This is a genomic window from Actinomadura sp. NPDC049753 (assembly GCF_040674655.1).
In the GTDB taxonomy this organism is placed as follows: domain Bacteria; phylum Actinomycetota; class Actinomycetes; order Streptosporangiales; family Streptosporangiaceae; genus Spirillospora; species Spirillospora verrucosospora.
Genome location: NZ_JBFARL010000036.1, coordinates 1 through 50,888, shown reverse-complemented (window position 1 = coordinate 50,888; position 50,888 = coordinate 1). Strand labels below are relative to the sequence as shown.

Genomic DNA, 50,888 nt, shown 5'->3' with positions numbered 1-50,888 from the left:
CACACGTCGCCGTGCCACACGAGCATGTTGGGGTTGCGCCAACTGCGGTCGACGTTGCCGATGAACGCGTCGAACCACAGCACCCGGGACGCGAAAGGCGCGCCAGCCCGGGATCGATGACGCAGTGCACGAGCCTTATGTCCGCTTCGGCCTTGAGCGAGTCCAGCCCCAGGCGCCATCTCCGGTGCTGGAAGGCCGCCTCGGCCACGACCGACACCTTCGAGGACAGCAGCAGATCGACCGTCTGGAAGAAGGCGTCGAAGGCCATGCGCGCGACGGAGTCCTTGGCGGCGACGCCGAGGTCGTGACCGAAGGTGTGGAAGATGCCCTCGTTGATGGCGTCGCGCGACACGAGGGGGCACGGCAGCGCCCCGGCGAGCAGGCCCGCCATGGTCGTCTTGCCCGAGCCGGGAGGTCCGCTCACGATGACGAGGGTCGGACGGTACGCGCCGCCGGCCGGCGCGGCGGACGTCCCGGCCGGGGCTCCTGCCGGATCCCCGTCCGTGGCGGCGCGGCGGTCCCCGTGTTCCACTTCGTCGGCCATTCCTCCGGTCCTCAGCTGAGCGCGCCCGGCGGCGGGACGGCCTCGTCCGCCCGGGCGATGGGCAACCGGTGCCGCGGCACGGCGAGCGGCGGCGGCCCTCCCGAGGGCGCGAAGCCCACGCCCAGCCACGTTCCCGCCGTGATCGCGGCGTCGCCCGGACCGCCCCCGGCCGAGGCCGCGGCGGTCCCGTCGTGCAGGAACCGCAGGTCGACGCCGACGCCGGCCGCGTCGCGCACCGCGCGCAGGAGCGCGGGAGCACGCGCCGCGAGGCACCCGTAGATCCCCTGCCCGTCGTCGGCGGGCAGCCCGTCCCGCACGAACGAGGCGACGCTGACGACGACCCGGACCCGCTTCGACGCCGGGTCCGCGGCGTCCCGGACCGCCGCGGCCAGCGCGGCGCCGACCGCGGCCTCGACGGCGTCGGCGCCGGGCCGCTGGGGCACGGGCGCGGCGCGCAGATGGCGCAGGCGCCGCAGGGTGCGGTCGTGCCGCTCGGCGACCGCGGTCCTGATCTGGGTGTGGCCGAGGTCGGCCACCACCGCGGCCTCGGCGCCGGAGCCCGCGGGCACGTGCCGGGCCGCGCCGATGAGCGGGGCGAGCTCCGGCCGGGGCGACACGGCCACGGGGCACGGGTGTGGTGCGAGACCGGCCGTCGCCCGCGCCCCCTCGAGGACGAGCGGTCCGCACCCGCCCGCCAGCAGACCGCCCGCGAGCCACACGCGCTCGACGGCCGTCCACCGGGCGAGGAAGGCCCGGCGGTGCGGCGTGCTCCCCTGGCGTTCGGCGGTGGCCGGATCGCGCAGTGTCGCGACCAGCGCTCCGAGGCGCATCCCGAAGGCGTGCAGTACGGCGGCGGCCGAGCGCGCCGCCTCCGCGTCGGACGACGCCGCGGCGCGGGCGAGATCGTCCGCCAGGCGGTCCCTCCGCAGGCCGGGCAGCCCGAGGTCGGCGGCCAGGGCGTGCAGAGCGTCCCGGGAGCACGCGTCCTGCGCGAGCCGTCCTTCGACGCCGATCGACCCGGCGGGTCCGAGGACCACGTGGTTCAGGGACGCTTCGCCGGTGAGCTCCAGGGGGCGGTCGAACGTCTCGGTCACGATGTTCTCCGGTGGTCGCCTGCGCTCGTCGCGCGCCGGGTCGTCCCGCGTGCCGCGGCCGGGGCTATCGTCGCGGCGTGACGCCTTCGCCCCCGCCTCCGGTCCGCCCGGCCGCGCGTCCGAGACTGATCGCGACCGACCTCGACGGCACGCTGCTGGGGGAGGGGGGCGCCGTCAGCGCCCGCAACGCCGCCGCACTGCGCCGGGCGGCGGGCGCCGGCGCCAGGGTGGTGCTGGTGACCGGACGGTCGCAGCACCGGCTCGCAGACGTCTACTCCCAGCTCGGCGCGCGGTACCTGGCGGTCTGCGCCAACGGCGGCGTGGTGTACGACCCGGCGGGGGAGCGGGTGCTCGCCTGCCGGCCGATGGCTCCCGCGCACGTCCGGCGGGTGTGCGCGCTGCTCCGCGAGCGGGTGCCCGAGGTGGTCTTCGCCGCGCACGTGGAGTGCGGCGGCCGGGTTCTGCACGAGCCCGGCTGGCCCCGGAAACGCGGGGCCGCGGCCGGCCCCGCGCCGACCGTGCTGCCGGACCTGACCGGCGGGCCGGTGGTGAAGCTGCAGGCGCGCGCTCCCGGGCGCGAGCCGGAGTCGTTCGTGGCGCTGGTGGCCGCGACCGTCGGTGATCTGGTCGAGGTGACCCGGCAGGGATACCTCGGCCTGGTCGAGATGAGCCGGCGGGGGGTGACGAAGGGCAGCGCCCTCGCCGTCGTCGCCGGTGAGCTGGAGGTCCCGGCGGCCGACGTCCTGGTGTTCGGCGACATGCCCAACGACGTTCCGATGATGCGGTGGGCCGGGCGGTCGGTCGCCGTGGCCAACGCGCACGCGGAGGTCCTGGCCGCGGCCACGGACGTGACGCTCGCCAACGTCCAGGACGGCGTCGGCGTCTACCTGGAACGCCTGCTGGACGGGCACGCCTGACTGGTGCGGGGGCGCCGGAGGCCGCTCCCCGCGGTCGCGGCCGCCGGGGCCCCGACCGGGGCGGCCACGTCGTGGCCGCCTACTGTTCAAGGCCGAACGCCGCGGAGACTCGCCGGACGAGGTCGTCCTCGGTGACCTCGGGATCCACTCTGAGCCCGTTCAGGTCCAGGTCCCGGGTCTGCTCGGCGAGCCGGTCGGTGAACATGGCGTCGCGCTGGAGCAGGTTCCGCAGGGCGTGGCGCGGATCGCCGGTCTTGGCGACGAACCCCCACGCCGGGCCGCCGCGGCCTTCGAACACCGCCTCGCGGAACCCGGGGGTGGGCAGCAGCCACACGGCGTGGCTCATCTCGGTGAGCAGGGGCCGGACGAGGTCGGGCAGCAGCCGGAAGCCCTCGGCCAGCACCGGGCGGTCGGCGGGAAGGGCGAGAAGGTCCTCGACGATCAGGCCGAACCCCTCGCCCCGGTACCAGTGGAAGGTGTCGAGCATCTCGCGCGGGCTCCTGGCCACCCACCGCTGGTCCATGTCCATGGCCGCGAACTCGCGCAGGTAGGGGGCCTCTTCCGCGGGCAGGCGCCGGGCGTGGTCGGGCATGACCGCGTCGGTGTCGTACAGGTGCATCCCGTACCGGTCCGCGATGCGCCGGGCGATGGTGGACTTTCCCGCTCCGCTGCCGCCGCCGATCCAGTAGACGTGCCGCAACCGCTCCCGCGCGACGTCGGGGTGAGTCCCTTCATTCAGGGCAGAGTGCATTCGTCGGCTCCTCGCGAGTGCCTATCGGCTTGAGGTCTCACCGCTGCTGCGGCGGTCGGCGGTCTGGTAGAGGTCAGCGTACTGACGGGCTATCCGGCTCCAGGCGTACTCGCCGACGCGCGCGTCGCCGGCCGGGCGCAGCTCACCGTGCAGGGCCGCGGCCATGTGCTCCTGGAAGCCGGCGACGTCGTACGGGGACACGGAGGGGACGTCGGGGAAGTCGTTCAGGATCTCCGGCACCTGGTCGGTGACGATCAGGGGGCAGCCGCAGGCGATGGCCTCCAGGGCGACCATGCAGAACGTCTCCAGCAGGTTCGACGGCACGACGGTGACGTCGGCGGCCTGGTAGTACGCGGGCAGCTGCTGGTGGGGGACGAAGGAGTGGAACGACACCGACGCGTCGATGCCGAGCCGCGCGGCGGCGCGTTGCAGGTCCTGCCGGAAGGGGCCGTCGCCGACGACGAGCAGCCTGCTGTTCTCGACCTTCTCGCTGATGCCCGCGAACGCCGACAGCACGGTCTCGACGTTCTTGTCGGCGGCGAGGCGCCCCACATAGAGCACGATCTTGGCGTCGGAGGGCAGCCCCAGCGTGCCGCGGGCGCGGTCGCGGTCGCCCGGGGCGAAGTGCTCCAGATCGATGCCCGGCGGGATGACGGCGGAAGGCGGCAGGCCCGCGTCCGTCAGCGCCTCGGCCTGCGCCTGGCCGATGGCCACGATCCTGGCTCCGGCGCGGATCCGGCTGATGCGCCGGGCCAGCAGCTCGTCCGCGCGCGCGTCGGTTCCGGTGGGCAGCCACCGGCCGACCCGTCCCCAGTGGGTGACGACGATCGGCCCGTCGGCCCGGTCGAGCAGCGCTTCGGCGTCTTCGAGGCCCTGGACGTGGATCACGTCCGCGCCGGCGAACTCCGGCAGCGCCGTGACCGCGGCCAGCCACCGGCGCCGCCGCAGGCGCCGGCCGATCGTGCGCACCCCGCCCGGAGCGGCCGCGATGGCGGTGTCGAGCCAGGTCGGCCAGCGCAGGTAGTGCGGATCGAGGTCGTCGAGGCCCGCGAAGTAGGCCATCCGCGGCCCGCCGACGAACAGGCTCACCTCGGTTCCGAGGGAGGGCAGCGCCCGGGCGATCTGGATCATGCCGATCTGACCGCCGGGCACGCCGGACCGGCCGGGGACCCCGGTCTGGCTCCTCATGATCATCAAGGTCTTCACGATTTCCCCCGCTCACCCGTCCCGGCCGCCGCCGGCGCACGTCCGGCCGCCTCCCGGGAGAGGATGCCGGCGGGCACGGCCGACATCCGGTAGATGGAGACCCGGCCGCGCTCGGCCCCGTACACCTCGACGGGCAGGGACATCTCCCAGCCGACCCGTCCGTCGTCCGTCAGCTCGAAGGCGGCGCCGGCGGTGGAGTTCGTGACCAGGACGCCGCCGTCCGGCAGCGGCTCGGCGCCGCCGGCGAGCGGGCAGAAGAACGACTCCGGCGGGGAGGCCGTCCAGCTCCACCCGATGCCGCCGGTGGCCGGGTCCACCGCGACCAGGCGCGAGCGCCGTCTCTCCACGCCGTTGTCGAACACCAGGATCCGGCCGTCCGGGAGCAGGGTGGGCTGGTGCGGCCTCGACAGTTCGCCGGGCCCCCACCACCAGACCACCCGGTCGTCGGCGAGGCTGATCACCGCGATGGCGTCGAGTTCCCGCATGCAGACCAGCAGGTCGCCCTGCGACCAGAGGCCGGCCGGATGGGGCGGCAGCACTTCGAGGGTGTTGGTGTGCAGGACGTCGCACGGGGACCCGGGGAGGGCGCGCAGGAGCCGCAGGGCGCGGCGCCGCTCTCCCTCATGGCTTCCCGTCCGCAGGATCGCGCGGGTCTCGGCGGCCACCGCGTCCGGGACGCCGTCGTCGGGGACGGGCCACCCGCGCCGCCGGAACGCGGCGGCGCGCCGCCGGATCTCCGTGTCGATCAGCCGCCGCAGACCGGGGTCCGTCCGCAGGACGTCGTACAGCGACGCCTCCCTCTCGACGGCGCCGTCGGCGGAGACCGTCGTGATCAGGTTGTCGAGCACGACGTGCGCGGTCCGGCCGTCGTCCACCCGGCGGGGCGCCTCGCCGAGCACCAGGACGGTGCCGTCGGCATTGATCGCGAGATCGTGGTGCGCGGCCACGTCGCACGCCCATTCCAGCCGCGAGTCGGGGGTGAGCTTCAGCAGCGCGCGCAGCGGCACGATCGCGAAGAGGCAGCCCGCCTCGTCCATCTCGACGTGGTTCCAGCCGCGCAGGTAGCTGGGCGGGTCGTCCTGCGGGCGGGGCTGGCCGTGGGGGTGGCTCCAGGTGTGCAGGATCGTCCCGTCGCGATCGACGACGTACGCCGTCGGGGTGGGATAGCTCGACGCCGGCGAGAACAGCAGGCCGCGCGGCTCGTCGGACGGCGGGCTCACGCGATCGCCTCCGGCCCCACCGGCGCGGCCGCGGTGAAGAACCGGGCGATGTGGGCGTCGTCGGGCGGCAGCCCCCGGGCGATCCGCTCGTGCAGGTAGCCGAGGATCTCGTCGAACAGCAGGTTCGGCATGCGCCTGCGGCGCGCGATGAGGTCGTCCCGGTACCGCTCCAGCGCGACCAGCCAGGCGCGGTACCCCTCCACGACCGGGTCCGCCACCGGCCACTTGGCGTTGATGTAGTCACGGGCCAGGGCGAACTTCGACGGCGAGATCAGCTGGGCTCCGGACACCACCCCGCTGGTGTCGGGGATCTGGTGGTAGACGGAGGTGATCTCGTCGACGAAGGCGACGCGGTAGTCCAGCTCGGCGGTCAGCGCGATCCACAGGTCCCAGTCCTCGCAGACGTCCAGCCGCGGATCGAACCGGACGTCGGTGCGCCGGAAGTTGCGCACGATGACCGAACCGGTGTGCAGGTAGTTCGCCACCATCAGGAACCGGGGGTCGTAGGGGTAGGCCTTGAGCCGGTACCCGCCGAGGTCGTCCGGGAGGGCGTCCAGCCGCTGCTCGGACACGACGGCGCCTAAGTAGACGAAGTCCGCCTCGCCGCGCCGCAGCGGTTCGCAGCCGACGGCCAGGTGGGAGGGCAGGAAGACGTCGTCGTCGTCGAGGAACGCGATGTACTCGCCCTGGGCCGCGTCGATGGCGACGTTGCGCGGCACGGACGCCCCGCCCGAGCACCGGTCGAGCTCGATCAGCGTGACGCGCAGCCGCGGCTTCCATACGTCCACGAGGTCGCCGACGGATCGGCCGCCGTCGTTGACGACGATCGCCTCGACCGCGTCCCGGTCGTCGGAGAGCCTCCGGGCGGCCGCCATGACGCTGTTCAGCGCCGCGTCCAGCGCGGCGGCCCGGTTCAGGGTGGGGATGATGACGCTGACCAGCGGCTGGGAGCGGGGTGTGCGCAGGTCAGCCGACATGTCCGCCTCCCGTGGCCGTCCGCGTGTACCAGCGGTCGCCGACGACCATGTCGTCGATGCCGCGGTCCTCGCAGTAGGCGGCGAGGTCCGACATCCGGTTGATGAACCCTCGCCGCAGGTGGTTGAGCGAGGTGTTGCACAGCACGCCCAGCCCGGTGCGGTCGGCGAACGCGCTCAGCAGGCCGTGCAGCGGCGGGTTGCCCGCCGCGGTGACGCTCTGGGCGCGGGCCGAGCCGTCGACGTGGGTCACCGCCGCCAGCCGCGGCGACCGGACCCGCCGGAAGTACAGCATGTACGGGTCGGGGAAGTCCTCGACGAAGGCGTCCGCGAGGTCCTCCTCACGGCAGCACGGCGCGATCGGCCGGTACGGCTCCCGCTGCTTGATCTGGTTGAGCCGGTCCCGGGTCGCCGCCGAGTAGGGTTCGGCCAGCAGCGACCGGTTGCCCAGCGCGCGGGGACCGACCTCCCAGCGTCCCTGCACCCAGGCGACGATCCGGCCCGACGCGAGCGCCGCCGCGAGGGCGCGGTCGTCGAGGGGCCCCTCGTGCCATCGCCCCGGATCGGGGCGGGCGTCGACGACGAAGTCGAGCCCGGCGTACACCGACCAGTCGATCGGCGTGGTGCGGCCGTGGTGGGCGAGCGCGTCGATCGCGGTCCCGATCGCCGACCCGGAGTCGCTGGTGCACGGCGGAACGAACACCGAGCCGAAATGCCCGAGGTCGCGCCACGCCGCGTTCCAGTCGCAGTTGAGCCCGCAGCCGCCCGAGATCCGCAGCGGCGTGCCGGCCGGCAGCTCGCGGACCGCGACCTCGGCGAACATGTCGAAGATCCGCTTGGTGAGCAGGGCCGCGGCCGTCTTCGCGGCCTTCGACTGGACGCCGGCGTTGTAGAGCACGGTGTCGGCGAAGTCGGCCTTCGGCGCGGGGTTGACGGTCGGCGCGGCCAGGATGCGGTCGACGGCGGACTCGATGTCGGCGTCGGCGTCCTTCGCGTCGGCGAACGCCGCCAGCGCCATCAGCTTGCCGCTGCCGTCCGTGCGGGGCGTCTGCCCGTGGTCGGGGAACGTCGGGTCGGCCAGCGAGAAGAGGAACGCGTAGCGGTCGCCCGGGTGGGGCAGCACCGGCACGGTGCGCACGACCTGCCAGTCCCGGTCGACCAGGTAGAACGACCCGATGACGCCTTCCCACACGAGGACGGTGCTCAGCTCCTCGTCCCCCGGCGGCGCCATGCCGACGGCGGTCATGAGGTGCGAGCGCTCGTGGGACGAGGTGAAGTACTCGACCTCGGAGCCGAAGAAACGGATCCGGCTGCGCTGCACCGCCGAGACACCCGAGTAGCCGGCGCCGATCACGCCGCCCGTGCGCGGTTTGGCCCAGCCGCCGAGCGCCACCACGTCCGGCATGCGGTCCAGCCGCTGCGCGGCCTCCAGCAGCGTCGTGGGGGTCAGCGGCGCGTACCGGGGGAACGTGTCCTTCTCTGACTCCAGGCACCACAGCAGCCGGCCGTCTTCGACCACGGCGATGGATCCGTCATGGCCTGGTTTGATCGCCATGATCAGCATTACGGGAGGACCTCCTGCGGGGATTCGCCGAGCTCGCGGGTGACCGCGGCGACAAGGTTGGTGACGATCTCGGTCATCAGCCGTGCGCCGATGGCGGGGCTCGCCGCCGCAGCCCGGTAGACCACGCCGGTCTTGGTCCGCAGATCCTGCGGCACGGGGAGGACGAAGTAGCGCGCCCGGCGCGGGATCTCGTCGTCGGCCAGCAGCTCGTTCCGGACCAGGTGCGGCGCGGCGTGCATCACCAGGCTCGTCTCCACCATGGCCGCGTGGTGGTCGTCGTGGCGGGCGACGCCGGTCTCGGCCGCGATCGCGTTGCGGCTCTCCTCGGTCACCACGTCCCACCAGGTGACGGCCATGATCCGGGCCTGCGGCGCGGTGTCGGCGAACAGCTCGGCCGCCTCCCTGAGCGCGCCCAGGTTGACCTTGTGCGAGTCGAGCAGCACGAACCTGCGGGCGCCGTGCCGGTAGGAGGCGCGCAGGATGTCCAGCACCAGGCTGGTGAAGGTCGCGGCCCGCACGTTGGTCACGCCGGGGAACCGGCCGCCGCTGGCCGCGGGGTCGGTGGCCAGGCCGTAGGTCAGGGGCGGCAGGACCAGGACGCCGAGCCGCTCCTCCAGCTGCCGGGCGAGATGGTCGGAGATGATCGTGTCCGCGGAGAGCGGCAGGTGGGGGCCGTGGCCGTCGATCGAACCGATCGGCAGGACGACGATCCGCCGTCCGATCTGGTCGTCGTACTCCTGCCATGTCATGTCCGCTATGCGCATCAGTGCGTCTCCTCTGTGGAGGGCCCTGCCGGCGCCGCGTGCGTGAGCGCGCCCGGCGCGCCGCCGCGGCGGGTCCGGCCGGCGGCCGCGGGGGCGTCGCGGTCGACCCAGCCGAGGCTGGGGGGCGGCGGTCCGCCCGCGGGGCGGCGGCGCCGGAGGTGAAGGAAGTCCTCCTTGTTGCCGCAGCCGAATCCGGCTCCGCAGGCGGCCCACGGCTCGCGCGCCGGGCGGAGCTCGAACCCCTCGTCGAGGACGTTGCCGATCCGGTCCTTGTCCAGGGCCTGGTAGCGCGAGCACCGGTACACGTCGCCGCGGATGCCGATGTAGAAGTAGTCGTGGCCCGCGCTGCACATCTCCCCGCGCAGGTCCCGCATCGCGGCCATGTTGAGGTCGAGCAGCTCGGGATGCGCGCCGAGGCGGATCGCGCGGTCGATCCCGTCCTCCGCCCGCTCGCGCAGCACGGGAACCATGGCGCCGAGCTCGGTGTGCACGCCGTGCGGCGTGAGGGGGTCGTAGCCGAGGTCGAGGTTGAACCGCAGGCCCGCGTCCTCGGCGGCCCGCCCGAGATCGACGACCTCCTGCTCGTTGTCCGGGAACAGCAGGCCGTTGACGACGACGAAGCAGCCGTAGCGCTCCTGCGCGAAGCGGGCGTTCGCGATGAACCGCTCCAGCGGGATCTCCGTCGGGTGGTAGGTCACCCACAGTGAGATCTTGCTGATGTCCCCTTCGCGGTCGAGCTGCTCAAGGCGGCGCTTCAGCAGTGACCCATTGGTCAGCAGTTCGACGAAGTCGATGTTCGGACGCCTGCTCAGCCCGGCCGCCTTCGACAGGAACGGCCGCGAGGCGAACGGTTCTCCCAATGTCGCCAGCCGCACTCCGATCTGGAACGGCCGGTCGGCGATCCAGTCGACGATCTTCTCGAAGCGGGACCGGTCCTCGTCCGACCAGTCCCCGGAATTGCTTTTGGCGTAATCGTTGACGGAAACGCAGTAAGCGCAACGGAAATTGCAGAGCCGCTGTCCGGAGACGTACCAGATGCGAACGCTGCGGGGGACCGTTTCCTCAGGCACGGCCCACCCCCCGGTGACAGGCTTTCACCGGGAAGCTGGCGAGCGGGCGGAACTGCCGGCGGGGAAAGTCGGGCAGCTGGTCATGGCACGTCCGGCAGAGGTAGTCGTCGGGCGCGTCGGCGACACCGAAGACTCTGCGGCGCAGCCGGACCGCCGCCTCGCTCGTCATGAGCTCGTGCACGGAGCCGGAGCGGATATTGCCGAACTTCTCGCGCTGGTAGTAGTCGTTGCAGCAGATGAACATGTCGCCGCCGACCGAGAAATGCGCGTGGTTCACCGGCCAGCCGCAGCCCCGCAGCCTGCCCTCGACGCGGACGTCCTGGTGGTAGTCCTCCGCCAGCGATCCCGCCCGGTCCGACAGCAGCGTCGAGCGGACCGCGACGCCGCGCGGCTCGAACCGCGCCCGCAGCTCGCCGAGCCGCCGCCGCGCGTCGTCCCCGCCGCCGTTGACCACCATCTCCATCGGCAGCCCGGCGTCGAGCGCGGCCTCGACGCCCTCCAGCGTCCGCGCGAGTCCCCTGGTGCCCGTCAGGTCGCGGAACGAGTCCTCGTCGAGCGCCGGAAGGTTCACCACGAGCTGGAACAGCGTGTCCCCCTGGCGGAGCAGGGCGATCTTCTCCTCGGTCAGCCTGCTGGCGTTGGTGAACAGCCGCAGCTTCAGCCCGTGCTCGCGCAGGACCGCCAGGCGCTCGGCGAAGAAGCGGTCCAGCGTGGGCTCGTTGTAGAAGTGGAACGTGACGTACCGGATGGTGTCGTACGGAGCGATCTTCTGGATGATCTCCTCGAACAGCGGCATCGGCATCGTCGCCGACGGCTTGCGATCGAGTGAGACGGGGCAGAACTCGCAGCCCCAGTTGCAGTGCGCCGTGACCTCGATCTGAGCGGTGGTCAGCAGGTAGTCGGCGCACAGGTCCGCGGGGGGCTGCAGCCAGCCGCGGCCGGCCAGGTCGTCGACGACCGCGGGGCCGTGCGCCGCCGCGAGCACCGGCCGCCCGACCGGCGCCGCCGCGGCGTCGTTCAGGGCGTCGAGCGCGGCGGCGTCCGCGTGCCAGACCACGGAACGGTCCAGGCCGATCGCCCCGAACGCGGCCCACTCCGGCGCGGTCACGTCGGGATATGCCGGCGTCAGTTCGTCGATCGCGTACACCACCGGGCTTTCGTCGCCGGGGCGGACGAATGTCAGATAGGGCGAGGTCTGCAGCAGATCTGATGTCTGCCGTACGCCCGCGCCGGAGGCGGAGGGCGATTGCTCAATTCGAGGTCGTAATCCGTCCGTTCGCAGGTCAGACCCATTCACTCGGGCGCCTCCCAGTTGCCGATGGCTGCAGGTGGTCACACACAAGCGTCATACGGCGGGCGCGGTTCGACATAAACCGCGGCCCGCGGCGGGAGCATCTGGGTGATCTTGACCTAACTTCCCGTGGATTTCAACCCCTTGACCGCCGGGCGGCTACGGGTTGACGGCGAACGGGGAGGTCGCGCGTATGGAGCGGCGCTTCGACGCTTTTCGGACGGTCGATTAACCGGCCGTCTAAGCTCCAATTCGCCGATGGCGTATCAAGGCTGATCCTTCAACTATTCCGATGAAGGCGGCCGGCGTGAAAGGGACGGGCGGCCTGTGGGAAAGGGTGGGCGGCCTGCGTGAAAGGGGCAGGTGGCCTGGGGAAAGGAGCGGGACCGGCATCCGCCGCCAGGATGGCCGGGCCCGCCCGCGGGTCATCCCTTGACGGTCAGTAGCGGCCGCAGCTCGACCACCGGGTCCGCGACGCCGGCCCGTTCGAGGCTGGAGACGACCGGGCCGATGTCCTTGTACACCCACGGCGCCTCCTGCTTGAGGTCGCGCCGCCAGGCGGCCATGACGTCCGCGCGGCGGGTGACCGCGGGGTCGCGGTGGTCGAGGGGCGTGACCACACGGAACCCGGTGAGGAACGCGTCGAGTTCGGCGTCGCCGGCCCGGGACGCCGCACCGCGCGGAACGCGGCGGCCGGCGCCGTGGCACGCGCTGGCCAGCGTCCGCGGGTCGCCGTGCCCCCGCAGCACGTAGCTGGCCGCCCCCATCGACCCGGGCACGATGACCGGCTCGCCCCACATCGCGTACGGTCCGCCCGCCATCTCGGCGTACCCGCCCGCGGGCGTCGCGCCCTTGCGGTGCACGACCGACCCGTCGTCGTGCCGCCACAGCAGGTTGTGCGGGGCGTCGTAGACCAGGTCGCCGGTGAGGGGGCCGCACTCCGCGGCGAGGCCCTGGCGCAGCATGAGCGAGAGGAAGAACCGGTTGCCGACCGCGAAGTTGGCGGCGTTGCCGAACGCGTCGAGATAGCGCCCCAGCGCGGCCTCGTTCCGCTCGCCGAGAAGGATGGGAAGGATCTTGTTGTCCGGCAGCGGGACGGACGCGGGCCACGCCTTCCTCGCCCGCTCCAGCCCGTCGGCGTTCGCCTGGTGCCCCAGCGACAGCGAGCCGCTGTGCACCATCATCACGACCTGCCCGGGCTCGAAACCCCAGGCGTAGGCGGCCCGCCGGTCGTGGACCGACGCGACGTACTGCAGTTCGGCGAAGTGGTTGCCGCCGCCGACGCTGCCGATGATGCTGTCGTAGCTGGTCCCGCCCGCACTGTCGATCCAGTCGCGGAACGGCTCGGCGGTCGTGGTCGGGTACCGCTCGCCGTGGATCCGGCCCGGCCGCCCGTCCTCGGGCCGGTACTGCGACCAGATGCCGCTCGCGTGATTTCCCGGTGCCGCGAGGAGGCCGGGCAGTCCGTCGCGCAGCAGGGCCTCCCGCTGGAGCCCCGACAGCGCGATCCGCCGGCCGCCCTCGAAGAACAGGTGCCGCAGGCGCCCTTCCAGCGCGTCCAGCCGGGGACGGACCTGGTCGACGGTGAGCGAGGTCGTCTCCAGCCGCATGCCGCAGTTGATGTCGTTGCCGACCGCCTGCGGGATCAGCGCACCGCTGGTCCGCAGCACGGTGCCGATCGGGATCCCGGCGCCCTTGTGCAGGTCCGGGGTGAGCGCGACGCGGTCGATGCCCGCGCCGGGGTGGCCGGTCGCGTCGGCGAGCCGCGCCAGGGTGTCGGCGGTTTCGAGCACGGTGAGGATCTCCTCGATCGCGCTGGGCTCTATCGGCACGTCGGCGCCGGCGCAGATGTCGACGGGGACGTCCCACCGGTTGGGGAGACGGAGCCAGCCGTCGTCGGTGCGGACGAGGCGGGAGTCCTGAGGGGACGCGGTCATGGGCTTTCCTTGGTGGCTGCTGGATTTCGGGCATGGGTCTCAGACGTGGTCGTCCAGAGCGGACGCACGGGACATCGCTCCGTTGGCGATGGACTCCCCGAGGTTCAGCAGCCGCGAGGTGGGACGAACACTAGCCGGGCCCGGCGGCCCGGCCAACCGGATTAGCCCGGGGGCGCCCCTGGCGGCACGCGAACGGCGGGGAGGCAGAGCCTCCCCGCCGCCGGGTCATTCAGAGCCTTCCTTGCGACTCTGGATCACCGCCGCCCCGCAGGAGGCGACGAGGATCAGGCCGATCGCCGCCAGCCCCAGCGGGCCGGGGGCGGTGTGCGCCGCGACCATCCCCAGGAAGGTCCCGAGGAGGGTGCGCAGCGGGGAGAGCATCACGGTCGTGGACGCGAGAAGCCCTCTGCCGTAGGCCTTCACCATGACGACTCCGTTGAGCAGCGTGAGGAACATCCCGCTGCACGCGCAGATCAGCAGATACAGCCAGTAGCCATCCGTGATGCCGGCCCAGTCGCTCTCGAACGCCAGCGCGCCCAACCCGAGGACGACGAAGGCGGGGATGCCGGCGAGAGTGTTGATCTTCCCTCGGACATCCGTGCCGAGCACCTCCATCTTCCTGCTGTAGTAGGCGTAGGTGGCCGCGGTGAGGAACAGGATTCCCAGTCCCAGTCCCCAGTCCGGAACGAGCAGGCCCAGCACCTGGATCTGCGGTATCACGTCGGTGAAGGCTCTCCCGCCCGTGCCGCCGGCAGTGTCGGCGGCCAGGACCCAGATGCCGAGCCCGGCCAGAATCGGCCACATGGCGGTCGAGTATCTCCCGTTCCTGGCATCCCGCACGACCTTGGGGCCGACCAGGAAGATAGCGCTGAACAGGAATGAGAGCGGCTGGAGGAGTTGCAACTGAACCCACCGCAAGCCGTTCTGGTAGGCCATGTTGTTCACCCCCAGGCTGACGCCGAGGAGGAGGGACGGCATCCATACGGACCAGCGGCTTCGCAGCGACGGTCTGAAGAACACCCACATGATCGGTATTCCGACGAAGACGGAGACGCAGGCTGCCGTCATCGGCCCGACACTCTTGGTCACGCCCGTGAGCGCCAGGACGAAGCCGTTGGCGACGCCCGCCGCGTTCGCGGTCATGACCATCGCGAGCACTCTTTTGTCCGCAGCCCGCAGATCGCTTGCCAGCGTCCTCAGATATCTGCGGACGCCTGCGAGAAAATTTCGCGGGCGCCAACTTTTCTCTTCCACGGGAACCCCTTTGTTTGTTGGGGCGCACAAAGGGATCCCGGAGGCATCGGCCCCGGCCCTTCGTGCGCCCGCTTTCACGGACGACTGAAGAGCCGGAACGGCTTTTTCAGTTTTTGATCGCGTGGCGATCTTATCAGGCGAGTGGCAGGGAAAACGGAAACCATTTCCGCCCGAGAGGTCGCGGAGCCGCCGCTCCGCCGCGCGCCGTCAGGGGCCGGGCGAACTCCGCCCGGGTAGACGGGTCCCGGTGCTCCGCGGCCGGTTCAGGGGATCGCCGGAGGGGTCCTCAACGCCGATCTGAAAGGGCGGTGGAATTCGGAAGGCGCACGTCATCGGCGCGCCGCGGGAAATCGATCACCTACTGCACCGTGCGGTCACCGGGCCGCCCGCCGCACGGCCGAGCGCCCGCGAGCACGTCCCGCGGCCGGTGGAGGTCCGCTCGCGCGCGCTGCGGGTGGGTGGGGCCGGATCAGGAGCCGGCGTGGTCCCGGGGGCGGGACGCGAGGTGCTCGCCGACCCGTCCGACGAGGAGGGCCATCTCGTAGCTGATCTGCGCCGGGTCGGCGGTGGCGTCGCTGAGCACGGTCAGCGAGGCGCCCTCGCCCGCCGCGGTGACGAACAGGAACGCGTTGCGCATCTCGATGATCGTCTGGTGCACCTCGCCCGCGTCGAACTGGCTTCGCGCGCCCTGCGCCAGGCTCTGCAGGCCGGCGGCCAGCGCGGACAGGTACTCGGCGTCCTCCTGGCTCAGGCCGGCGGACGCTCCCATGAGGATCCCGTCGGCCGACTGCACCACCGCTCTGGTGACCTGGGGCACGCGTTTGACGAGCCCGTCGATCAGCCAGTCCAGCCGGTCGGCCGATTGGTCTCGAAGCGGCGCCACGTTTGTTCCTCTTTTCCGAGACATGGTGGAGTCCGGGTCATCGAACGCCGGCCCCCATGCTCCCATCGACCCGTCGGCAAGATCCACAAATTTCCGGACATATGATCAAGTTTGTGGCTACGGTGACACGAGATTCGGCCGTCCGGACATCACCAAGCCTGGGAGACGACACACCATGTTCGAGTTCATCGACCATGTCCACGCCGGCCTCGGCTGCTCTGCCCGGTGAGGGGCTCGCGCCGCAGGCGCTCGATCCGCTTCTCGCTCTTCGGCTTGATCATCATCCCGATGATCTCGCTGGTCACGTTGTGGGCCTTCGCGGCGCAGAGTACCGCGTCCGAAGCCATCAACCAGCGCAACCTCGACACCACCAACGAGATCTACGGCGGCGCCGCGCAGCCGTTGCTGGTCACCCTCGCCCAGGAGCGGCAGGAGTCGGTGGTCTGGCTGAACCGCCACAACGTCCTGCCGCGCACGTCGATGGACGCCGTCCGCAAGAAGATGGACGGCACGATCGTCCAGATGAACAAGGCCGTGCGCTCCGATGAGTTCCAGGCCACCCTGACCGGCCCGATGAAGCAGCGGCTCTCGGTGCTGATGGGGAAGCTCAACCGGATCAACGGTCTCCGGAGCCGGGTCGACTCCCGCAGCCTGACGCGGCTGGAGGCGTTCGACGCCTACAACGACGTCCTCGAAGCCCACTTCCAGTACGTCAACGTGCTGGTCGCCGGCGACGGCCTCCAGCAGTCGTACCACCTGGCCAACATGTCGCGCTCCATCGAGTTGCTCGGCCGCGAGGTGGCGCTGGTGGGCGGCGTGATCAGCGACGGGGGCCGGATGACCCCCGGCGAGCACAGCGCGATCAGCAAGCTGGTGTACGAACGGCGCTACCTGGAGGACTCGAGCCTCTCCCAGCTCAAGCCGGCCACCGCCGCCCCCTTCCGGCAGGCGCTGTCGTCGCCCGCCGTGACGTCCTTCACCGCGGTGGAGGACGGCATCCTGGCGACCCGCCCCGGGGCGAAGCTGCGGATCAGCCCGGACGGCTGGAAGGCCGCCGCGGGGACCTCCATCGGTGCGGTGGACGGCGCCCTCGGGAAGTCCCGGGCACTGGGCGCCGCCGACGCCAAGAAGACCTCCGACGAGACCCTGACGCGCCTCGCCCTCATCGGCGCCGTCGGCCTGGCGGCGATCGTGCTGACCGCGCTTCTCATGCTCCGGTTCGGCCGCCGCATCAGCCGCGACCTGCTCGGCCTGCAGAACACCGCGCGCTCCCTGGCCGAGGAGCGGCTGCCCGACATCGTGCGGCGGCTGAGCCGCGGGGACGAGGTCGACGTGGCGGCGGAGGCTCCGCCGCTGGAGGGCGGCAAGACGGCCGAGGTGTTCAACGTCACGGCCGCGTTCTCGTCCGTCCAGCGCACCGCCGTCGAGGCCGCCGTCGGCCAGGCCGAGCTGCGCGCCGCGGTCAACCAGGTGTTCCAGAACCTGGCCAGGCGCAACCAGTCGCTGCTGCACCGCCAGCTGGCGATGCTGGACACGCTGGAGCGCAAGGCCTCCGACCCGGACGCGCTGGCCGATCTGTTCGCCATCGACCACCTCACCACCCGCATGCGCCGGCACGCCGAGGGCCTGATCATCCTGTCCGGCGCCGCGCCCGGGCGCGGCTGGCGCCACCCGGTCGGCATCGTGGACGTGCTGCGCGGCGCCATCGGCGAGATCGAGGACTACGCCCGCGTCGAGGTGGTCAGCACGGCGGAGGAGGCCATCGTCGGCTCGGCCGTCGCCGACGTGATCCACCTGCTGGCCGAGCTGATCGAGAACTCGACCGTCCTGTCGCCGCCCAACACGCCGGTCGAGGTCGACGCCGGGCTGGTCGGCCAGGGGTTCGTGGTGGAGATCCAGGACCGCGGCCTCGGCATGAGCCCGGAGAAGCTGGCGGCCGTCAACGAGCAGCTCAGCCGCGAGCCCGAGTTCGACCTGAGCAACGGCGACCAGCTCGGGCTGTTCGTCGTCGGGACCCTCGCGCACCGGCACGGGATCAAGGTGGCGCTGGAGCCGAACTCCTACGGCGGCCTCAAGACCGTCGTGCTCCTGCCGCACTCCCTGGTCGTGTCGGCGGACCGGACCGCCCGCGCGGAGGACGCCGGCACCGGTGCGGCCCCCGCCCCCGCGGCCGTCCCGACCGGTGGCGCTCCGCACGAGACCGCGCCGCCGGCGGGCTCCCCCCACCAGGACATCATCGGCCGCGACACGCGGGAGTATGCGATGGACTCCGTTGGACGGCACCGCGTCGGCGCGGCAGAGCTCCGCGGCGACCACGACCCGCTCGGCATGCGACCGCCGCCCGAGCCGCCCGGCCCGGCCGTGCCGCCCGCGGAGAGGCCCGTGCAGACGGCGTCCACCACCGCGAGCACCCACGCGGGAATGCCGCGTCGCGTACGCCGCGCGAACCTGCCCGCGCAGCTGCTCGACGACGCGTCGCCCGCCCAGGAGGAGAAGAAGCCCTCCGGACAGGAAGCGCGCTCGCCGGAGCGGGCCCGCTCGGTCATGGCCTCGATGCAGAGCGGGTGGCGGCGGGGGCGGGCCGAACCGCCGTCGGCGCCGTCCGCCGGACCGAACGACGAGGGTGAACGATGATGGAACCACCGATCACGGCCGAGGCCGTGCGCCGGCTTCTCGACCGCCTGGTCGACGGAACCGAACTGGTGGGCGGTGCGGTCCTGCTGTCCAGGGACGGGCTGGTCGTCGCCTGCTCCTCCGGCCTCGGCCGGGAGGACTCCGAGCATCTGGCCGCGCTGGTGGCGGGCGTGCAGGGCCTCGCCCGCGGCGCGTGCCGGCGGTTCGACGGCGGTGAGCTGCTGCAGAGCGTCATCGAGATGGACTCGATGCTGGTGTTCATGGTGTCGGCGGGGGAGCACGCGTGCCTCGCCGTGCTGAGCTCCCCGGACGCCGACGCGGGCGCGGTCGTGTACGCGATGACCGAGCTCGCCGAAGGACTCGCCGAGCGGCCGCCGGTCATCCCCCGGCTGTCGGGGGCGAGTGTTAGGTGAGACCCGGTGAGCAGTGACCGATGGCTCGACGCGGACGCGGGACCCGTCGTCCGCCCCTACACGGTGACGCGGGGCCGGACGCGGCTGCGCGACGACAGCCTCGACTTGATCTCCGTGCTGGAGGCGACCGGTGTGCCGGTCTCCCGGCGGGCGCGGCTCGACCCTGAGCACCGCAGGCTGCTGGCGATCTGCCGGCGGCCGATCACCTTCGCCGACCTGGCGTCCGAGATCGACCTGCCCGTCGGCGTCGTGCGGGTCCTGGTCGACGACCTGCGCGACGAGAATGTGCTCAGGGTGCTGAAACCGACTCCCACCGGCGATGTCCCGGACGAGCTCGTACTAAGGAAGCTGCTGAATGGACTACGTGCACTCTGACACCGCCGTCCACGACCCCGTCGCGTCCGCCGGCGGCGGCCAGCTGACCGCCGCGAAGATCCTCATCGCCGGCGGGTTCGGGGTCGGCAAGACGACCATGGTGGGGTCGATCAGCGAGATCCGCCCGCTGCGCACCGAGGAGCTCCTCACCGACCGGAGCGTCGGCGTCGACGACACGGCGGGCGTGGACGGCAAGACCAGCACCACCGTGGCCATGGACTTCGGCCGGATCACGCTTCCGGACGACCTGGTGCTCTACCTGTTCGGCACGCCGGGCCAGCAGAGGTTCTGGTTCATGTGGGACGAACTGGTGCTGGGCGCCGTCGGCGCGGTGGTGCTCGCCGACGTGCGCCGCCTCGCCGACTGCTTCGGCGCCGTCGACTACTTCGAGGACCGCGGCACCCCTTTCATGGTCGCGGTGAACTGCTTCGAGGGCGCCGAGCGCAAGGACCCCGAGGACGTGCGGATCGCGCTGGACCTGGACGAGGACGTGCCGCTGGTGCTGTGCGACGTGCGGAGCCGGGAGTCGGCCAAGATGGTGCTGATCACCATGGTCCAGCACGTCCTCACCAGGACCGTGTCCCGGCGCTGAGGCCGCCCGCGCGGCGGACCGCGGCGCGTCCGCGGCTTCGCCGCCGGCCTCACCCGAGCTTCGACGCCGTGCCGGTCGCGCAGGGAGCCGGCTGCCACCCGGCGCGAAGACGACCGGATGCGATGACCCCTGCCCGCGCCGCCGATCGCGCCCGCCCCCTCGGGGATCGGCACAGCGCACCCCACTCAGATCCCCCTCGTCCGAGCTTGAGGTGATCAGGACAAACACCGATGACGTCGCATGCCACAGCCCGCTTCCTCAGCTGAAATGGATCGAATGACAACCTCCCTGCCCTCCTTCCCCGCCGCTAACGAAGCCCCCCTCGACACCTGCGTCCGGCTGCGGGAGATCGCTCCCGTGGTCGAGGTGGAGTTCCCCGGCGGCGTGCCCGCCTATCTGGCGCTGACCCATGAAGCCGTCCGGGAGATCCTCGCCGGGGACAACCGGACCTTTCTGCGGGAGCCGGAGCACTGGCCCGCGTTGCACGACGGGTCGATCCCCGAGGACTGGCCGCTGCGCGCCATCGTCGAGGGCGGTCACCTGTCCACCAAGGACGGCGCCGACCACCGGCGGCTGCGCGGCCTGGTCGGCAAGGCGTTCACGCCCGCGCGGGTGAAGGCGCTGGAGCCGCGCGTCCAGCAGATCGTCGACGCCCTGCTCGACGACGTGACGGCCGCCGGCGACGGTGTGGACCTGGTTCCAGCCTTCACCGAGGCGCTGCCGATGTGGGTGATCTGCGAGCTCTTCGGCGTTCCCGCCGAGGACCGTTCCAAGATGCGTGACTGGACCGCCGCGCTGCTGGCGCACACCACGCCTCCGGAGGAGGCGTTCGCGACGCAGAACGCCCTTCAGGCCTACCTGCACCAGCTGGTGGAGACCAAGCGCCGGACTCCCGGCGACGACCTCACCACCGGCCTGGTGCAGGCCAGCGACGAGGGCGACAAGCTCACCACCGACGAGCTGGTCGGCGTGCTGTGGCTGATGCTGGTCGCCGGCCACGAGACCACCGTCCACCTGCTCGGGCACGCCGTCATCGCGCTGTCCCAGAACCCCGACCAGCTCGAACTGGCCAAGGCCGGGGACCGCTGGGACGACGTGGTCGAGGAGACCCTGCGCTACCGCCACTCGGTCATGATGACCAGCTTCCGCTTCACCGCGGAGGACGTGACGATCGCCGGGGTGCCCATCCCCAAGGGCCAGGCGGTCGGCGTCGTCTACCAGGCGAGCGGCCTCGACCCGGCCGAGTACGGTGAGACCGCGGACCAGTTCGACATCACCCGGGAACAGAACTCACGCCTCGGCTTCGGCCACGGCCCCCGGTACTGCATCGGAGCGTCGCTGGCCCGCCTGGAGGGGCGGCTGGCGCTCGCCACGCTGTACCGGCGACTCCCCGACCTCGCCCTGGCCATCGACCCCGGCGAAATCCCCTACTCCCCGTCCTTCTTCACCGTCGGACCGCTTTCCCTTCCCGTCACCCTCGGGACCCCGAACTCCTGACGCGCCCCTCGGCCCGGCGGCTCCGTCCGCCGGGCCGGCCCCCTGCGGACACGCTCCACCGGCCCGCCAGCACCTCGCTGACGCGCCAAAGTCGGGTGGAGATCGGGCGAAACACCCTCGCGCAGGCCGCCGGCAACGCCGACCTGCGCCTTTCTGTCGTGTACCCCCTACCGGATTCGAACCGGCGCTACCGCCTTGAAAGGGCGGCGTCCTAGGCCGCTAGACGAAGGGGGCCCGTGGTGGCGGACATGGTCGCCACTCGACTCGCCAAGTCTAGAGGACGTGGCGGGGCGGCGTGCAAACGGTTACCTCGGGGAGGTGGTGCGAGACGGGGTGGCGGTCGGGGACGGGCGGGACGGGCTGACGGTCGGGGACGGGGTGCGGGACGGCCAGTCGGACGGGAACTCCGAGGGGAACGGGGACGTCGGGGACGCGGGCGGGGACGCGGCCGGGGGCTGGGGCGTGACGGGGCGGTCCGGGGCCGGTTCGAGGTGGCGTTCGATCTGGGCGGACGTGAGGCCGAGGCCGCCGAGGCGGAGGTCGTCCCAGCCCTGGAGGCGGTGGCTGGCGCGGCTGAAGTAGAGGACGGACAGCTCGATGGGGGTGGGCTCCTCGTGTTCGAGGCCGCGCAGGCCGGCGCCGCCGGTGGAGCCCTGGACGAACAGGCGGGTGCCGGTGGGCAGGAGCTTGGTCGAGCGGGTGTGGGTGTGGCCCGCGAGGACCATGGGGGCGACGCCGGAGAAGCCTTCGCCCTCGGTGGGGTCGTGGGTGACGACGAGGTCGGGGAGCTTGCCCGCCCTGCGGAGCTCGTCGGCGTGCCTGAGGCCCTCGGCGCGGAGCTGGTCGGCGCCGACGTAGTCGTCGCGGGTGCTCTTGTCGGGGGTGAAGCGGGGGTCGCCGAGGCCGTAGACGCGCAGGCCCGCGACCTCGCGGGTCTCGCCGTCCAGGACGATGGCGTTCTTCTTCCGCCCGACGGCCTTCTGGGTCTCCTTGGAGTCGTGGTTGCCGCGGACGTAGACGTAGGGGACCTTCAGGTCGGAGATCTCGTCGGCGAACTTGTCCTCGGGCTTGCTGCCGTGGTCCATCAGGTCGCCGCTGTCGACGACGACGTCGACCTTGAACTGCGTGCTGACGGACTTGATCACGTTCCAGGCGGCGGGGTTGAGGTGGATGTCGGAGACGTGCAGGACGCGGATGGTGGAGGGGTCGGGCTCGTAGGTGGGGAGGGTGGACGTGGTGGCGTACAGCTCGGAGATGTTGCCGACGAGGCGGGCGAGCTGGGCGCGGTAGGCGGAGAAGCGCTCGACGATGCTGCGGGCGTCGCCGACGACCTGGGGGGCGTTGGCGAGCAGGCCGGTGTAGCGGGGCTCGGCGATGGACTGGGGGTTGAACGTCCCCCAGGTGATGAGGGTGACGGCGACGAGGCCGGCGGCGGCGGAGCCCAGGCCGAGCAGGGCGCGCCGCCAGGAGCGGAAGAGGGCGAGGGACGCGACGAAGCTCGTGGCCAGGCCGATGAGGACGGCGCGCAGGAGGAGTTCGGCGAGCCCGTGGCGGAGCTGGCCGGCGATCTGGTCGGTGAGGCGGTCGACCTCGGTGTCGTCCTCGATCAGCTTCTTGGCCTGGTCGGGGCGCAGGTCGGTGAGGCGGGCCTCCAGGGAGACCGGGCCCCCGTGGGTGTCGAGACGGAGGGAGCCGAGCGGGGGCAGCTTCAGGGTCGTCCCGCCGTGCAGGGACGGGTGCAGGGTGAGCTGGACGTCCGCCGGGCCGACGGGGGTGACGTAGCTGCCGCCGGCGAGGAGGCCGAGGTAGCCTCCGGCGAGGCCGACGATGACGACGAGGGAGAACCGCGTCCAGCGGCTGGTGAGGACGGGCCGGGCGCGGCGGGTGACGGGCGAGCAGGCGGCGCGGGCGCGCGCGGCCTGTGCGCGTACGGCGGCGAGAGCCTGGGTCGACGCGGCGCGGACCTTGGGCACGTGTTCCCCTTCTGTCGAGCAGAATGACCAGTGTGATGGAGTTGTCGCGAGAGGCGTTCGAGGACCTCGTGGCGGAGGCTCTCGACAGTGTGCCGCCCGAGCTGACCGCCCACATGCGCAATGTCGTCATCGTCGTGGAGGACGACGCGCCCGAGCGCGGCCTGCTCGGCCTGTACCAGGGCATCCCCCTCACCGAGCGGGGCGACTGGTACGGGGCCGTCCTGCCCGATCACATTTCGATCTACCGTCACGAGATCCTCCGGATCTGCGACACCGCGGAGGACGTGGTGGAAGAAGTCCGGATAACAGTCGTACACGAGATCGCGCACCACTTCGGGATCAGCGACGAGCGACTGCACGAACTCGGATATTGATCAGGGAAATGCGCACTGTAGGTCACGCGACTGCCACGCAGCGTGAGTTAATAGGGGAGGGCGCCCGGCACCGGGCGGGCTGAACTGGAGCGTGCGTGGCGGGAAGGCAGACCGGCCGGCATCGTCGTCCGCCGGATGAGCAGGCGACCTACCGCGAGGTGTTCGCGGTGGGCGAGTTCCGCGCTCTCTGGCTCGCGCAGGCCCTGTCGTTCGTCGGCGACCAGCTCGCGCAGGTCGCGCTGGCCGTGCTCGTGTACGACCACACCCAGTCGACGCTGCTCACGGCGCTGATGTACGCGCTGACCTACATCCCGCCGATCGTGGGCGGGCCGGTGCTGTCCGGCCTCGCCGACCTGTTCCCGCGCCGGACGGTCATGGTCGTCTGCGACGTCCTGCGGGCCGGGCTGGTGGCGGTGATGGCGCTCGTGCCGATGCCGGTCGCGGGGCTCGCGGGGCTGGTGTTCCTGACGGTGCTCCTGGGGACGCCGTTCTCCGCCGCCCGCGCCGCGGTCATGCCGGACGTGCTGGAGGGCGACCGGTATGTGGCGGGCTCGGCGATCGCGAGCGTCACCCAGCAGATCACGCAGGTCCTGGGCTTCCTCCTGGGCGGCGCGGCCGTCGCCGTCGTCGGGACCTACGAGGCCCTCGGGCTGGACGCGCTGACGTTCGGCGCGTCCGCCGTCGTGCTGATCGGCGGGCTGCGGCGGCGGCCCGCGCAGCGGAGCAGGGAGCGCCAGTCGCTCGGGCTGTGGCGCGGGACGCGCGACGGCGTGCGGCTGGTGTTCGGCGATCCGGTGCTGCGGTCGCTGGTGCTGTTCGCGTGGCTGTGCGCGTTCTACGTGATCCCCGAGGGCCTGGCGGTCCCGTACGCGGCGACGTTCGGGGGCGGCGCGGTGACGGCCGGGCTGCTGCTGGCGGCGATGCCGGCGGGGATGGTGGTGGGTTCGCTGCTGTTCAGCCGGTTCGTCCGTCCGGCGAGCCGGCTCCATGTCATGGGATGGATGTCGATGCTGGCGTGCCTGCCGCTGATCGGCGCGGGCGCGCATCCGCCGCTGTGGTGCGTCGTCGTGCTGTGGGCGCTGTCGGGCGTCGGCGGCGCGTACCAGCTCGCCGCCAACACCGCCTTCGTGGGGGCGGTGCCGGCGTCGGGACGGGGGCAGGCGTTCGGGCTCGCCCAGTCCGGCATCCTCGCCGGTCAGGGCGTCGGCATCCTCGTCGGCGGCGCCGCCGCCCAGGTGCTGGGGCCGGAGACGGTGGTGGCGCTCGCCGGCGTCCTCGGCCTGTCGGCCGCCGCGATCCTCACCCTGGGCTGGAACCAGGTCCGCGGCGGGGTCATCGCCGGGACGCGCGAGCACGTCGAACCCGTCGTCGTCACCCCCTCCGCCGGGGGCGGCGACGAGCTGTCCGGCATCCCGGCGTCCTAGGCGTGGGTGCGGTTCTTGTTGACCGCGTCCTTCGTCTTCCGCACCGCGTCCTGGACGGTCGGCGAGTCACCGGCCTTCTTGAACAGGTCCTCGGCGACCGACTTCTGCGCGCCCTCCTCGGGGATGAGCAGCCACGCGATCGCGTAGAGCGCGATGCCGGCGCCGCCGAAGATCGTGAAGATGGCCAGGCCGAGCCGGAGCATGTTGGGGTCGACGCCGAGGAACCGGCCCGCGCCGGAGCACACCCCGGCGATCATGCGTCCCTCGTGCGTGCGGCGGAGCTGCTTGCTCGGGGTGGTGCCCGTGGTCTTGTCCATGTCCATGCCTCGATCATGCCCAGCGAAAGGTAACTCTGACATCCGGATTCGCCCTGATTCATCCCTGATCGCACCCCTGCCCGGTCAGGGTCGGGCCTCCGACGTACCCTCGTCGCGGACGGCCCCGGACGGAGGAGATCCCGCATGGACGTGCTGCGCGTAGACGACCGGCTCACCGGCGAGGAGCGGATGGTCCGCGACACCGTGCGCGCCTTCGTGGCGGAGAAGGTGGCGCCGCACCTGGCGGCCTGGTTCGAGGACGGGACGTTCCCCGCGCGCGAGCTGGCCCCCGAGCTGGGCAAGCTGGGCCTGCTCGGCATGCACCTGGAGGGCTACGGCTGCGCCGGGACGAGCGCCGTCGCCTACGGGGTGGCGTGCCGGGAGCTGGAGGCGGCCGACTCGGGGCTGCGCAGCTTCGTGTCCGTCCAGGGCTCGCTGGCGATGGCGGCGATCCACAAGTACGGGTCGGAGGACCAGAAGAACGAGTGGCTGCCGAGGATGGCCGCGGGGGAGGCGATCGGCTGCTTCGGGCTGACCGAGCCCGACCGCGGCTCCGACCCCGGCGACATGCTCACCCGCGCCGCCCGGGACGGCGCCGACTGGGTGCTGGACGGCGCCAAGATGTGGATCACCAACGGTTCGATCGCCGACGTCGCGGTGGTGTGGGCGCGCACCGACGACGGGATCCGCGGCTTCCTCGTCCCCAAGGACACCCCGGGGTTCACCACGAGCGACATCCACCGGAAGCTGTCGCTGCGGGCATCGGTCACCTCCGAGCTGGTGCTGGACGGCGTGCGCCTGCCGGAGTCGGCGATGCTGCCCGGAGTGAAGGGCCTGAAGGGCCCGCTCGGCTGCCTCTCGGAGGCCCGGTACGGGATCCTGTGGGGTGCGGTCGGGGCCGGGCGATCCTGCTACGAGGCCGCCGTCGACTACGCCAAGACCCGCGAGCAGTTCGGCAAGCCGATCGGGTCGTTCCAGCTCACGCAGGAGAAGCTCGCCTGGATGGAGGTCGCCCTCGGCCAGGCGGGCCTCGTCGCCCTGCACATCGGGCGGTTGAAGGACGAGGGGAACGTGACCCCGCAGCAGGTCTCGTTCGGCAAGCTCGCCAACGTCCGCGCCGCGCTGGACGTCGCCCGGGAGGCCCGCACCGTCCTCGGCGCCAACGGGATCACGCTCGAATACCCGGTGATCCGGCACATGAACAACCTGGAGAGCGTCCTGACCTACGAGGGCACCCAGGAGGTCCACCTGCTGACCCTGGGGAAGGCCGTCACCGGGCTGGACGCCTTCCGTTAAGCATTGCTCGACCCCTCCGCGTAGGGTTAATCACTGGACGTCCTGTATCGGACCTGGGCAGACTCGCCCGGTCAAGCGATCTACACGAGGGAGCGGCATGAGAGTCGGCATCGTCGGGGCCACCGGACAGGTCGGGGCCAAGATGCTCGAGATCCTGGCCGAACGAGGATTTCCGGTCGACGAGCTGCGGCTCTTCGCCTCCGCGCGTTCCGCGGGCCGCAGGCTCCCGTGGAACGGCGCCGAGGTCACCGTCGAGGACGCGGCGGCCGCCGACTACACCGGGCTCGACATCGTGCTGTTCTCCGCGGGCAAGACCACGTCCAAGGAGCTGGCGCCGAAGGTCGCCGCCGCCGGAGCCGTCGTGATCGACAACTCCTCGGGCTGGCGGATGGACCCGGACGTCCCGCTGGTCGTCGCGGAGGTCAACCCGCACGCCGCGAGGCAGCGCCCGAAGGGCATCATCGCCAACCCGAACTGCACCACGATGGCCGCGATGCCGGTGCTGCGCCCCCTGCACGCCGAGGCCGGGCTGACCGCCCTCGTCGTCTCCACCTACCAGGCCGTCTCCGGCAGCGGCCTCGCCGGCGTGGCCGAGCTGCACGACCAGGCGGCCAAGACCGTCCAGACCGCCGACCGGCTGACCCACTCCGGGACGGCCGTGGAGTTCCCCGAGCCGTCGGTCTACGTGCGCCCGATCGCGTTCAACGTGCTCCCCATGGCGGGCTCGATCGTCGACGACGGCCTCGCCGAGACCGACGAGGAGCAGAAGCTCCGCAACGAGAGCCGCAAGATCCTTGAGCTTCCGGACCTGAAGGTGTCGGGCACCTGCGTGCGCGTCCCCGTCTTCACCGGCCACTCCCTGCAGGTCAACGCCCGCTTCGAGCGCCCGATCAGCCCCGAGCGCGCCAGCGAGCTGCTGGCGGGCGCGCCCGGCGTCGCCCTCTCGGACGTCCCGACGCCGCTCCAGGCCGCCGGCCAGGACCCCACCTACGTGGGCCGCATCCGCCGCGACGAGACCGTCGAGAACGGCCTCGCCCTGTTCTGCTCCGGCGACAACCTGCGCAAGGGCGCTGCCCTCAACACCGTCCAGATCGCCGAACTGGTCGCCGCCGAGAGCTAACGGCGCCCCCGCACCTCCAGGGTGTCGAGAAGGGCGGCGGTGCTCCGCGCGATCTCCTCCACGGCCCGGTCGAACGCCTCCGCGTTATGCGAGGCGGGCGCCCGGAACCCGGAGATCTTCCGCACGTACTGGAGCGCCGCCGCCCGCACGTCCTCATCGGTGACGTCGTCGGAGTAAGGCGGTCGAAGCGTCTTGATACTGCGGCACATGCCTCCAGTCTGCCCCGCCCCACCGACAACCCGCACAGTGCCGAAGCGCCCTGGTCCGCAGAAGTAGACCAGGTGGGTCGGGCTGACCTCAGCCACCGCCGCGACCCCGCGACAACCTCAATGGTTGCGATCGCGTCCGAAGGCAGGTTCGAGCGAAGCAAGAATCTGATCGCGCAGAGAGCCGCAAGGCGAGACGGAGCGATGCAGCGATCGCCCGCAGTCCCCGACGATGGAGGGCCGTCAGGCCCGAAGGAGGAGGGCACTGCGATAAGCACAAAAACGCCCCTCCTGGCTGGGGCCAGGAGGGGCGTTTGGGCGGGGGGCGGGCCCCGTCTTCCTGCCGGTGCACGGGGCGGGCCGAGATCGTCCCGTGCGGTCGCCGGTGAACGGCCCTGGGGGTGGGGCCGGGCTGTTCACGAGTGGATCGCGGCGGGTGGGCCGGTGTCAACGAATCCATCCGCCACTGGATTTTCAATGGTGTGAACGGGGGCCGTGGGAAACTCTGAAACCGGCCCCCGGCCAGCGGTTACTTGGTGATCTTGATGTTGTCCAGGCCGGCCTCGACGAGGCTGCCGGTTCCGTTGTCGGCGGCTTCGGCGACGATGCGGACGGTCTGGCCGGCGTAGGCGGAGACGTCCGCGGTCCGCGTCTGCCAGGAGCCGGCGCGGTTGGCCGCCGCTCCGGCCTGGTCGAGGACGGTCGTGGAGCCGTTCGGTCCGACGACCCGCACCCGCAGGTAGTCGTCGGTGGAGCTGTTGTTCAGGTGGGCGAGGTACCAGGAGAACGACAGCGTCTTCGAGCCGGCCGGCAGCGCGATCGCGGGCGACTGGACGGTGGTGGTGCCGCCGTCGAGGTCGTAGGTTCCGGCGTCGGTTCCGGCGGCCGCGCCCGTCACGAGGGCGCCGCTGCCGCCCGCGGCGGCGAGCTGCAGGTTGGTGCCGGAGTAGCTGGTCGGCTGCGGGGTGCCCCGCTCCCAGCGGCCCGCGGTGGCGGTGTCGGTGCCGTTCGGGTTCGCGGTCCAGCCGGTGCCCGATTCGAGGTCGTCGGTGAAGACGGTGTCGCCGGGCGGTTCCGTGGTGCCTCCGTCGCCGCCGAGCGTCCAGACCGCGTGGGCGATGGCGTCGGAGTTGCGGTCGAGCGCGGTGTCGTCGATGTTGGACGAGGTGTCGCAGGACGAGTGGTAGCAGCGGTCGAACGCGACGCCGGCCTGGCCGCCCCACAGCTGCGCCTGCTGCGTCGTCTTGCGTCCCTCGGCCCCGGTGAACAGGCCTCCGGCGGCGATCCCGTACCGGATGAACGGCCCGTAGTCGGAGCGCCCGTCGAACGCGGTGTCCTGGACGGGCACGTTGATCGACTGGAAGTAGGCGCGCAGCGTCTGCTCGATCTCGGCCGATCCGGCGGGGCCGCCGCTGCCGCTGGAGCCGTCGCCGTCGTAGGCGAAGTAGCCCGGGTTGGGGGAGCCGACCATGTCGAAGTTCAGATAGCTCTTGATCTTCGACCGCTCGGTGGAGGCGAGGTTGTTGACGTAGTTGGTGGAGCCGACGAGGCCGAGCTCCTCGGCGCCCCACCAGCCGAACCGCAGGTGCCGCTTGGGCGCGTACTTCTCGCGGGCGATGGTGAGGGCGATCTCCAGGTTGGCGGCCGAGCCGGAGCCGTTGTCGTTGATGCCGGGCCCGGCGGTGACGCTGTCGAGGTGCGCGCCGGTCATCAGGACGTTGTTCGTGTCGCCGCCCGGCCAGTCGGCGATGAGGTTGTAGCCGGTGGAGCCGTTGTAGGTGAACGACTGGACGCTGGTCTGGTAGCCGGCGGCGTCCAGCTTGCCCTTCACGTAGTCGATCGAGGCGCGGAAGCCGGGGCGGCCGTGGGCGCGGTTGCCGCCGTTGGCGGTGGCGATGCTCTGCAGCTGGGACAGGTGCGCCTTGACGTTGGCGAGCGAGATGTCGGGGGCGGCCAGTGTGGCGGGCGCGGCCGCGGCGCCGGACGGGGCGAGCAGGGCCGACGCCGCGAGGGCCGCCGCGCCCAAGGTCGCGATCATGCGCGATCTCATGCGTTCCTCCAGGTAGGGGCGCGACCCGCGACGGGGGAGCGGGCCCCGTCACGGGCCGCGGGCGGGGGGCGGTCAGGCCTTGGTGATGGTGACGTTGTCGATGCCGGCCTCGACGAGGCTGCCGGTTCCGTTGTCGGCCGCTTCGACGAGGATGCGGACGGACTGGCCGGCGTAGGCGGACAGGTCGTACGTCGCCGTCTGCCATGCACCGGCCTTGTTGGCCGCGGCGCCGCTCTGGTTCAGCACGGTGCTCGACCCGTTCGCGCCGACGACGCGGACGCGCAGGTAGTCGTCGGTCGAGCTGTTGTTGAGGTAGGCGAAGTTCCAGGAGAACTTCAGCGACAGGGTGCCGCTCGGCAGGCTGATCGCCGGGGACTGGACGCTGCTGACGCCGCCGTCGAGGTCGTAGGTTCCGGCGTCGGTTCCGGCGGCCGCGCCCGTCACGAGGGCGCCGCTGCCGCCCGCGGCGGCGAGCTGCAGGTTGGTGCCGGAGTAGCTGGTCGGCTGCGGGGTGCCCCGCTCCCAGCGGCCCGCGGTGGCGGTGTCGGTGCCGTTCGGGTTGGTCGTCCAGCCCGTCCCGGACTCGAAGTCGTCGGAGTAGACGGAGCCGGGCTGGCCCTGCCCGACGGTCAGCGTGTAGGTGGCCGTGCGGTCGACGGACGCGCCGTCGGCGAGCACGGTCAGCCGGTAGGTGCCGTCAGCGGTCCCGGCCGGGACGGTGACGGTCATCGTGGACGACTGCCCCGAGGTGATCGTGGACGGGGAGAACGTGGCGGTCGGGCCGGACGGGCTGCTCGTCGCCGACAGCGAGATCTGCTGGGCGGTGCCGCCCGTGGTCTGGGTGGCGACCGTGGCGGTCGCCGTCCCGCCCGCCTGGGCGCTGCCCGAGCCGGGGCTCAGCGTGACCGAGAAGTCGTTCTGCTGGGTGCCGCAGGCCGCCTCGCCGCTCTGCGCGGGGACGTTGATCGCGCTCCACGCCGCCTTCACCGCGTTGCACTCGGTGGCCGAGCCGGGGAACAGCTGCAGCGCCGCGTTGATCGTCTCGACGCGGGCGCGGGCGTGGCTCCAGCTCGTCACCTTGCGGTTCAGGCCGCCCATGAAGATCTGGCCGGCCTTCTGGATGCCGATGCCGGTGACGGTGGAGTTGTTGCAGGTCGGGCTGGTCGGGTTGCCGTTGGTGGGGTTCGAGCCCTCGGCCAGCAGGTAGAACCAGTGGTTCTGCGGGCCGGCCGCCGCGTGCACCTCGGTGTTCGGGATCGAGGAGGAGTAGCAGTTGGGGTCGCCCAGCGCCGAGGGGTTGTACATGTTGCGGATCGGGCCCTGGCCGACCAGGTCGACCTCCTCGCCGACCAGGTAGTCCGGCGGGTCGTAGGTGGAGGGCTCGTTCATGTAGTGCTCGGTCAGCGCGCCGAAGATGTCGCCGGCCGACTCGTTCATGCCCCCCTTCTCGTTCCCGTTGCCGCCGCTGTCGCCGCCGGGCGTGGTGGTGAAGACGGCGTGGCCGTTCTCGTGGCCGACGACGTCGACGGAGGTGGCCTGCTTGGTGCCGGCCTGGTTGTGGCCGAAGTTGGTGTAGCTGCCGTTCCAGTAGGCGTTGACGTCGTTCAGGCCGACGCGGAGCGGGAAGCCGCCGCCGCTGCCGTTGATGCCGTTGCGGCCGAGCCAGGAGCCCAGCATGTCCCATTCCTTCTGGACCGCGTAGAGGGCGTCGACGCAGGCGGTCTCCAGGTCCGTGCCGCTGCCGCTGCCCCAGGCGCTGTCGGTGCCGGTGTAGGCGGAGCCGTTCTGGCCGCCGCACCGGATGCCGGAGCGCTGCGGGTCGGTCATGGACGTGGCGGCGGTGCTGAGGTCCACGGTGCCGTGGTAGTAGCTGCGGTCGTCGGCCGCGTCCCGGACCTCGTCGTAGGTCTTGACGACCTTGCCGGTCTTGGCGTCGACGAACACGTGCAGCTTCGTCGGGGCCTTCTTCTGGGTGCCGCTGACGACGGTCTCGTAGACGAGCCGTCCCGAGCCTTCGGCGAGCACCATCAGGCGGGGCGTGGAGGCGGTCTCGACCTTGGACACGCGGGCGCGCGAGGCCTTGGCGGCCTGCGCCGCGCCGACCGAGGCCTTGGTCGACACGTCGAGCGTGCGGGTCTGGTCGACGGAGGTGCTCAGCACGCCGCCGCTCGCGTTGGTGGTGACGACGAAGTCGCCGCCGTAGACGGGCAGGCCGTCGTAGGTGCGCTCGTAGGCCACGTACTGGAGGCCGCGCAGGCCCGAGGTGACCCCGCGCCGGACGATCCTGTCCTTGGGGGCCTTCTTGAACGCGGCGGGCTTCGCCGCGACCAGGCGGTCGGCCGAGGCGGCGGCGACGGTGCGGGGGTCCGGCTTGGCCGGGGCCGCGGGGGCGGTGCGGGGTGTCGCACCTGAGGCGGGCGAGGACATCGCCACGGCGAGGCCGACGGACAACGCCGCCGCCCCGATCGCGGTCTGGTGTCTCACGGGGGTGCTCCTTCCACGTGCCGGGCGGGCGGAGGGGGTGGGCACGCGGAGGCCCTTGTAAGAGCGCTCCATGAACCGCCGCCCGCCCGGCGGGGGGTTTGGATGGGGGACTCATCCGGATGAGCTGACCCGAAGTGCACCCCGGTTCGAGAAAGGTGTCAATAAATCCATTTGGTTCTGGATTTTCAATCTCGGCGGGCGGCTCTCTGAAACCAATGGAATGACGTGGCGGAGCAGCGCGAACGGGCCGGGCCGAGAGATCGGCCCGGCCCGTCCGGCAGGGAACCCTGAGGGCGGCGCGCGCGTTGAGACGCCTGCCGCCCGGCGGGGTCGGTCAGGGGGCGATGCGGCGGCAGAGCCAGGAGAGCGCCATGGGGTAGCGGTAGTCGATGCCGCCGTGGGCGGCGTCGAACAGCTCGAAGTGGATCACGTCCTCGGCGACGCCGGCGTCGAGCAGCGCCCGGTGGTACGCCTGCGCGCCGATGTCGAGGTACCACTCGTCGCGCGTGCCGCCGTCGATCCAGATCGCCCGCTGCGAGCGCATCGCCTCGGCGTGCTCCGGCACCATCCGCACCGGGTCCCAGGCGAGCCAGCGCTCCCACACCCGCGGCCGGAGCACGCCGGTGACCGGGTCGAACGGCAGCTCGGGAGTGCCGTCCTCGCGGGCGGAGTAGCACGCGGCCATGCCGAGGATGTTGAGCAGCTCCATGTCCTCGGGCTTGGTGAACGAGGTGCGGCTGTTGAAGTCGTCCCACCAGCGCAGGATGTCGCCGTCGTACTTGCGCAGGAACCGGACGCACTTGGGGAACTCGGTCAGGTAGCAGTACTCGAACAGGGCGTCGCCCGCGTGCGTCGCGAGCGCGCCGAACAGGTCGGGACGGAGCATCGGCGTGATCATCGCGCCGTAGCCGCCGCTGGACTTGCCGCTGATCGCCCGGTGCTCGGGCGCGTCGAGCGTCCGGTAGTGGCCGTCCACCCACGGGACGATCTCGTCGCAGATGTAGGAGTGGTAGCGGCCCGTGCCGGGGGAGTCGACGAACTGGCTGCCGCCGTGCGCCGTCCAGGCGTCCACGAACACCACGATCGCGGGCGGCGCCTCTCCGGAGGCGAACACCTCGTCGGCCGTCTCGGGGAAGGGCCGCCGGTAGGGCATCCGGTTGCGCCAGATCCCGACGTGGCCGGTGAAACCGGTGATCACGTAGACGCTGGGGTAGCGGCGGTCGGGTTCGTCGTCGTAGCCGGGTGGTACGTACACCAGCACCGGCCGCTCGTGCGGGTCGTCCAGCGGGTTGCCGCGCAGCAGTTCGCTGCTGACGACGTGGTCTTCGAGGCGGCCGGCGAGATCGGCGGACCACGGCTGCATTGCGTACTCCCTCGTCGCAAGCGGATGATCACCTTGACGCTAACCCATGGCCGGGACGGCGGGACGGGGCCGCCGCCGGGCGCGGATGTCACAACGCGGCCGTGTTCTCCGTCCCTCTGGGGAAGGAAGGAACAGATATGACGGACAACGCCGCACTGCTGCGGGACCTGCACCGTCCCGGTGAGCCGCTGCTGCTGCCCAACGTCTGGGACGCGGGGAGCGCGAAGATCGTCCAGGAGGCCGGGTTCCCGGCCCTCGCCACCGCGAGCGCCGCCGTGGCCGCCATGCTCGGCTACCCCGACCACGAGGGGGCGCCCGTGGAGGAGATGTTCGCCGCCGCGGGGCGCGTGATCCGCGCGGCGACCGTCCCCGTCACCGTGGACGCCGAGGCCGGGTACGGGCTGCAGCCGGGGGAGCTGGTCGAGCGGCTGCTCGCGATCGGCGCGGCGGGCTGCAACCTGGAGGACGCCTACGCCGGGGAGCTGGCCGAGCCGGAGGCCCAGGCGGAGTACATCGCGGCCGTCCGGGAGGCGGCCGGGGACGCGCTGGTGATCAACGCCCGCGCCGACACGTTCGTCGCCAAGGTCCCGGACCCGGTCGAGGGCGCGATCGCGCGGGGACGGCTGTACCTGGAGGCCGGCGCCGACTGCGTCTACCCGATCGCGGCGCCGCCGGACGCCGTCCGGGCCCTGGTCAAGGGGATCCCGGGCCCGGTCAACGCGAACAACTTCCCGGGCACGTCGCTCGCGGAGCTGGCGGAGATGGGCGTCGCGCGCGTCTCCTACGGCCCGATGCCGTACCTGCGCGCCCTGGACTCCCTGAAGGAGTTCGCGGGCCGCGTCCTGGCGAAGGAGAACCCCTACACCTGACCGGGGCCGCCCGCACGAGGCCGGGCGCCCCGGTCCCGGCCTCCGTGCGGGCCGCGTGTGCGGGCGCTCTCGCCCCGGGCGTCTTGCAAGCGCACACTTACACTGGCACAGTGAGACGGAATCCGACTCGTTGTATCAATCGTGGGCGCAGGCGCGAGCCCGTACGGAGGTGGGGCCGGCATGACCGCGACCGTTGAGGAGACGCCGCCGAAGGTCGTTCTTGACTCGATCAGCGGGGTGGCCCTGGCCGCCGCCGCGTCCAACGTCGTCATGCAGCTCTCCCGCCTCCCGATCGGGCACGGCGTCGCGGAGAGCACGGTCGACAGCGGCCGCGTCGACAAGCACCCGGTCAAGCGGGCCCGCACCACGCTCAGCTACATCGCCGTCGCCATGCTCGGCACCGAGGCCGAGCGCGAGGCCATGCGCCGCGAGGTGAACCGCGCGCACCGGCACGTCCGCGCGAAGGAGCCCGTCGCCTACAACGCGTTCGACCGCGAACTGCAGCTGTGGGTCGCCGCGTGCCTCTACGTGGGCATCGAGATGATCTACACGATGCTGTACGGGACGCCGTCGCGGGACCAGGCCGCCGACCTGTACCGGCACGGCGCCCGCTTCGGCACCACCCTCCAGGTCACCCCGGACATGTGGCCGCCGGACCGGGACGCCTTCGAGGACTACTGGCGGGCGGGCCTGGCGAAGATCGAGATGGACGACGTGACCCGCGGCTACCTGCGCGACCTCGCCGAGATGCGCTTCCTGCCCGCACCCGTCCACCGGACGTTCGGCCGGTTCCACCGCTTCCTGACGATGGGCTTCCTACCCCAGCCCTTCCGCGACGAGCTCGGCTTCCCGTGGACGCCCCGCGACCAGGCGCGCTTCGACCGCTTCGTCCGCGTGCTGGCGGCGAGCAACCGGGCCCTGCCGCGCCCGGCCCGCGAGTTCCCCTTCAACCTCTACCTGCGCGACGTCCGCCGCCGCCTCAGGACCGGGCGCCCGATCGTGTGACCGGGCCCCTCAGCGGGACGGGTCCTGCGCGTCCCCGGCGTCCCTGTCCGGCTCGGACGGCCCGATCTGGAGTTCGAACTCGCCCTGGTGGCGGGCGACGCCGGCGATGACGGCGTCCTCCAGGACCTCGGCGCCCTTGTGCTGGCGGCGCATCATCGGGTCGGAGCGCACGTCCTTCGCCAGCGCGACGCACAGCAGGATCAGCACGATCGCGAACGGCAGCGCGCCGATGAAGGTGATGTTCTGGATGCCGTTCAGGGCCCTGTCCCCGCCGACCACCAGCATGATCGCGGCGACCCCGCCGGTCATCGCGCCCCAGAAGATCACGATCCAGCGGGCCGGGGAGGTCGAGCCGCGCTGCGACAGCGTGCCCATGACGATCGACGCGGCGTCCGCGCCGGACACGAAGAAGATCGCCACGAGCACCATGACGACGACCGCGGTCACCGCCGTCCACGGCAGGTGGCCGAGAACGTTGAAGGTGATCTGCTCCTCGGTGCCGTTCCCGAACGGGTTCAGCCCCCTGCGCTGCTGGTCGATGGCCGTCCCGCCGAAGATCGCGAACCAGACCACGCTGACCGCGCTCGGCACGAGGATGACGCCGCCGACGAACTGCCGGATGGTGCGGCCGCGGCTGATCCGGGCCAGGAACATCCCGACGAACGGCGCCCAGGAGATCCACCACGCCCAGTAGAAGATCGTCCAGCTGGACAGGAACGTCTTCATCGGCTCGCCGCCCGTCGCGCCGGACCGGGACGCCATCTGCCCGAAGTCCTGGAGGTAGACGCCGAGCGAGGTGGGCAGCAGCTCAAGGACGAACACGGTCGGCCCGACCACGAACACGAAGACCGCGAGCACGACGGCCAGCACCATGTTGACGGTGGACAGCCACTGGATGCCCCGCGCGACGCCCGACACCGCCGACACCACGAAGCAGACCGTCAGCACCACGATGATCAGCACGAGGGTGGTGGTCCCGAGCGAGGAGATCCAGCCCGCCTCCTGCATCCCGGTCCGGATCTGCAGCGCGCCGATGCCGAGCGAGGCGGCCGACCCGAACAGCGTGGCGAACAGCGCGAGGATGTCGATGACCTTGCCCGCCGGGCCCTCGGCACGGCGGCCGAGCAGCGGGGCGAACGCCGAGCTGATCAGCTGGCTGCGCCCCCGGCGGTAGTGGCTGTACCCGATCGCGAGGCCGAGCACGGCGTAGATGGACCACGGGTGCAGCGTCCAGTGGAACATCGTCGTCGCCATGGCCGTCTCGATCGCGGCATCGCTCTGCGCCGGGTCGGTGCCGGGCGGCGGCTCGACGAAGTGGGTCAGGGGCTCGGCCACGCCGAAGAACATCAGCCCGATGCCCATGCCCGCGCTGAACATCATCGCGACCCACGAGACGGTGCGGAACTCCGGCTCGTCCCCCTCATGGCCGAGGGGGATGCGGCCGTACCGGCTGAACGCCAGCCACAGCGAGAAGATCACGAAGCCGGTGGCGGCGAGGACGAACAGCCAGCCGAGGTTCGTCAGCAGCCAGTCCAGCATCGCGTCCGCCGCCGAGCTGAGGCCGCCGGTGTCGGCCCCGCCCCAGATCACGAACGAGGCCGACAGCACGGCCGCGACGCCGTAGACGATCCAGTCGGTGTGCGGGCGCCCGCGCTTGATGAGGCTCACGGGCTCGGTACCGGGATACTCGTCCCGCTCGCCGGGCTCGGGCTCGATCCTCTCCATAGCCCGGTGTCCTGCCCGGAAGTTCACCGCGCAGTTACGCTGCGCGGCGATCCGTTTGCAAAATCTTTCGGATCCGGGAACCGCGCGTCCCGGCCGCCGGACCCGCCGCCGGCCGGGGACGGGATCAGCGGCGGGCCGTGATGCGGCTGGGCAGGGACGCGAAGCCGCGGTCGTTGGACGAGCGGACCCGCCGGGCCGCGTCGATGTCGATCTCGTAGTCGGCGACGACGTCCGCGATCGCGCCGAGCGCGTTGCGGGCCTCCAGCCGGCCGAGGTTCGCGCCGAGGCAGTGGTGCCGGCCGTTGCCGAACGCGAGGGAGGCGCCGGTGTCGCGGTCCAGGTCGAAGCGGTCGGGCTCGGGGAAGACGTCCGGGTCGCGGTTGGCGGCGCCGACGAGCAGCAGGACGCGCGCGTCCGCCGGGATCGTCGTGCCGTGCAGCTCGACGTCCTCGGTGGTGGTGCGGGCGAGCGCCTGCGACGGCGGGTCCCAGCGCAGGGTCTCCTCGATCCAGTCCTCGATGCGCCCGCCCTGTCCTGGAAGCAACGCCTCGGCCCGCTGCGCGGGGTGCCGCCAGGCGGCGTGCCAGGCGTTGCCGAGCGTGAGCATCGTGGTCTCGATGCCGGCGCCGACGAGCAGGATCAGCACGCCGACGATCTCCTCCGGGGTGAGCCGGTCCTCGTCCTCGGCCGCGTCCAGCAGCCCGGACAGCAGGTCGTCGCGGCGCCGCTGGGCCCGCTCGACGGTCAGCTCGGTGTAGTAGGCGACGAGCGCGCCGATCGCCTGCAGCGCCTCGGGCGGCAGGTCGCCGCCCGCCTCGTCCCGGTACATGATCGCCATGCCGAGGTCGCGGACCCTGCCGCGGTCGGCCTCGGGGACGCCGACCAGCTCGGAGATCACGTCGGTGGGGAAGCGGGCCGCGAAGTCCGTCATCAGGTCGAAGGAGTCGCCGTCCAGGTGCGGCGCCAGGCAGTCGCGCGCGATCTCGCGGATGCGCGGCTCCAGCGCCTGGACGCGCTTCTGCGTGAACGCCCGGGACACCAGGCCCCGCATCCGGGTGTGCTTCGGCGGGTCCATCGCGACGAAGGAGAAGAACCTCTCCGCGTCCGGGCCCCAGAAGGCCGGCTCGATCCGCAGGCCGTTCCGGCTGGAGAACCGGTTCGAGTCCTTCAGCGCCGCCAGGACGTCGGCGTGCCGGGAAATGGCCCAGAAATCGTCGTCCTCATTGCGAAAAACCGGTGACTTCTCGCGCAGTTCCGAGTACACCGGGTAAGGGTCGTTCTGAATCGCGAAGTCGAACGGGCTGTAGAAGAGATCCACGGTCGCCACCATTTCACAAAGGTCGCCGTTTCGACCCCCCGTCCATGTGAGATTCTGTTCCCGCCCCGCACGACGAGGGTTTTTGGTCTTCTCCGCCGCGGGGGCGCGGCGGGCAACGAAACGAGGTCGCCGTGGAAGATGAGTGGGTCCCGGCGGGGATCGACCCGACGAAGGCGCACCCGTCCCGCCGTTACAACTACTGGCTCGGCGGCAAGGACAACTTCGCGGTGGACCGCGAGTCGGCGGAGGTCGTCGCGTCCGCGTGGCCCACCGTCTCCCTGTCCGCCCGGGAGAACCGCAGATTCCTCAAGAGGGTGGTGGGGTACCTGGCCGGTGAGGCCGGAATCCACCAGTTCTTCGACATCGGGACCGGGCTCCCGTCGGCCGGCAACGTGCACGAGGTCGCGCAGGCGATCGAGCCGACGTCCCGCGTCGTCTACGTCGACAACGACCCGGTGGTGCTCGTCCACGCCCGCGCCCTGCTGAACAGCGACCCCGCGGGCAGGACCGCCTACATCGAGGCCGACCTGCGCGAACCCGGCACGATCCTCTCGAACCCCGACCTGCGCGCCACCCTGGACCTGTCCCGGCCGACGGCGCTGATGCTGGTCGCCACCATGCACTTCGTCACCGACGACCACGACCCGTACGGCATCGTCTCCCGCCTGCTGTCGGCGCTGGCGCCGGGCAGCTTCCTCGTCATGACGCACGCGACCAGCGAGCACCTCACCCCCGAGCAGTACGCGGAGAACGAGGAGGCCAACGCGCGCAGCGGCGTCCCGTTCCGGCTCCGCACCCGGGAGGAGTTCGCGCGCTTCTTCGACGGCCTGGAGCTCCTCCCCCCGGGCGTCACCTCGGTCGTCGACTGGCGTCCGGACGTCCCGCCGGAGGACCGCCCGTCGGTCGAGGACGTCTCCATGCTGTGCGCCCTCGCCCGCGTCCCCTGACCCGCCGGCTCAGGCGCGCGCCTTCGTCACCGCGTCGACGAGCTCTTCGACGTCCGCGAGCGTGGTGCGGTGGCTGATGACGCATGCGCGCAGGGCGGCGCGCCCGTCCAGCCGGACGGGGCTGATCCACGCTCGCCCGCTCCCCACGACCGCGCGGGCGAGCGCGTCGTGGCGCTCCCACGTCCCGTCGCCCGGGTCGGCGAAGCACACGACGGGCAGCGGGGTGTCGTTGACGATCTCCCAGCCCGCGGCGGCGAGCCCGCCGCGCAGCGCGTCCGCCAGGCCGGCGTCGCGTTCGAGCTGCTCGGCGTAGCCCGCGCGGCCCGCGACGGCGAGGCTGAGGAACAGCTTGAGCCCCATGAACCGCCGTGACCACTGCTGGCTCGAGGTGTAGGGGTCGACGGTGCCGTGGATCTCGTCCGGCATGTAGGACGTGGTGACCCGGAAGGTCTCCGCGAGGCCGTCGGCGTCCGTGCAGAGCAGCGCGCCCGCGCCCATCGGGACGCTCAGCCACTTGTGCGCGTCGAGCGTGATCGAGTCGGCGAGCTCGATGCCGTCCAGCGCGGGCCGCAGCCGGTCCGACAGGGCCGCGGCGCCTCCGTAGGCGGCGTCCACGTGCAGGCGGAGGCCGTGGTCCGCGCAGAGGCCGGCCAGGTCGCGCAGCGGGTCGATCGCCCCGGCGCCGGTGGTGCCGGCGGTCGCGACGACGAGGAACGGCAGGTCGCCGCGCGCGCGGTCGTCGGCGACCAGCTCGGCCAGCCGCGCGGCCTCCATCCGCAGCCCGGGCCCCGTCGGGACGAGGCGCACGGCCTCCCGCCCGATGCCGGTGGCGTGCGCGATCTTCAGCCAGGCCAGGTGGCTCTCGGCCGACGCGTACAGGACCGGGCGGCCGGGGAGCGCCCGCAGCCCCTTCTCGCCGTAGCCGGGCCAGGTCCTCGTCAGCGCCATCAGCACGGCCGTCAGGTTCGCCTCCGCGCCTCCGCTCGTGAACGACCCGGCCACCCGTTCCGGCGGGTAGCCGAGCCGCCCGCCCAGGAAGCGCAGCAGGTGCGCCTCGATCTCCGCGGCGGCGGGCGCGTGCGACCACGCGGCCAGCTGCGGGTTGAACGCCGCCGCGAGCGTCTCGCCGACCACGCCCATCAGCGTCGGCGTCGGGTTGAACAGCCCGAAGTACCGGGGATGCGTGGTGTGGACGGTGGTCGCCCGCAGCAGCTCCGCGACCCCGTCGACCGCCTCGCGGGGCGGGACGGGACGGGCGAAGTCGTACGCGCCGATCGCCGCTCGCAGCTCCGCCACGTCCACGGGGGCGCTCACGTCCCGCCCGGCGATCCGTTCGCGCTCGTCCCGCAGCAGGTCGACGACCTGCCGCCACACGCGCTCGGCCGGTTCCGGGGGCGGGTCGAAGGAGGCTCGTCCAGAGGGGAAGTCGTCCATGCGTCCGAGCCTGGCGCGCGCCGCCCCCCGCCCCAAGTGGCAGAAGTGACCATCATCGCTAAATTAGTGACATGCACACGCTCGCCGTCGCGGTCACCGAAGGGGTGCCGATCTTCGAGCTGGCGATCCCGTGCGAGGTGTTCGGGTACGAGCGCCCGGGGCTCGCCGCCTCCTGGTACGACTTCCGCCTCTGCGCCGCCCCCGGCGCCCGCACCACCGCCGGGTTCGTCCCGCAGGCCGGGCACGGCCTCGACGCGCTCGCCGACGCCGACACCGTCGTGATCCCCGCCTGCGCGAGCGTCGTCGACGAGCAGCCGCCGGACCTGGTCGACGCGGTCCGCGCCGCGCACGGCAACGGCGCCCGCGTCGTCTCGCTGTGCACGGGCGCGTTCGTCCTCGCCGCCGCGGGCCTCCTGGACGGGCGCCCCGCGACCACCCACTGGATGCACGCGGGCCAGCTGGCGGCCCGCTACCCGAAGGTGCTGGTGGACGCGTCCGTCCTCTACATCGACGACGGCGACGTCCTGACCAGCGCGGGCACCGCCGCCGGGCTCGACCTGTGCCTGCACGTCGTCCGCAACGACCACGGCGCCGCCGTGGCGAGCGCCCTGGCCAGGCGCCTGGTGATGCCCGCGCACCGTCCCGGCGGGCAGGCCCAGTACATCGACGCGGCCGTCCCCCTGGCGGACGCGGACGAACTGGGCCCGCTCCTCGACTGGGCGCGCGAGCGGCTGCACGAGCCGCTCACCGTCGCCGCTCTGGCGCGCCGCGCCAACGTCACCACCCGCACGCTGATCCGCCGCTTCCACGCCGCGACCGGCACGACCCCCATGGCGTGGCTGCGCGGCATCCGCATCGACCACGCGCGCGAACTCCTGGAGACAACCTCCCTCCCGGTCGACCAGATCGCCGAACGCTGCGGCCTCGGCAGCCCCGCCAACCTCCGCCACCACTTCACGCGGGCGGTGGGCGTCCCGCCGACCGCCTACCGCCGCACCTTCGCCCCCGCTGACGCGGTCCGGGGCTAGAAGACCGGGGTGCCGTCGCGGACGAGTTTCCAGTTCTCAACGTGGAACGTCGCGGGGTCGATGGTCTCCGCGGCGGACGCGTACTCGACGATCGCCTCGCGGATCGCCACCTGGGCGTTGTAGACGACCGGCGCGGTGGCGATGTGGGGGAACCCGCCGCCGCCCGACTGGCGGTAGTTGTTGACCGCGACGACGAACTTCCGGTCGTCGGCGACCGGCGTGCCCTCGTAGGCCAGGCCGGTGATGCGCGAGCCCTCCGGCTTGGCGATGTCGACGTCGTAGGTGACGCCGGAGAACTGGTCGTAGTTGTAGTCGGGGCGGTTGTTCGCGTTCGTCCACGAGGCCGGGTCGACCGGCGCGCCGGGGGCGGCCTGCTCGAAGTACCGGGCCGAGTACTCCAGGTACTCCTTGATCTGGGAGCCCGTCAGGATGCTCGCCAGCAGCGTGTTGTCGTAGATGTAGAGGCCCGCGATGTCGCGGATGGTGACCTTGCCGGCCGGGAAGGTCGCGGCGCGGCTGAACGGCGCGGCGATCGAGACGACCGGCAGGGACGCGTTCTCCGTGCCCGCGACGGCCTCCCTGACCTTCGCGGTCTGCACCTGGTGGACGTAGTCCAGGATCGCGGTGTCCTTCCAGCACGACTCCGCCGCCGACATCTCCTCGGTGGAGGTGGCGACCTCCTTGTTGACGTAGGCGACCACCGCGTCGTGCTGCTTCTTGACGAGGGTGACGAGCGCCGGGTCCTCCTCGACCGTGTTGCTGTTCACGGTCGTCGCGGACTTGCCGGTGACCGTCCAGCGGCCCCGCTCGTGGACGAGGGTGAGGTCGAAGACCGACAGGCGCTGGCCCCAGCACTTCGGCTCGCTCATCACGACCGTCCGGCCGGTGGCCTCGTTGGTGACGAACCGCTCGGGGATCTCCAGGTGCGCGTGCCCGAACAGGATCGCGTCGATCTCCGGGACCTTCTCGGCGACCAGGGCGGCGGCGTTCTCGACGGGCAGGGCGTCGCCGTAGGACGAGGTGCCGCTGTCGCCGGAGTGGGCGCTGACGACGACCACGTCGGCGCCCTTCGCGCGGATGACCGGCACCCAGCGCCGGGCCGTCTCCACCAGGTCCAGGAAGTCGAGCCGGCCGGAGACATTGGCCTTGTCCCAGATCGCCACGCCCGGGTTGGTGAGGCCGAGCAGCCCGACGCGGATCGGCGGGTGCCCGGGAACCCGCATCGTCTTGATCATGTACGGGCGGTAGGCGGGGCGGCGGGTGCCCGCGTGGACGGCGTTGGCCGCGAGCACCGGCGCGTCCATCTGCTCGATCCACCGGTTCAGGAACGGGATGCCGTAGTTGAACTCGTGGTTCCCGAGGGCCACGGCGTCGTAGCCGACGGCGTTCATCTGCCGCGCCATCGGGTGGGTCGCGCCCGTCTCGGTGATCGGTTCGACGGAGGCGTAGTAGAAGCCGAGGGGGGTTCCCTGGAGGGTGTCGCCCGCGTCGAAGAGCAGGGTGCGCTCGCGGCCGCGGTCGGCGCGGATCTGGTTCACCAGGCTGGACACGCGCGCCAGCCCGACGACGTTGCCGCCGCTGTCGCTGTACCCGGCGTCCTTGTAGTAGTCCCAGTCGACGGCGTGGCTGTGCAGGTCGGACGTGCCCATGACGGTGATCGTCACGGACCGGCCGCCGGCCGCGGCCCGCGCGGAGCCGGGCCATCCGGCCAGGGCCAGCGCGCTCGCGGCGGTGAGACCGCCGAGGACCTGCCTGCGGCTGACATCCGGCACGCGGCAGGAGCACCAGCGGGGCTCGGGGGCCTTGGGGCTGTGGCGGTCCGCATTCTGCATGGCGCTCTCGTTCCTTCGGCGGAGGGGACGGCAGAACGATAGAGGCGCAGCTCACGATCGCTTTCGGCGAGATCCTCCGATCCTTGGCCGGAATCGTTGGCAGTCCTTGTGCAACGACCTCGGCCGAGGTCGACCCGCGCGAACGCCCGGTCAGGCTCTGCCCGACCGGGCGTTCCGTCGTATCGGGGGTACCTCGCCTGCCGGGAGGCGTGTCCGAAACCCGGCCGTCCGGGTGGTGTGGCCTGCGTCACAGGGGCGATCGGATGTCCCAGTAGCTAACCGCTTGAACGACTTTGTGGCCTTTAAGTCACTATTGCCGTGTTTAGCGTTTCGTGTTCCTCTATTTAAGGCAATGTCTGATTGCGGACCGCCGCCGCCCGTTTCCGCGCCGCCGTCCGCCCGCCCGCCGTCGAGCCGCCCACCGAACCGCCCAGCCACTGAGCCGCCCAGCCACTGAGCCGCCAGCCATCGAGCCGCCCCACGCCACGCAGCGACAGCGGAGGTCCGGATGCGCAAGGAGACGCTGGAGAGCTTCGTCCTCGGGGACGTCCTCCGGTCACAGGCGCAGGTTCACCGAAGACAGACGTTCCTCAGATTCCGCGACGGGGAGATCAGCTACGGGGAGGTCGACGCCGCCGCCGACCGGCTGGCCCGCGCGTTCTCCGCCGCCGGCATCGCGCGCGGCGACCACGTCGGCGTGATGCTCCCCAACTGCGCCGACTTCGTCCACGTCATCTTCGCGCTCGCGCGGCTCGGCGCGGTCGCCGTCCCGATCAACATCGCCTACCGGGGCGAACTGCTGCGGCACGTCCTGGACAGCTCCGACTCCGGCTGGCTGATCGTCGACGGCCCCTACGCCGAGCGGCTCGTCGAGATCGCCGACCGCCTGCCCAAGCTGGAACGGGTCGTCGTGCGGGGCGCCGCCGAGGCCGGGGTGCTGCTCGACCGCCTCGGCAAGCCCGCGCGGGAGATGTCCGCCCTCCCGGCCGACGGCTCCGGGCCGGTGGAGGTGAAGGTCGGCTTCGGCGACATGCAGGCGATCATGTACACGTCCGGCACGACCGGGCCGTCCAAGGGCGCCATGGTCCCGCACGCGCTCGCGCTGACCTGCGCCTACGACTCGCTGGACTTCCTGGACCGCTGGGGCAAGACCGTCTACTGCCCGCTGCCGCTGTTCCACGCCGCCGCGCTGTGGGACGGCATGCTCTCGGCCCTGCTCGGCGGCGGCTCCATCGCGATCGTCGAGCGGTTCAGCGCGTCCCGGTTCTGGGACGACGTGCGCCGCTTCGACGCGCAGGTGTGCATGAGCGTGTTCTCGATGATCCCGATCCTGCTGAACCGCCCGCCGACGTCCCGCGACCGCGACCACCGGCTGGAGACGTTCTACATGGGCAAGTCCAACCTGGACGAGCCGCTGCGGGAGCGGTTCGGCGTCCGGTCGGTGGAGACCTACACCAGCACCGAGGCGGGCATCGCGACCGGCAGCCCGTACGGGGAGTGGCGGCTCGGATCGTGCGGGCAGGCGCACGAGGAGCGGTTCCAGGTGGCGGTCGTGGACGAGTGCGACCGGGAGGTCGGGCCGGGCGAGCCGGGCGAGCTGGTCCTGCGGCCGAAGCAGCCGTTCGTCCTCACCACCGGCTACTACGGCAACTGGGAGGCAACGACCCGCTGCTTCCGCAACATGTGGTTCCACACCGGAGACAGGGTGTGGCGCGACGACGACGGGTATTTCTACTTCCTCGACCGGATGAAGGACGCCATCCGCAGGCGGGGGGAGAACATCTCGGCCTTCGACCTGGAGACCGAGATCAACCGGCATCCGGCGGTGCTGGAGTGCGCCGCGATCGGCGTGCCCTCGGAACTGGAGGACGAGGACATCAAGGTGTCGGTCGTGGTGCAACCGGACACCGGGCTCGACCCGGAGGAGCTGGTGGCCTACTGCGAGGAGCGGCTGCCGCGCTCGATGGTGCCGCGCTACGTCGAGTTCATCGACGCGCTGCCGCGCACCCCGACCGACAAGGTCGCCAAGTACAAGCTGCGCGCGCAGGGCGACGGCGGGATCACCCCGACCACCTGGGACCGGGAGGCGAGCAACCCGTGAACTGGGACGACACACCGGAGCAGGCCGCCTTCCGCGAGGAGGTCCGGGCCTTCGTCAGGGAGCGGTTCCCCGCCTCGTACCGTCCGGCGGGGGACGAGGAGCAGAGCCTCGAACCCGAGGACGTCGCCGGCTACAACTGGCCGGTCGACCGGGTCGCGGACGATCCCGAACGGCGCGAGGGGGCGCGGGCCTGGGCGGCGGCGCTGGCCGAGCGCGGCTGGATCGCGCCGCACTGGCCGCGGGAGTACGGCGGCGCGGGGCTGTCGGCGCTGGAGGAGTTCGTCCTGCACGAGGAGATGATGCGGGCCCGGGTTCCGACCGTGAACGGCATCGGCGCGTTCCTGCTCGGCCCGACCCTGCTCGTCCACGGCACCGACGAGCAGAAGGCCGCCCACCTGCCGCCGATCGCGGCGGGCGAGGCGACCTGGGCGCAGGGCTTCTCCGAGCCGGAGTCCGGCTCCGACCTGGCCTCGCTGCGCACCCGCGCCGTCCGCGACGGCGACGAGTACGTCGTGGACGGCCAGAAGGTGTGGACGTCCCTCGGCCAGTACGCCGACTGGCTGTTCGTGCTCGTCCGCACCGACCCGTCCGCCGAGCGCCCCCACCGCGGCATCACGTTCCTGCTGGTCGAGGCGGACGCGCCCGGGGTGACGATCCGTCCCATCACCGACATCCGCGGGGCGGCGCCGTTCTGCGAGATCTTCTTCGAGGGCGTCCGGGTGCCGGTCGCGAACCGGGTCGGCGAGGAGAACCGCGGCTGGTACGTGGCGATGTCGGCGCTCGGCTTCGAGCGGGCCGGGATCGGCGCCACCATCAAGTACGAGCACGCCCTCGCCGATCTGGTGGCCTGCCTGAGGTCGCCGGAGGGGGAGCGGCACGCCCGGCGCGGTCCCGCGCTGCGGCAGGAGATCGCGCGCCGGCGGACCGAGATCGCCGTCCTGTACAACCTGGCCCGCTACACCGTGTCGCGGCAGGCGGCGGGCGACGAGCCCGGCTTCGAGGCGTCCGTCAACCAGCTGTTCGGGGCCGAGCTGCACCAGCGGCTCGCGCGGACGGGCGCGCTGGCGTTCGGGCGGTCCGCCGCGCTGTGGGAGCGCGAGGGGGCGCCCCTGGACGCGGTGTTCACCCACATGCGCCGCGACTCGGTCGCCTCCACCTTCCTCGGCGGCACCACCGAGATCCAGCGCAACGTCATCGCCACCCGGGGCCTGAACCTGCCCCGCGGCTGACCACACACGGGAGGAGCGCACGCACATGCTCGACGAGAACGCCTACGAGACGATCGACCTGCGGCTCGAGGAGCGGGTCGCCTGGCTGACGCTGAACCGGCCGGACAAGCTCAACGCGCTGACGCCCACCACGATGACGGAGCTGCGCGACATCTTCACCCGCGTGGACGACGACGAGGACGTCTGCGTCGTGGTGCTGCGCGGCGCGGGCGAGCGCGCGTTCTGCGCCGGCATGGACCTGTCCTGGTCGGAGAAGCTGACCCCGCGCGAACGGATCGAGCAGGGCCGGCTCGGCGAGAAGACGTTCGCGATGATGGAGCGGCTGTCCGTCCCGGTGATCGCCGCGGTGCACGGGTACGCGGTCGGCGGCGGGCTGGAGTTGGCGCTCGCGGCGGACTTCATCATCGCCTCCGACGACGCCAAGATGGGGCTCGTCGAGATCACGCTGTCGGCGCGCCCCCCGTACCGCCCGAAGATGACCGAGGACGGCGACCCCGACCAGCCCGAGTTCGGCGGCTCGGCCCCCGGGTGGGGCGGCGTGAAGCGGCTGCCGGAGCGGATCGGCAAGGCCCGCGCCAAGGAGCTGCTGTTCACCGGCGCCCGCATCGACGCCGACCGGGCGCTGCGACTCGGCCTGGTCAACGACGTCTACCCGGCGGAGGAGTTCGACAAGCGGATCGGTGAGCTGGCCGAGCGGATCGCGGCGATGAACCGCTACAACCTGCGGCTCGTCAAGGAACTCGTCACGTACGGCTACGACTGGATCGAGCCCCACCCGAGCTAGGAGGACCCGTGCAGATCTACCGCATCGATCACGTCGCGCAGGTGACCCCCGACCTCGACCAGCAGGTCGCCCTGCTGGAGGGGCTGATCGGGTTCCGGCGCGTCCGGAGCTGGGACAACCCGGCCGAGGGCGTGCGCGGCGCCCGGCTGGAGATCCCCGGGAGCCGCGGGCAGGCGTGGGAGGTCGTCGCGCCCGCCGGTGACGACTCGTCCTTGCAGACCTGGCTGGACGAGCACAAAGGGCGCCCGGGCCTGCATCACGTCGGCGCGGAGGTGCCCGACCTGGAAGCCGTCCGCGCGGAACTCGAAGTGCGCGGCATCAAGCCGACCGACTGGGCGTGGGGACGCTGGCTGGAGGCGTCGCTGAGCCCGCCCGAGCACGGCACCGGCGTGCTGTGGCGGCTCCGCGGACCGGGCGGCCTCGACATGTGCGGCGACACCGCCGGCTCGGACGCCGAGCCGTCCGAGCCGGACGGCCCGTCGCTCGGCGTCGTGGCGCTCGACCACATCTGCCAGGCGTTCCACGACCGGGACGTCCTCGCCCGCTGGTACCGCGACCTCGCCGGGTTCGTGCAGGTCTGGCGGACGGCGGACGCGGAGCACCCCGACATGGCCGACCTCGTCCTCAACATCCCCGGCTCGACGATCTGCTGGGAAGTGATCATGCCGCGCGGGGAGGACTCGTTCATCGACCGCTTCCTGGAGCGCGGCGGCCCGGGCGCCCACCACGTCACCTTCGAGGTGGCCGACTGGGACGCGGCCCTGGCGGCCTGCGAGTACCACGACGTCCCCACCTTCGACGACGAGGAGGGCGTCACCGACGGCGCCGCCTGGAAGCACACGTTCGTCCACCCGAAGCACACCGGCGGCATCCTCGTCCAGCTGTTCTGGGAGGAGCGGCCGGGCGTGTGGGTCCGCTCGGACAAGGTGCCGCCGCCATGGACCTGAGCCTGACCGAGGACCAGGAGCTGATCGCCGCCACGGCCCGCGAACTCCTGGAGTCCAAGGCCGCGACGGCGGACGCGCGGGCCCTCGGCGACGACCCGTCCGGCCACTCGGCGCCGCTCTGGAAGGAGATGGTCGAGCTCGGCTGGACGGGCCTGGCCTTCCCCGAGGAGCACGGCGGCGTGGGCGGCGACTTCCTGGACGTCTGCCTGCTGTTCGAGCAACTGGGGTACGCGCAGGTCCCGAGCCCGCTGCTGGCCTCGGTCGCGTGCTGCGGCATGCCGGTCGCGCGGTTCGGGACGTCCGCCCAGAAGGAGCGCTGGCTGAACGCCATCTCGGTCGGCCAGATCGTGACCGCGGCGCCGCTCCCGTGGGACCGGCCAGGCGAAGGCCCGGTCGCGTCGCGCTCCGACTCCGGCTACGTCCTGGACGGCACGGCCACGTTCGTGCCGTTCGCCGCGTCCGCCGAGCACATCCTGGTGGTGGCGCGCCTGGACGGTGAGCCGCGCGCCTTCTGGGTGGACACCGCGGACGTCACCCTGAAACCGCTCGGAACGATCGGCCACGACCGTCCCTGCCACGCCGAGATGGACGCCCTCTGGGTCCCCGGCGAAGCCGCCCTGGGCACGGACGCGGCCGCCGCGATCTCGCTGTTCGGCGCAGCCGCCACCTGCGCGGAGATGGTGGGCGCGGCCCAACGCGTCCTCGACATGACGGTCCGGTACGCCACGGAACGCGAGCAGTTCGGCCGCGCGGTCGGCTCGTTCCAGGCCGTCCAGCACCACTGCGCGAACATGGCCATCGACGTCCTGGGCTCCCGCTTCACCGCCTACGAGGCCATCTGGCTTCTCTCAGTGAACCGGGAAGCCGCACAGCAGGTGGCGATGGCCAAGGCCTGGGTGAGCGAGGCCTACGAACGAGTGTGCGCTCTGGGCCACCAGGTCCACGGCGCCATCGGCTTCACCCAGGAACACGACCTGCACCTGTTCTCCGAACACGCACTGGCCGCATCCCTGGCCTTCGGCGACGCCGACCTTCACCTGAACAACCTGGCCGACGCCCTCGACCTGCCCTGACCCTCCCCTGACACTGACGCCCGGCCGAACCCCGGCCGGGCGTCAGCCCAACGCGACCTCTGCGAGCGGCTCCCACCGGTACAGGTGGCCGTCCCGAACCTGGGCGACCAGATGCGCGGAACCCACCCGCAGGGGAACCGGCTCGGGCCGCGAATCGAGGGCGTCGACGATCGGGGCGGCGGGCCCGTCGGCGTTGCTGTAGGCGATGGAGACATGCGGCGTCCACCCGGGCTCACCGTCGAGCGGGTGCACCCCAACGGTCTCGGCCGCGGCCTGGCGCATCGCCTCCCGGACCGGATCGAGCCCGCGCTCCGGACGGATGCCGAGCGCCACCCCCTCGCTGTGCACCCACAGCCGCCCGACCTCCACCTCGATGGGCGCGAGCGCGCCCAGACGGCGTCCGACGCCCGCGGCAAGCGCCTCGACCTGCTCGCGTGGAATCTCGTCCTCGAACCCGACGATCTGCGTGGTCATATGCACCCACTCGGCCGGAATGAGATCCAGCCCGTCCACCCCGGCAAGCATGTCCTGGTACCGGCGAACCAGATCGCTCACCTCGGACTGCCCGTCGGGCAGGATGTGCCAGAGCAACATCCGCCGCCCGGGCCGCATCCCCGGCAGCCACCACCAGTGATCGGACATGCGTTCGGGCATCGGCTGCACGGCCTCTCCAGAGCACTCAACACCACAACGATGATCGCCAAGCCACCCTACGCAGGAGAGGCCACCGGCAAAGCCGTTCGGGCAACGGAACGTGCTGCAGGGCGGGAGTGGGCGATCTTTCGGGGTGTTGCTGGATACACCTCCTGAGGGGCATGGATTCACCGGCCCTCGGGGGTGTAGGGCGATGGTGTGCAGACTCCGGCCTTTCTAGCGTCGTGGGCATGAAAACGAGCTTTGTGAGCGGCCGCATTTCGCGGATTCTGCTCGGTGCTGCGCTGGTCGCGGCGGGGGCGGGGTGCGCCGCGCAGTCCGGGGAGCCGGCCGCGGGCCCGGCCCCGGGCCGGGC

Annotated in this window: 42 protein-coding genes, 1 tRNA gene and 2 pseudogenes; 19 read left to right on the top strand and 26 right to left on the bottom strand. The window is 71.9% G+C overall.

Going from position 1 to position 50,888, the window contains the following annotated elements; translation table 11 throughout:
* From AB0K37_RS12965 to AB0K37_RS12955, 3 genes and pseudogenes are all read right to left on the bottom strand, one after another.
* Positions 1 to 95: pseudogene (locus AB0K37_RS12965) on the bottom strand (aminotransferase class I and II); the annotation flags it as partial.
* A 74-nt stretch (positions 96 to 169) separates the two neighbouring features.
* Positions 170 to 391: pseudogene (locus AB0K37_RS12960) on the bottom strand (hypothetical protein); the annotation flags it as partial.
* A gap of 164 nt (positions 392 to 555) precedes the next feature.
* The gene (locus AB0K37_RS12955) at positions 556 to 1,638 is read right to left on the bottom strand and encodes a hypothetical protein (protein WP_363979214.1); all 1,083 of its coding nucleotides are present in this window, start codon (positions 1,636 to 1,638) and stop codon (positions 556 to 558) included.
* Between the two features lie 77 nt (positions 1,639 to 1,715).
* Here AB0K37_RS12955 and AB0K37_RS12950 point away from each other — a divergent pair, with 77 nt between their 5' ends.
* Positions 1,716 to 2,555 carry an HAD family hydrolase gene (locus tag AB0K37_RS12950; RefSeq protein ID WP_363979211.1) on the top strand — a complete coding sequence of 280 codons (840 nt, stop codon included), beginning with the start codon at positions 1,716 to 1,718 and terminating at the stop codon, positions 2,553 to 2,555.
* Positions 2,556 to 2,634: 79 nt separating this feature from the next.
* On the opposite strand, the gene AB0K37_RS12945 is transcribed toward AB0K37_RS12950, so the two are convergent.
* From AB0K37_RS12945 to AB0K37_RS12895, 11 genes are all read right to left on the bottom strand, one after another.
* Positions 2,635 to 3,306 carry a shikimate kinase gene (locus AB0K37_RS12945; protein WP_363979207.1) on the bottom strand — a complete coding sequence of 224 codons (672 nt, stop codon included), beginning with the start codon at positions 3,304 to 3,306 and terminating at the stop codon, positions 2,635 to 2,637.
* 21 nt (positions 3,307 to 3,327) lie between these two features.
* Positions 3,328 to 4,494 carry a glycosyltransferase family 4 protein gene (locus AB0K37_RS12940; protein ID WP_363979204.1) on the bottom strand — a complete coding sequence of 389 codons (1,167 nt, stop codon included), beginning with the start codon at positions 4,492 to 4,494 and terminating at the stop codon, positions 3,328 to 3,330.
* Positions 4,495 to 4,508: 14 nt separating this feature from the next.
* Complete coding sequence (locus AB0K37_RS12935) at positions 4,509 to 5,732, bottom strand: arylsulfotransferase family protein (protein WP_363979201.1); 1,224 nt, start codon at positions 5,730 to 5,732, stop codon at positions 4,509 to 4,511.
* Complete coding sequence (locus tag AB0K37_RS12930) at positions 5,729 to 6,709, bottom strand: glycosyltransferase family A protein (RefSeq protein WP_363979198.1); 981 nt, start codon at positions 6,707 to 6,709, stop codon at positions 5,729 to 5,731. Before AB0K37_RS12930 ends, AB0K37_RS12935 begins: the two co-directional genes overlap by 4 nt.
* On the bottom strand, positions 6,699 to 8,261 hold the full coding sequence (locus AB0K37_RS12925) for a carbamoyltransferase C-terminal domain-containing protein (RefSeq protein ID WP_363979195.1): 1,563 nt from the start codon (positions 8,259 to 8,261) through the stop codon (positions 6,699 to 6,701). The genes AB0K37_RS12930 and AB0K37_RS12925 overlap by 11 nt, the downstream gene beginning before the upstream one ends.
* Positions 8,262 to 8,269: 8 nt before the next feature.
* Positions 8,270 to 9,034: a creatininase family protein gene (locus AB0K37_RS12920; RefSeq protein ID WP_363979192.1), complete on the bottom strand. Its 765-nt coding sequence runs from the start codon at positions 9,032 to 9,034 to the stop codon at positions 8,270 to 8,272.
* The gene (locus AB0K37_RS12915) at positions 9,034 to 10,104 is read right to left on the bottom strand and encodes a radical SAM protein (protein WP_363979189.1); all 1,071 of its coding nucleotides are present in this window, start codon (positions 10,102 to 10,104) and stop codon (positions 9,034 to 9,036) included. The genes AB0K37_RS12920 and AB0K37_RS12915 overlap by 1 nt, the downstream gene beginning before the upstream one ends.
* Positions 10,097 to 11,254, bottom strand: coding sequence for a radical SAM/SPASM domain-containing protein (locus tag AB0K37_RS12910; protein WP_363979186.1), 1,158 nt, complete (start codon positions 11,252 to 11,254; stop codon positions 10,097 to 10,099). Before AB0K37_RS12910 ends, AB0K37_RS12915 begins: the two co-directional genes overlap by 8 nt.
* A 566-nt stretch (positions 11,255 to 11,820) precedes the next feature.
* Entirely contained in the window at positions 11,821 to 13,332 is a 1,512-nt protein-coding gene (locus AB0K37_RS12905; RefSeq protein ID WP_363979183.1) for an RtcB family protein, read from the bottom strand.
* Between the two features lie 225 nt (positions 13,333 to 13,557).
* Positions 13,558 to 14,481 carry a hypothetical protein gene (locus AB0K37_RS12900; protein WP_363979180.1) on the bottom strand — a complete coding sequence of 308 codons (924 nt, stop codon included), beginning with the start codon at positions 14,479 to 14,481 and terminating at the stop codon, positions 13,558 to 13,560.
* A gap of 574 nt (positions 14,482 to 15,055) precedes the next feature.
* Positions 15,056 to 15,469: a roadblock/LC7 domain-containing protein gene (locus AB0K37_RS12895; protein ID WP_363979177.1), complete on the bottom strand. Its 414-nt coding sequence runs from the start codon at positions 15,467 to 15,469 to the stop codon at positions 15,056 to 15,058.
* 288 nt (positions 15,470 to 15,757) lie between these two features.
* Between AB0K37_RS12895 and AB0K37_RS12890 the strand changes: the two genes are divergently transcribed.
* The 5 genes from AB0K37_RS12890 to AB0K37_RS12870 all read left to right on the top strand — a co-directional run bounded on the left by AB0K37_RS12890 (position 15,758) and on the right by AB0K37_RS12870 (position 20,980).
* A complete protein-coding gene (locus AB0K37_RS12890; RefSeq protein ID WP_363979174.1) occupies positions 15,758 to 18,103 on the top strand; it encodes a nitrate- and nitrite sensing domain-containing protein in 2,346 nt (781 codons plus the stop codon).
* Positions 18,100 to 18,516 (top strand): roadblock/LC7 domain-containing protein, encoded by a 417-nt coding sequence (locus AB0K37_RS12885; RefSeq protein WP_363979171.1) that lies wholly within the window; start codon positions 18,100 to 18,102, stop codon positions 18,514 to 18,516. The genes AB0K37_RS12890 and AB0K37_RS12885 overlap by 4 nt, the downstream gene beginning before the upstream one ends.
* 6 nt (positions 18,517 to 18,522) lie before the next feature.
* A complete protein-coding gene (locus AB0K37_RS12880; RefSeq protein ID WP_363979168.1) occupies positions 18,523 to 18,891 on the top strand; it encodes a DUF742 domain-containing protein in 369 nt (122 codons plus the stop codon).
* Complete coding sequence (locus AB0K37_RS12875) at positions 18,872 to 19,483, top strand: ATP/GTP-binding protein (protein WP_363979165.1); 612 nt, start codon at positions 18,872 to 18,874, stop codon at positions 19,481 to 19,483. Before AB0K37_RS12880 ends, AB0K37_RS12875 begins: the two co-directional genes overlap by 20 nt.
* 276 nt (positions 19,484 to 19,759) lie before the next feature.
* Complete coding sequence (locus tag AB0K37_RS12870; RefSeq protein ID WP_363979162.1) at positions 19,760 to 20,980, top strand: cytochrome P450; 1,221 nt, start codon at positions 19,760 to 19,762, stop codon at positions 20,978 to 20,980.
* A 161-nt stretch (positions 20,981 to 21,141) separates the two neighbouring features.
* Here the strand turns inward: AB0K37_RS12870 and AB0K37_RS12865 are convergent.
* Both AB0K37_RS12865 and AB0K37_RS12860 read right to left on the bottom strand, forming a co-directional pair.
* Positions 21,142 to 21,214, bottom strand: a tRNA-Glu gene (locus AB0K37_RS12865).
* A 71-nt stretch (positions 21,215 to 21,285) separates the two neighbouring features.
* Complete coding sequence (locus AB0K37_RS12860) at positions 21,286 to 22,953, bottom strand: metallophosphoesterase (protein WP_363979159.1); 1,668 nt, start codon at positions 22,951 to 22,953, stop codon at positions 21,286 to 21,288.
* 32 nt (positions 22,954 to 22,985) lie between these two features.
* On the opposite strand from AB0K37_RS12860, the gene AB0K37_RS12855 reads away from it, so the two are divergent.
* Positions 22,986 to 23,327, top strand: coding sequence for a metallopeptidase family protein (locus AB0K37_RS12855; protein WP_345185163.1), 342 nt, complete (start codon positions 22,986 to 22,988; stop codon positions 23,325 to 23,327).
* A 95-nt stretch (positions 23,328 to 23,422) separates the two neighbouring features.
* Positions 23,423 to 24,751, top strand: coding sequence for an MFS transporter (locus AB0K37_RS12850; protein ID WP_363979156.1), 1,329 nt, complete (start codon positions 23,423 to 23,425; stop codon positions 24,749 to 24,751).
* Here the strand turns inward: AB0K37_RS12850 and AB0K37_RS12845 are convergent.
* Complete coding sequence (locus AB0K37_RS12845) at positions 24,748 to 25,074, bottom strand: PspC domain-containing protein (RefSeq protein ID WP_363979152.1); 327 nt, start codon at positions 25,072 to 25,074, stop codon at positions 24,748 to 24,750. The two genes, AB0K37_RS12850 and AB0K37_RS12845, sit on opposite strands and share 4 nt — an antisense overlap.
* Before the next feature lie 138 nt (positions 25,075 to 25,212).
* Between AB0K37_RS12845 and AB0K37_RS12840 the strand changes: the two genes are divergently transcribed.
* The gene (locus tag AB0K37_RS12840; protein ID WP_363979150.1) at positions 25,213 to 26,364 is read left to right on the top strand and encodes an acyl-CoA dehydrogenase family protein; all 1,152 of its coding nucleotides are present in this window, start codon (positions 25,213 to 25,215) and stop codon (positions 26,362 to 26,364) included.
* Positions 26,365 to 26,461: 97 nt separating this feature from the next.
* On the top strand, positions 26,462 to 27,484 hold the full coding sequence (locus AB0K37_RS12835) for an aspartate-semialdehyde dehydrogenase (protein ID WP_363979147.1): 1,023 nt from the start codon (positions 26,462 to 26,464) through the stop codon (positions 27,482 to 27,484).
* On the opposite strand, the gene AB0K37_RS12830 is transcribed toward AB0K37_RS12835, so the two are convergent.
* From AB0K37_RS12830 to AB0K37_RS12815, 4 genes are all read right to left on the bottom strand, one after another.
* A complete protein-coding gene (locus AB0K37_RS12830; protein WP_363979144.1) occupies positions 27,481 to 27,693 on the bottom strand; it encodes a DUF2277 domain-containing protein in 213 nt (70 codons plus the stop codon). The genes AB0K37_RS12835 and AB0K37_RS12830 overlap by 4 nt on opposite strands.
* A 526-nt stretch (positions 27,694 to 28,219) precedes the next feature.
* Positions 28,220 to 29,740, bottom strand: coding sequence for a M28 family peptidase (locus tag AB0K37_RS12825; RefSeq protein WP_363979141.1), 1,521 nt, complete (start codon positions 29,738 to 29,740; stop codon positions 28,220 to 28,222).
* 72 nt (positions 29,741 to 29,812) lie between these two features.
* Positions 29,813 to 32,224, bottom strand: a complete 2,412-nt coding sequence (locus AB0K37_RS12820) for a M4 family metallopeptidase (RefSeq protein ID WP_363979138.1) — start codon at positions 32,222 to 32,224, stop codon at positions 29,813 to 29,815.
* A 334-nt stretch (positions 32,225 to 32,558) separates the two neighbouring features.
* Positions 32,559 to 33,587 (bottom strand): alpha/beta hydrolase-fold protein, encoded by a 1,029-nt coding sequence (locus AB0K37_RS12815; RefSeq protein ID WP_363979135.1) that lies wholly within the window; start codon positions 33,585 to 33,587, stop codon positions 32,559 to 32,561.
* A gap of 137 nt (positions 33,588 to 33,724) precedes the next feature.
* On the opposite strand from AB0K37_RS12815, the gene AB0K37_RS12810 reads away from it, so the two are divergent.
* Together AB0K37_RS12810 and AB0K37_RS12805 are read left to right on the top strand one after the other, a co-directional pair.
* Positions 33,725 to 34,456: an isocitrate lyase/phosphoenolpyruvate mutase family protein gene (locus AB0K37_RS12810; protein ID WP_363979132.1), complete on the top strand. Its 732-nt coding sequence runs from the start codon at positions 33,725 to 33,727 to the stop codon at positions 34,454 to 34,456.
* A gap of 180 nt (positions 34,457 to 34,636) precedes the next feature.
* Positions 34,637 to 35,461 carry an oxygenase MpaB family protein gene (locus AB0K37_RS12805; protein WP_363979129.1) on the top strand — a complete coding sequence of 275 codons (825 nt, stop codon included), beginning with the start codon at positions 34,637 to 34,639 and terminating at the stop codon, positions 35,459 to 35,461.
* A gap of 9 nt (positions 35,462 to 35,470) precedes the next feature.
* Here the strand turns inward: AB0K37_RS12805 and AB0K37_RS12800 are convergent, their stop codons facing one another.
* Complete coding sequence (locus tag AB0K37_RS12800; RefSeq protein ID WP_363979126.1) at positions 35,471 to 37,186, bottom strand: BCCT family transporter; 1,716 nt, start codon at positions 37,184 to 37,186, stop codon at positions 35,471 to 35,473.
* A gap of 124 nt (positions 37,187 to 37,310) precedes the next feature.
* A complete protein-coding gene (locus AB0K37_RS12795; RefSeq protein WP_363979123.1) occupies positions 37,311 to 38,516 on the bottom strand; it encodes a cytochrome P450 in 1,206 nt (401 codons plus the stop codon).
* Between the two features lie 119 nt (positions 38,517 to 38,635).
* Here AB0K37_RS12795 and AB0K37_RS12790 point away from each other — a divergent pair, with 119 nt between their 5' ends.
* A complete protein-coding gene (locus tag AB0K37_RS12790) occupies positions 38,636 to 39,451 on the top strand; it encodes an SAM-dependent methyltransferase (protein WP_363979120.1) in 816 nt (271 codons plus the stop codon).
* Between the two features lie 9 nt (positions 39,452 to 39,460).
* Here AB0K37_RS12790 and AB0K37_RS12785 read toward each other — a convergent pair whose 3' ends face one another.
* Positions 39,461 to 40,885, bottom strand: coding sequence for a pyridoxal-dependent decarboxylase (locus AB0K37_RS12785; protein ID WP_363979117.1), 1,425 nt, complete (start codon positions 40,883 to 40,885; stop codon positions 39,461 to 39,463).
* Between the two features lie 71 nt (positions 40,886 to 40,956).
* Between AB0K37_RS12785 and AB0K37_RS12780 the strand changes: the two genes are divergently transcribed.
* Positions 40,957 to 41,913, top strand: a complete 957-nt coding sequence (locus AB0K37_RS12780; RefSeq protein WP_363979114.1) for a helix-turn-helix domain-containing protein — start codon at positions 40,957 to 40,959, stop codon at positions 41,911 to 41,913.
* On the opposite strand, the gene AB0K37_RS12775 is transcribed toward AB0K37_RS12780, so the two are convergent.
* Entirely contained in the window at positions 41,910 to 43,745 is a 1,836-nt protein-coding gene (locus AB0K37_RS12775) for a 5'-nucleotidase C-terminal domain-containing protein (protein WP_363979111.1), read from the bottom strand. The two genes, AB0K37_RS12780 and AB0K37_RS12775, sit on opposite strands and share 4 nt — an antisense overlap.
* Before the next feature lie 508 nt (positions 43,746 to 44,253).
* Here AB0K37_RS12775 and AB0K37_RS12770 point away from each other — a divergent pair.
* Genes AB0K37_RS12770 through AB0K37_RS12750 form a run of 5 tightly spaced genes read left to right on the top strand, consistent with a single transcriptional unit; the run spans position 44,254 to position 49,879 of the window.
* Positions 44,254 to 45,846 (top strand): AMP-binding protein, encoded by a 1,593-nt coding sequence (locus AB0K37_RS12770; protein WP_363979108.1) that lies wholly within the window; start codon positions 44,254 to 44,256, stop codon positions 45,844 to 45,846.
* The gene (locus tag AB0K37_RS12765; protein ID WP_363979105.1) at positions 45,843 to 47,075 is read left to right on the top strand and encodes an acyl-CoA dehydrogenase family protein; all 1,233 of its coding nucleotides are present in this window, start codon (positions 45,843 to 45,845) and stop codon (positions 47,073 to 47,075) included. Before AB0K37_RS12770 ends, AB0K37_RS12765 begins: the two co-directional genes overlap by 4 nt.
* Positions 47,076 to 47,100: 25 nt before the next feature.
* Positions 47,101 to 47,859, top strand: a complete 759-nt coding sequence (locus AB0K37_RS12760) for an enoyl-CoA hydratase/isomerase family protein (RefSeq protein ID WP_363979101.1) — start codon at positions 47,101 to 47,103, stop codon at positions 47,857 to 47,859.
* A gap of 8 nt (positions 47,860 to 47,867) precedes the next feature.
* Positions 47,868 to 48,806: a VOC family protein gene (locus AB0K37_RS12755; RefSeq protein WP_363979098.1), complete on the top strand. Its 939-nt coding sequence runs from the start codon at positions 47,868 to 47,870 to the stop codon at positions 48,804 to 48,806.
* Positions 48,797 to 49,879: an acyl-CoA dehydrogenase family protein gene (locus AB0K37_RS12750; RefSeq protein ID WP_363979095.1), complete on the top strand. Its 1,083-nt coding sequence runs from the start codon at positions 48,797 to 48,799 to the stop codon at positions 49,877 to 49,879. Before AB0K37_RS12755 ends, AB0K37_RS12750 begins: the two co-directional genes overlap by 10 nt.
* A 42-nt stretch (positions 49,880 to 49,921) precedes the next feature.
* Here AB0K37_RS12750 and AB0K37_RS12745 read toward each other — a convergent pair whose 3' ends face one another.
* Positions 49,922 to 50,533: a 2'-5' RNA ligase family protein gene (locus tag AB0K37_RS12745; protein WP_363979217.1), complete on the bottom strand. Its 612-nt coding sequence runs from the start codon at positions 50,531 to 50,533 to the stop codon at positions 49,922 to 49,924.
* Positions 50,534 to 50,888: the final 355 nt, after the last annotated feature.

Bases quoted from the DNA above. Each gene is read 5' to 3' on its own strand.
- AB0K37_RS12945 (WP_363979207.1), bottom strand. From the start codon at position 3,306: ATGCACTCTGCCCTGAATGAAGGGACTCACCCCGACGTCGCGCGGGAG.
- AB0K37_RS12940 (WP_363979204.1), bottom strand. From the start codon at position 4,494: ATGAGGAGCCAGACCGGGGTCCCCGGCCGGTCCGGCGTGCCCGGCGGT.
- AB0K37_RS12930 (WP_363979198.1), bottom strand. From the start codon at position 6,709: ATGTCGGCTGACCTGCGCACACCCCGCTCCCAGCCGCTGGTCAGCGTC.
- AB0K37_RS12925 (WP_363979195.1), bottom strand. From the start codon at position 8,261: ATGGCGATCAAACCAGGCCATGACGGATCCATCGCCGTGGTCGAAGAC.
- AB0K37_RS12920 (WP_363979192.1), bottom strand. From the start codon at position 9,034: ATGCGCATAGCGGACATGACATGGCAGGAGTACGACGACCAGATCGGA.
- AB0K37_RS12905 (WP_363979183.1), bottom strand. From the start codon at position 13,332: ATGACCGCGTCCCCTCAGGACTCCCGCCTCGTCCGCACCGACGACGGC.
- AB0K37_RS12900 (WP_363979180.1), bottom strand. From the start codon at position 14,481: ATGGTCATGACCGCGAACGCGGCGGGCGTCGCCAACGGCTTCGTCCTG.
- AB0K37_RS12890 (WP_363979174.1), top strand. From the start codon at position 15,758: ATGATCTCGCTGGTCACGTTGTGGGCCTTCGCGGCGCAGAGTACCGCG.
- AB0K37_RS12885 (WP_363979171.1), top strand. From the start codon at position 18,100: ATGATGGAACCACCGATCACGGCCGAGGCCGTGCGCCGGCTTCTCGAC.
- AB0K37_RS12875 (WP_363979165.1), top strand. From the start codon at position 18,872: ATGGACTACGTGCACTCTGACACCGCCGTCCACGACCCCGTCGCGTCC.
- AB0K37_RS12870 (WP_363979162.1), top strand. From the start codon at position 19,760: ATGACAACCTCCCTGCCCTCCTTCCCCGCCGCTAACGAAGCCCCCCTC.
- AB0K37_RS12845 (WP_363979152.1), bottom strand. From the start codon at position 25,074: ATGGACATGGACAAGACCACGGGCACCACCCCGAGCAAGCAGCTCCGC.
- AB0K37_RS12840 (WP_363979150.1), top strand. From the start codon at position 25,213: ATGGACGTGCTGCGCGTAGACGACCGGCTCACCGGCGAGGAGCGGATG.
- AB0K37_RS12835 (WP_363979147.1), top strand. From the start codon at position 26,462: ATGAGAGTCGGCATCGTCGGGGCCACCGGACAGGTCGGGGCCAAGATG.
- AB0K37_RS12830 (WP_363979144.1), bottom strand. From the start codon at position 27,693: ATGTGCCGCAGTATCAAGACGCTTCGACCGCCTTACTCCGACGACGTC.
- AB0K37_RS12825 (WP_363979141.1), bottom strand. From the start codon at position 29,740: ATGAGATCGCGCATGATCGCGACCTTGGGCGCGGCGGCCCTCGCGGCG.
- AB0K37_RS12815 (WP_363979135.1), bottom strand. From the start codon at position 33,587: ATGCAGCCGTGGTCCGCCGATCTCGCCGGCCGCCTCGAAGACCACGTC.
- AB0K37_RS12810 (WP_363979132.1), top strand. From the start codon at position 33,725: ATGACGGACAACGCCGCACTGCTGCGGGACCTGCACCGTCCCGGTGAG.
- AB0K37_RS12805 (WP_363979129.1), top strand. From the start codon at position 34,637: ATGACCGCGACCGTTGAGGAGACGCCGCCGAAGGTCGTTCTTGACTCG.
- AB0K37_RS12800 (WP_363979126.1), bottom strand. From the start codon at position 37,186: ATGGAGAGGATCGAGCCCGAGCCCGGCGAGCGGGACGAGTATCCCGGT.
- AB0K37_RS12795 (WP_363979123.1), bottom strand. From the start codon at position 38,516: ATGGTGGCGACCGTGGATCTCTTCTACAGCCCGTTCGACTTCGCGATT.
- AB0K37_RS12785 (WP_363979117.1), bottom strand. From the start codon at position 40,885: ATGGACGACTTCCCCTCTGGACGAGCCTCCTTCGACCCGCCCCCGGAA.
- AB0K37_RS12780 (WP_363979114.1), top strand. From the start codon at position 40,957: ATGCACACGCTCGCCGTCGCGGTCACCGAAGGGGTGCCGATCTTCGAG.
- AB0K37_RS12775 (WP_363979111.1), bottom strand. From the start codon at position 43,745: ATGCAGAATGCGGACCGCCACAGCCCCAAGGCCCCCGAGCCCCGCTGG.
- AB0K37_RS12770 (WP_363979108.1), top strand. From the start codon at position 44,254: ATGCGCAAGGAGACGCTGGAGAGCTTCGTCCTCGGGGACGTCCTCCGG.
- AB0K37_RS12760 (WP_363979101.1), top strand. From the start codon at position 47,101: ATGCTCGACGAGAACGCCTACGAGACGATCGACCTGCGGCTCGAGGAG.
- AB0K37_RS12750 (WP_363979095.1), top strand. From the start codon at position 48,797: ATGGACCTGAGCCTGACCGAGGACCAGGAGCTGATCGCCGCCACGGCC.
- AB0K37_RS12745 (WP_363979217.1), bottom strand. From the start codon at position 50,533: ATGCCCGAACGCATGTCCGATCACTGGTGGTGGCTGCCGGGGATGCGG.